The organism is Nostoc sp. NMS9, assembly GCF_017114995.1.
Lineage (GTDB): Bacteria > Cyanobacteriota > Cyanobacteriia > Cyanobacteriales > Nostocaceae > Nostoc.
On record NZ_JABXKL010000080.1, the window covers coordinates 173,014 to 230,684 of the forward strand.

Below are 57,671 nucleotides of genomic sequence, written 5' to 3' on the forward strand. Positions count from 1 at the left end.
ACCGGATGAAGGATGAGTTTCTAGGAATATTATCCCACGAATTGCGATCGCCTCTCAATGCCATCCTTGGCTGGGCGCAATTACTGCAACGAAGCAAGCTCAGTGATACCCAAATGGCTAGAGCAACGGAGACAATTGAGCGCAACGCCAAAGCGCAAACCCAGCTAATTGAAGACCTGCTGGATATATCGCGGATGATTAGAGGCAAGTTACGCCTCGATGTCCGTACTTGTAATTTGGTTCCCATAATTGAGTCAGCCATCAAGACTGTTAATTTAGCCGCCCAATCCAAGGAAATCGATTTGAGATTTTCTCTGATTCCCTCAAAAGAAACGCGAAATGTGCCACCGGGGATACTCCCCGTGGTCACTTTCGCGCCAAATTCAGATTGGGGATTAGGAGTTAATCACGAAAATCCCGAATTTCCAAAAGCACAATCCCAAACCAATCAACACTTAGAGGACAGCAAGCTGGGTGAAAATTCTCAATATTTAGTTTCCGGGGATTTCGAGCGCTTGCAACAAATTATCTGGAATCTGCTATCCAATGCCATCAAATTCACACCCGTTGGAGGAAGGGTAGAGGTGCAATTGTCAGTAGTCAATGGACAAGAAAAACAACAGACAACGGATAAATATGCCCAAATTCAGGTGATTGATACAGGCATTGGTATCAGTCCTGATTTTCTTGCTTACGTCTTCGATCGCTTTCGTCAAGCTGATAGTTCTAGCACTAGAATCTATGGTGGATTAGGACTAGGATTAGCGATCGTCCGTCATTTAGTAGAATTACATGGCGGTACTGTCCATGCAGATAGCCCAGGTAAAGAACAAGGAGCGACGTTTACAGTCAAACTACCACTTCTCAAAAGTGCCCAACTCCATCCTTTTGCCCCTCTACCCCCCTCTGCCCCTCTGCCCCTCTCCCTGCTTGGTGTGCGCGTGCTGGTTGTAGATGAGCAAGCCGATACCCGTGAATTTATCACCACAGTCCTCGAACAGTGCCAAGCCGAAGTTACAGCTGTAGCATCAGTTCTAGAAGCATTGCAGTTAATTATACAGTGGAAACCAGATGCTTTAGTCAGCGACATCAGTATGCTCCAGGAAGATGGTTACTCTTTGATCCGTAAAGTGCGATCGCAACCACCTGAACTAGGGGGAAATATTCCAGCCGCAGCTTTGATAGCTGATACTAGGGCAGAGGATCGGATGCGAGCTATACAAGAGGGTTATCAACTGCATTTACCTAAACCTATTGAAGCAGCTGAGTTAGCTACAGTAGTGGCCAGACTTGTTGGACGGACTTAAAAATGGAGCATTGGGGAATATGAATTAAATCGCTTTTTTCTAATATCAAAATTTATAAATAGCAGTCTTAAATCATTTATGAAAATATATATCAATCCGGTTCAGTTAATAATTATTGGTGTAGATACTTGGTGTTTTAAGACGCAATAAATCGCGTCTCTACATCATGGTTTTGGGCAGATCTGAACTGTATTGAATTATATATCTATTTCTTACCTTTGCGCCCTTCTCTACAACATGCTGCGGTACCTTTACGGGAAAGCAAGCCACACATAGTGTCTTGTAGAGAAGGCGGTTCGTTTCCTTTTCTATATTTTTCATGAATTAGATAGGACTGCTGTAATGTCAGAATAATTGAGTTATGATTACCATAGTAATTAGCCACTTTCTTACTACGTGCTTTGATTGAAGTAGCCCTTCTACTTACCGAGACTCAGGAGGTTGTTGCAAGCGTAATAGGGTATTGTAAACCTGCGTTTTTAAGATAGTATTATTTTGTAGTTCTATAGTAATTTTGTTGAATTGTTCAAATTTCAAACCATTATCTTCGACAATTTTTTGAGCGTGGTTACAGTAGTTCACTGCAATATCTTGAGCCTTCTTTGGAAGACCATTTATGCTATTAGAATCGTTGCAGACAATATTGGGAATTTCTCCATTGCCAATAAGTTTTTTAATTTCTTCAAAGGCATTTTGACGGGCTGGCTCCATTGCTAGCACGGCTTGAGCGTAACTGTTGATTTCAGTGTTGTTAACTATTGGTGGTGGAGTTTGAGCGTCAGCTTTGGAACTCAATGAAAAAGCGTTGGAAATCACACTCACAGTAGCGATCGCGCCGAAAAATAACGATTGCGAAAGGGTTCGCTTTCGGCTAGTTCGAGAAAATAAATCAGAAATTTTCTTCATATAGTGTGTGACACAAAACTACATCAGGGATATTATAAGAACTTTGAATTATTTTCGGAGTTGGAAGTTCCAGGAACTGCTCAATACATCAAGCTTTTATATTTGATTGTCAATTTCCTCGGCATACTTGGCAAAGTTCGATTACTTTTGTCTGGAGTGTTGACATTTCTGATGCTCCTTGCTTTAGGCTAACCTCTAATTCCAGTAGTAGGGGTAAGCAAGAGATTAACTGTTGCACAGAAAGCAGCTTGATTTCTTGCTGTAAGAAGTAGATCCGTTTGGGATTACCGATATCAGCAGCAATAGCGATCGCTTGTTGATTCCGTTCCCCACTTTCTATCATAATCTTTACCCATAGCCAGGTGCGAAATTGTCCAATCAGCGTCGCAACGATCCGTAATCCTGGCTCGGAAGCATTGCTCAAATCTGCCAAGGTTGTCAAAGCTTTAGCTATATCTCCTGTTCTGATTGCTGCTGCTAATTGTAAGCTATTTTGAGTAGTATTTCTTACTAACTTCGTAACAGTATCTATGTCTAAAGGTTTATTGCTACCTTGGACATATAACCGTAATTTCTCTAACTCATTGTAAAGAAGGCGTGTATCATTGCCTACAGATTCTGCCAACAGATGGGAAGTATTGGCAGTCAGTTTCACGCCCACAGTCTGGGCTGCTTGATTAACAGATTGCACCAGTAATTCTGTTTTCCAAGGAGGAATGAGGGGAAATTCTCGGAATTCAGTAGCAAACTGTTTTAACAATTTCGTGGATTTGAGGCGTTCATCTGGCTTATTGCGGCTGGTGAGCAATAAAAATGAGTTTTCGGGAATGACTCTTAGCGATCGCCCCAATTCTGCCAACACATTCTCTGAACAGTGCTGACACAGAGTAGTATTTATCAGCCATACCAAGCGCCCACCAGCGCCAAAAGTAGGCGTCATCACCTGATTTAACCCCTGGATAGCAGCATCAGCTTGATCTGGGGAGAATGCAGTGTAATTAAAACTTGTCCATTGGGGATCGAGGACGCGATCGCGCAAAAGTGCGATCGCCTTTTCCATCGCAAAATCATCTTCACCCCAGTAAACATAAATTGGCATAGATAAACCTTGTAGTAGATTGGGAATGGGGCATTGGGCATTGGGCATTGGGCATTGAGAAGAGACAAGGTAGACAAGGAAGAGGGGGAGATAAGGGAGAGACTTGTTCAATAATTCCCCTTTGTCCCCCTTGTCTCCTCGTCTCCTCTGCTCCCCTGCTTCTTCATCTCCCCACTCCCAAAAATTAAATACTTTTGAAATCATTCTGTTAATCAAGGTAATTTTCCCTAAAATCTATCAAGTGAGAGCGCGAGGCTATGAAGATTGGACGACAACTATCAAACTTACTTAAATCGGTTAGCACGACTGACGCTGCCAGAAGCCTACAGATCCCAAGCCCAGCATATTCAGGAATCTTCTAAGTTTCAGCCACATTCTGGGTTGAGACAAGCAGCATCCTTTCCTGGCTATACGCTAATTACCCCGCCGGCAGAAGAAGAATCACACAACTCTGCTTTCTATGCCAAATTACAGACTTATCAACAGGAACTTTTGCAGTTGCCTGTAAACCGTAATTTGATTGTACCTGTACCTCCTGCTAGCTTCCACCTGACTTTAGCGGATTTAATTTGGGACAATGCTTACCTTGATGCCTACGAAAAAAATCCTCAATTTGACGAGGAGTTACACTCTTGTTTAGCTGAAATATTTCAAAAATATCAACAATTGATGACAAACAGGAGTCATCCAATTAAATGGCAAATGCTGGGACTAATAGTGATGCCAAGAGCTGTAGCCATTTGTTTAGTCCCCCAAGATGAACGCTGTTACGAGGAAATTATTAAATTTCGCCGAACAATTTATCAAAATCCCAAGTTAATTGCCTTGGGTATTGAGCAGCATTATCACTTCACGGCCCATATTACATTAGCCTATTTTGGGGAGGTTCCATCTGACCTAGACCGCATAAGCTTCAGCACTATGCTTTCTCAATTGAATGAACAATGGCTGTTGAATTTGCCAGAATTTTTGATCGATCGTGTTGAATTACGAAAGTTTGACAACATGACACGCTATTATCGTGAACCAGACTGGCCGATTTTGGATTTTTAAGTAATCAGTTAGTAGTCAGTAGTTTCCACTCACTCACTGACTACTGACTACTCATTATTAATTAGCTTAAAATTTCGGTTGTTGATAACCGAGGTAAATTGCTTCTAAAAAAACATCAGGTGTAACAGCTTCTGGCAATTTTTCTAAATTAATAATAGCTTGAACTTGTTCAGCTAGCTTTAGAGATAGTGAGGCTCTTGCCTTTAACGACATTGCAGCACGTCGCTGTAAATACTCACGAATCACAGCAAAATCATCTGGCATCAATTGCGAGAAATCAGCAATTTCGATTAACTGTTCATGAAGTCCTTTTGCCTGTTCTGAAATTGTCAATCTTGCAGATGCAGTGGGTGTTTGGGCTTGAATGACAATTGTGCCAGCAGCTAAATCACCTAAACGCTTTTCACGGCTACCCAACATAATTAAAAAAGCACCAATAAACAAAGTTTCATCAAAGGGCCGCAGTAAAGCACGTAGCGTTGCTTGTTGTAGCCCGATCAGTCTACCATCATCTCGAACTACGCGAATTTTAGCAACCCGTTTACCAGGAGTTTGCCCAAACCATAAGGTTTCAAAAAATACAAAATAGCCGATGTAAATTGCAAAGGCGATAATGAAGAAAATTGCTAACAACCAAATGTCTAAACTTGGTAATTTTGTAAAAAAGTATTCAAAAAAATTTAATACTTGTGTCGAGAAGACACTCCAAGTAAGGACAAACAGAAGCAAAGTTACACCCAACACTGTATAGTCAATCAGGAGTGCCAAAGCTCGATTACCGATTCCTGCTAGAGTGAATTCCAACTCTACACTTTCTGGAGTCTGGAATGTGATGCGATTAAAAAAGCGCATATTTTAAATAATTTAAAATTAATAGAGTTGGATTAAGGTGTTGGGTTAACGAAAATCTTGTGAGGGAGGTTCTCGTAATTGTAAACCTAGACCTTCACGCCGACTACGCAAGTCCAAGTATAAAACAGCTTTTAGTGCTTGCCAGAATGGCATGACTAAAACTCCACCGATCAAGCTTCCAATCACAGAAATAAGATAGACAATCGAGTAAATAGCAGTACCAGGCTCAAGCCTGATTAGGAATAAGTTAGGTATATAGTTTAATACAAACACCAACGGCAATGTAACGATAAAAGCAACTAAAACAATGCCTTGAATGCGAAATACTGAGGCTTTAGTTAACTCCCAACTTCTGGCAACACTTTCGCCACCATTGATATTTTCCTCAACTGCTAAGGGCACTTCAGCTACTATCCAACGGGAGTAGAACCAGGTTAGTCCTAACAGCACAAGAACTCCCGTTACAATTAATCCCATAATGGTGGCTGTAATACCTGCACTAACACCTAATATCCCTCCTAATACTCCTCCGAGCAACCCACCTAGCAGAGTGCCCACGATCGCCATTCCAAAATAAATTACCAGCAAGGATATACTTACTTGGAAACCAACTCTTAAAAATGACCAAAGACGTGGATTAATATGGCTTCTGGCAGTTTGAACACCTTCAGGCTGGTAAATCAATTCTCCAAAAGCCAAGCGTGAAATTAGTCCAGAGATGGCTGCATATTTTGCCCAACCATACACAGGAACGAGAATCCACAAGTGAGCGATCGCAGCTAGATTAAGATAAGTCTTCAAATGAGAACGATACAAGCGTACCGCAGCACTGACAACGTTACCGATACTCAGTGGTTGTATCTGGCCAGAAGATCCAAAGTTTTCAGACATAATGGTAAATTTGCCTTGAAATTACGGAGATGAATTTGAGGCTATCTTAAGCTAAGTTAAACTCAGTGTTCCCAAAATTCATGAATATTCAACGTTGGATTGCGCGACGAGAACCGAATTGGCAGCGTTTGGATGCCCTATTAAGGCAGATAGAAAAAAAAGGTTTAAAGTCCTTACGGGCAGCAGAAATTAGAGAGTTAGCAAGTTTGTATCGTTCTGTAGCGGCAGATTTGGCACGTGCCCGCACTCAGCAAATCGGTAATACTTTGATCCAAAGTTTACAATCTTTAACAACTCGTGCCTACACGCAGATTTATCAAGGCTCGCGGCGACAAGAATGGCAGGCAATCCTAGAATTTTATCGTTGGGGATTACCATCTGTAGTCCAGAAAACATTTGTATATATTGCTGTGGCAACGGCGCTATTTTTACTAGGCGCACTAGTGGCTTGGTGGTATTCCTGGCAAAACCCCAGCTTTATGCCTTTGATTGTACCTGAAAGCTTGATTACCAAGGTGCGAGATGAGCATAAATTATGGATGGGTTCAATTGTCGGTGTTGAACCTCTGGCATCCAGCGGGATCGCGATCAATAATTTGTCGGTATCTTTTGGGGCTGTCGCCGGTGGTATGACGGCTGGAGCATACACAGCCTATTTGATGGTATTTAATGGTTTATTAATTGGTGCTGTTGGTACTTTAGTTGGTCAAAATAATCTGGCTTATCCTTTTTGGGCCTTTGTGTTTCCGCATGGTTCTTTGGAATTACCGGCGATCTTTTTTGCTGGAGGTGCGGGATTTTTATTAGCAAGAGCAATTTTGTTTCCTGGTAAATATCGCCGTGGGGATGCACTGAAATTTTATGGTTATCAGGCGGTGCAGCTAGTATTTGGGATTGTACCAATGTTGATTCTTGCTGGTGCGATCGAAGGCTTTTTTTCACCTAATCCAAGCATACCTGAGCCGATTAAATATCTGGCAGGAATAGGATTATTTATACTTTTTGTAATGTATTGTAGCCGCAAGCAAAAATAAAATAATTTGGATGGCAGATGATTGGGAAATTTAAAAAACGTTTTAGAATAAGGTAAATATTTTTCAGTTAAGACTTCACTCGTTATGGCTTAAGTATGTAAAAAAATCATCGTAAGTTGAAGCTAGGATAATTATGGTAAAAACACCAAATAAAATATTGACTCTAGAAGAGTTTCTTGCACTACCAGAAACTAAACCTTATTCTGAGTACATCGACGGCAAAATCATTCCCAAACCTATGCCTCAAGGAGAACTCTGCCCCACAATAAATTCTGTTGTCAAAGCATCATCACCGAACTATCTGATGAACAAAAGGCAATGCTTCTTATCTATACTAATTTAATACATCAAATATCAACAAGCTAAAAATCTTTAAAAGTAAGATTTAAACAGATATTAATGTTTTATTTATCATTTGTTAAACAAAGTTTAAATATAAAAAATGTACCTTATTGAAGACTGGAATTACACCAATAAAATATTCCTTTAATCAGAGGTAATATGATTTTTTCGACCGCCATATTGAATCGTGTCGTTGCTACTTCAATGGTGACAACTTCTGTTGCAGTTAGTCCATTTTTTGGTGCGATCGCACAAGCTGAAACTCTCAATGGTGCAGGAGCAACTTTCCCGGCTCCGCTTTACGAACGCTATGCTCGTGAAGTGAAGAAGAAATATCCAGACTTGAAAATTAACTACCAAGCAATTGGTAGTGGTGGCGGTATTCGTCAAGTCATCGCTGGAACTGTTGACTTTGGTGGTAGTGATGCTGCAATGAAAGATGATGAAATCGCTAAAGTCAAGAATGGTGCAATCTTAGTACCTACAGCAGGCGGTGCTGTTTCTGTTGTTTACAATCTTCCAGGCGTTAACGATCTCAAATTATCCCGCGCTACACTACCAGCAATTTATTCAGGTCAAATTACCAAATGGAATGACGCGAAAATTAAAGCTGATAATCCAAATGCTAATCTACCAAATCAAACAATTAAATTTGCTGTTCGTGCCGATGGTAGCGGTACAACTTTCATTTTTACTAATCACTTGAGTGCCATCAGCGGTTATTTTAAAGGCAGAGTTGGAACTAACACTGCTCCAAAATGGAATCTGCCAAATGTCCTCAAAGGCAAAGGGAATCCAGGCGTAGCTGCTATAGTAGCTCGGACTCCTGGTTCTATAGGTTATGTTGAATATAGCTACGCTGTCAAAAACAATCTGAAATCAGCACTCGTACAAAATAAGAACGGAGAATTTGTTGCTCCTTCTTTAGAATCTGCAAATGCAGCTTTATCAACTGTCACTTTCCCAGACAACTACCGCGTTTTTGTAGGAGATCCAGGACAAGGTTATCCCATTGTCGGTCTTACTTGGATGATGGTTTACAAACAGTATGCTAATGCTGCTAAAGCTGATGCAATTAAGAAATGGATTAATTGGGTATTAAAAGACGGTCAACAGTATAACGATGACCTTAACTACACCAAAATTCCATCTGATGTAGCAAATCGAGTGCTTCAGACAGTGAATAGCTCTGTCAAGCCTTAATTTGCAATTTTTAGAACTTACGCACAAGAGATCCCTCTATCCCCTTAAAAAGGGAAGGGTGCTTTGAATATATCCCCCTTTTAAGAGGTTTAGGGGGATTATTTTACTACTTTCCTCCCCTAATAAATTGAGTTAATAAGTTGCTCTACTAGTAAGTAAAAATCTATTTTCATTGATTTGTAATGGCAAATTTATCAGATGATTCAAATCTAGGCGATGAAAATTTCAATATAACTGCTACCAGCGGCACAAATTTCTGGTTTGACCAAGGTTTTACACGGCTAGTATACTTTTTTGCTGTGATTACCGTTGCAGTACTATTTTTGATGAGTTGGGTAATTTTACACGAAGCTCTACCAGCCATCAAGCAGTTTGGAATGGGGTTTTTGTGGGGACAAGATTGGGATACAGGTAATCAGATTTTTGGTGCATTACCCTATATTTATGGAACTTTGGTAAGTAGTGCGATCGCTATTTTATTTGCTGTCCCAGTGGGAATGGCAGTAGCCTTAGTGACCAGTGAAAATTTTTTACCTACATCATTGCGAACCACCCTAGCATTTGTTGTTGAATTAATTGCCGCAATTCCCAGTGTAATTATTGGTTTATGGGCGATTTTTGTCTTTATTCCAATTCTAGAACCTCTACAAAAGTGGCTAGCCAGCACTTTTAAATGGATACCACTGTTTAATACAGAAGATCCTTCTGGGACTAATATGTTGACTGCTGGAGTTATTCTCGCCATCATGATTTTGCCCACAATGGCAGCAATTAGTCGTGATGTCTTAATGGCTATCCCTAAAGAATTACGTAGTGCATCTATGGCTTTAGGTGGAACCCGTTGGGAAACAATTTTTCGAGTCTTGCTACCATCTGGATTTTCTGGAATAGTGAGTGCAGCAATGCTTGCTTTAGGACGTGCTTTGGGTGAAACAATGGCTGTCACGATGGTGATTGGTAACTCTGCTCAAATCAGCGCTTCTTTACTCGATCCAGCTTATACAATTCCTTCTGTATTGGCTAATGAATTTGCCGAAGCTGAACCAGGGTTACATATAGGTGCTTTAAGCTATTTGGCATTGATTTTGTTTGGGTTGACTCTAGCTGTAAATATTGGCGCTGTACTATTGGTGAAGTGGGTTGGCAGGAAAAATAAATAACACTATATCACTTTGAAATTACCACAAATAAATCAGTGTAGCAAGACGTTTATTAACCAAAATTTGTCAAACTTATGAGTGGTTACATCCAGTCAGAAACGGATGAATCTTTAGCGGCAGAATTATGCAGTCCTCTGCCAACAGAACGAGTAATATTTACATACGCAATGAATGCGATCGCCTTTGGTTTGACAGGTCTAGTACTCATTCCTTTATTATCAATTTTGTGGGAAATTTTCGTCCGGGGAATATCTGGACTCAAATCAGAAATGTTTGTCAAAGCAGTTATTGATAATGGCTTTGGCAATGCCATCCTGGGAACCATAATCATGGTAGTTATTGGTGCTATTTTAAGCATTCCCACAGGGATCGTGACAGGAATTTTCTTAGCAGAATTTAGTCAAACTAATCCAGTTGCTAGTATTGTTCGTTTTGTCACTAGTATTCTTACAGGTGTGCCTTCAATTGTTGTCGGCGTGTTTGCTTATGGTGTGATAGTTTTGGTAACTAAAGGATTTAGTGCGATCGCAGGTGGTTTTGCTTTAGCCGTGATTATGCTCCCTGTAATTATACTGACAACAGAAGAATCCTTAAAACTGATTCCCACATCTCAACGCCTCGCCTCTGCTGCTTTAGGCGGAACTCGCTTCCAAACTACTTTTCGCATTGTTGTAACTACTGCAATCCCCGGAATTACTACAGGCATTTTATTAGCTGTAGCTCGTGCGGCTGGTGAAACAGCACCCTTAATTTTTACTGCTTTATTTAGTCTAGATTGGTCAGAAGGATTGTTAAGTCCAACAGCTTCTTTACCAGTATTGATTTTTAACCTATACAACGACCCCGACCCACAAAAAAGTCAATTAGTATGGACTACTTCTATAGTTCTACTCGGCTTAATTTTATGTGTCAGTATTATTTCTCGCTTAGTTATTAGACAGAGAAGACTAAAGTAAAATAAATAATTTTTTGTATTATTTTATATCTTGGGAAAGTATGATATTAAAATGGTAAGCCGCCAGTATCAAGGCTTGTTTTATATGCCTTAATTACGAATTACGTTAGCGTAGCGGTAGCGAGTCTTCTCCCAAGGGGAGACGCCAAGGGCGAACGAGGGTCATTACGAATTACGAATTGCATGAGTAACCTAATTCCAGCTATCAAAGTTAAAAATATCAGCTTTTACTATGGCACAACAAAAGCTATTGAAAAGGTGTCAATAAATATTTATCAGAACCAAGTAACGGCAATTATTGGCCCTAGTGGTTGTGGGAAATCTACCTTCATCAAAATTCTTAATCGCATTAGCGAATTGGAAGGGCCCGTAAAAATTGAAGGAGATGTAGAATTTTTTGGTCAGAATATTTACGATCCTCGTGTCAACATCAATCGGTTACGCCGCCAAATTGGTATGGTGTTTCAAAAACCGAATCCTTTTGGGATCAGCATTTACGAAAATGTTGCCTACGGGATGAGAATAGCAGGTAGGTATTCAAAATTAGAATTAGATGAAATTGTCGAATCTGCACTTCACAGCGCTGCTCTTTGGGATGAAGTCAAAGATAAGCTCGATAAATCAGCTTTAGGGCTTTCTGGTGGTCAGCAACAAAGATTATGTATTGCCCGTGCTTTAGCAGTCAAGCCAAAAGTTCTGCTGATGGATGAACCTTGCTCGGCTCTTGACCCCATTGCCACCATGAAAGTTGAGGAACTACTCCACAGTTTACAGTCTGAGTTGACAATTGCGATCGTTACCCACAATATGCAGCAAGCCGCTCGCGTTTCTGATTTTACGGCTTTCTTTAGCACCGATGAAAGTCGGATTGGTCAAATGGTTGAGTTTGGCGCTACAGAGCAAATCTTTAACAACCCACTAGACCCCCGCACCCGCGACTACATTTCCGGGCGTTTCGGTTAAGATACTTTCAAGCGTAAATTATTGATTTTTCTCGATCTAGCTTGTACTAGGAGATACTCATAAAATGTAGCTTACAAAAGTTACTATTACTAATTTATCTGGTTCTTCAGTACCTAGTATGCCAAAAATTTAGCAAAAATCCGATATAAAGCGGAGATTATCATATTAATTTAAAACTATAATCGTTACCAGACTTGACTTAGAAAGTAAAGTTGCTGTTAATTACAGTTATCAAAATTAATTAAATAAGTCTGGATCACACTATGTCATCAAAATCCCACTCAAAAATTTTAACAGAGCTAGTCAATCTAGAGGGAGTAAAAGTAACAAATTACATTCAACATGATACATGCCGTTCCGCCACCTGAACCTGGCAATCATCCGAAAGGCTACTTACTAGCTCTGATAGTGTGACCTTTTCATTTTCCAAAAACCGATAATAACCCATCTGTTCTGCCCAATTTCGACTTATTTGCCGGATATTTATCGATTGGTGCTTGCGAATAGCTTCATATAATGCTGCCCCCTTTTTATCAGCCTTGGATCTCCAAATGCAGTTCCTGGTGTCGTCGAAGCGTCAATTAAGATGGGATTATCCATGTTTTTGCTTCTCAAAAAACCTCTGCATCTACTTTACATTCGACTTGTGTATACACCGTAGCCTTGGCAAGGGGGGTAAATCCAGGGATTTGGGCTTCATTACCAAGATGTGTGTACACCGTAGCCTGCAAAGAGAGAGGCTTTGAATTTTACCTATTCCTTATTATTAGGCAAGGAGATTAGGTTTGAGTAAAAATTGCACACAGCGTTAGATTTGGTAAAGTTTAGGTTTTTTCTCAAATTCCCCAAACTTTAACCTGTTAGTAAAGCTTTTGCTAGATAATTCCTGAAAATCTGAAATTATTCGCAAAATTAACCGTGATTTTCATGAAGCTGCCCTATTGAAGTACTGACAATTGGTAATGATTGCTTGTGTTACTTGTAAAGGATGTAGCCAAATTGCCGAAATTCATCATTACTTAACAGTATTGTGGTATATATCTTCGGAACAATAGGGTAGAGTAGAAGTCTTATATCTCTACACATTACGCAATTCTCCATGTTCCGACAAACTGCTTTTGGCATCGCTTTAAGTGCGCTTGTCCTTGCTAGTGGATTAACGACTGCTCCGATACCAAATCATACTTCTACGAATACATCCACCCGTAATAAGCTGTTGTCGCTTTTTTCTAGTCAGGTTGCAATATCGACTCCTACTTTTAAAACTACTGAGTTAGAAAAATCAGTATTTGACCAAATTAATCGATATCGGGTTTCTAAAGGGCTGCCAAAGTTGACTTTAAATGCAAATTTAACTCGACAGGCAAGAATTCATAGTCAAAATATGGCTAAAGGTAAAACCCCATTTAGCCATCAGGGATTTGAAGGGCGAGTCAAAGCTATCCCTATTCGCTACAACAGTGCGGCGGAAAATGTTGCTTTTAACCGGGGATATAGCAATCCCGTAGAGGAAGCTGTTACTGGTTGGATCAAAAGTCCCGGACACCTAAAGAATCTTAAAGGAAATTATAACCTGACTGGAATTGGCGTTGCTACTAATAACCAAGGCGAAGTCTACCTGACACAGATGTTTTTTCGCACTAGGTAGATTTAATTTCTGATTTTTTTGCACAATAATAATGTAGTGTCTGACAAGACTTTTTTCTGCTGGACACTGCTATTATTTTTGAACAATTGATGACATTACCAGATTTTCAGGTGAGCGATCGCGACCTCAGTGACGCAGCCCTTAGCCAGTATTTAGAATCTACAGCGATCGCAGTTGATACAGAAACGATGGGATTGTTGCCGTTGCGCGATCGCTTGTGTCTCGTCCAGCTGTGCAATCTTGAAGGGAAAGTGACTGCAATCCGCATAGCCAAGGGACAAGCTGACGCTCCCAACTTAAAAAAACTCTTGGAAGCAGTCAATGTTGTGAAAGTGTTTCACTTTGCTCGATTTGACTTGGCCACTTTGCGAGCCAATCTGGGTATTCAGGTAGGACCGATTTTTTGCACCAAAATTGCCAGTAAATTAGCCCGCACTTACACAAATCGCCACGGACTCAAAGACGTGGTACAAGAGTTAGAACAAGTGGAACTAGATAAAAGCTCTCAAAGTTCTGATTGGGGTAACGCCGTTAGCTTATCTGAAGCTCAACTAAGTTATGCTGCCAATGATGTGCGCTACTTACTTAGTGTGCAGCAGAAGTTAATACAAATGCTTAAACGAGAAGAACGTTGGCAAATTGCTCAAGAATGTTTTGAATTTCTACCAACGATAGTTTCTTTAGATTTATTGCAATTTAAAGATTTGTTTGAACATTGATCAAACAGTAAACCTCTTGCAAAAATTATTTATCTGGAGGGCAAGCATCACTAGACAAAATATTCTGTCTTCTGACCGGAGTTTCGCAGTCTCCGGCTCCATTTGTGAATTGTGACTTATCTGATCGTGATAAATCGAGATTAGACCTCTTGGAAAATTTTTTAACAGCCCACTCTTAAACTCTGCCCGGCAAGCAAACAAGGGAGACTTTAACGTTAGTCAAAGGTAGAGTGGGGTTCTTATTCTTGATTTATGCAAGAGGTCTATTCGCTAATTTTCTAAGTTATTTTTTGCCTAAGATCCAACATTGGAATCATTCATTATCTTTAGGAGTTTTAGATTCACTAATGCCTTCTTTGACATTACTGGCTCCCTCTTGAATGCCTTCTTTGACATTACTGGCTCCCTCTTGAACGTTTTCTTTGATATTACTGGCTCCCTCTTGAATGCCTTCTTTGAGGTTACTAGCTCCCTCTTGAATGTTTTCCTTGAGATTACTGACTCCCTCTTGAATGCCTTCCTTGAGGTCACTTGCTCCCTTCTTAACGGATTCTGTCGCGCTAGTACCGCCCTTTTGCAGATTTTCTTGGTGGTTTTTTAGCCGGTCTACAACATTATAGTCATCTGCACCTGGGGGAGTTTTTGATTCAACAATCCCTTCTGTTGGGCCACCGATCGCCTTCCATGCGCCAAGACCACCTTTAAGTTGGGAGATATGCTCAAATCCATTAGAGCGCAGTTGTTGTGCAGCTTGGGCAGTTTCTTGATCGTTGGCACCGTAAAGGTAAATGTCACGGCTCTTATCTAAAGAAGCTACTGCACGCTCTACCAATTCATCTGCTGGCATTGGCATTGCTCCCATAATGTGACCTTCGTTGAAGGTCGCTCGATCGCGCACATCCAGAATTGTAAAAGCTGGTTCACCCCATTCCAGACGAGTCTTTAGGACATGAGCATCAGTTTGTGCTTCTATTGGTGGTTGTGGGGGAATGATGCCGCCGACTAAATTATTAACCATAATTTTTCCTTACTGACGATAATAATAGCAATTTAGCGAACTGAAGATATTTAATTGATCTTTCTCTGGTATGAATATTCTCAAACTCTCTCCTCAGATAGACTGAGTAATTTCCAGAAATTCTACCAATTAATCAATTGCAAATAACGCCATTTGAGAGTATAGACAATATTTTTTGTAAAAATCTAATTCAATATATTTAAAGTTTATATTTTTGATATTTTAGTCATTTAGATATTTTTCATTTTACTAAATTCCTCATAAATCGAGAAAAACATTAGTTTAAAATGAAGAATATTTAGCGATGAATATAGTAATTGATACCTTTTTAATATCAGCGATCGCTAATAATAATGTCTCCTCAATCTCCTGCCACGCTTGTAGAGTTATATACAGCAGATTAGAAGTTTGTCAGGTACACAAGCTAAATCTGTTAACCAGATAATAAAGAGTGTTTTACTTCTGTTAGCGCAGCGGAGCGTAGCCCATTCTGAATTCTGCTGTCAGCAGCACTATTGAGGCAAGCTACTAGCAATTTATTGACATCATATATATTGCTTTAGCAATTCTTTTTGCTGTTGCTTTTGTCTGTTAAAGCTGGTTTTGCTGCCCTATATACCTTCTGAGGATGCTTTGGGTCCTTGGCTTGTCATAGTCTCAGGCTGAAACTTGTAGTATAGTATATGCTTAAGAGGGTAGCTACATGTAAATGCACCAGGGTAGATTTTCGTAGACCTTCTTCAAGAGAACAAATTTATTGGTTATAGTACAGTCTAGTAAGTAGGAGTTGAGAATCTAGATTGGCTGATAAGTTAGTTTGTGAGCCTTTTTAGAGACCTAATTAATCAGGGAGTGCGTTACTCTTTTAAAGTTGTAGCAATTGCCGTCGCTTCTGGATGTGTCTTTTGACTATTTGCGGTTACGCAGATGGGTTTTAATTACACTTATCCAAAATGTAAAAATTTAATATTATACAATAAAAATTTAAAATTATGCAAGAATCATGCAATAATTATAAATTTTATCGGCATGACAATGGCTGAGGTTGTCATAAGCTTCATGGAAATTAAATGTATACAAGTACTACAGTAGCGATGGTACTCAGCAGACAAGCGCGTAAATAAACTCTCAATAAAAACACGTAAAGTAAAACTGGCGCAACAGCAAATCGCCCGATCTACAATAGATAGCATTATGGTTATGGTTACTGCTACTACTCCCAAAATTCTGATCGTTGATGACGACTTCGGCGTCCGAAATCTCGTTTATCGTTTTTTAAGTCGGAAATATCAAATAGAGTCGGCAGCAGATGGTAGGACTGCCTTATCGTTGTTTGAGCAATTTAACCCAGCTTTAGTAATTCTGGATTGGAATTTGCCGGATGTTACTGGTTATAACCTTTGCCAAGAAATGCAGAGTCGTACTAATGTTTTAGTACTAATACTAACTAGTAGGACTGACGAGGCTGATAAAATTAAAATCTTAAGCGCAGGTGCTGATGATTTCATGACTAAACCATTTAGTCTTGCAGAAGTTGAAGTTAGAGTAGAAGCTCTTTTGAGGCGGATACGCTACATTAATCCTTCCCCAACACAACGTATCGTTTTCAAGCAGCTAGTAATTAATCCAGAGGGTCGGGAGGTAACACTTAACGATAAAACTCTGGCCTTAACAGCGCTGGAATTTAATATCTTACATTTTTTGGCAAGTCATCCTAATCAGGCCTGGAGTCGTCCACAGCTAATCCAAAAAATCTGGGGTTGCGACTACATAGGAGATGGCCGGGTGGTTGATGTGCATATTGGTCAGCTTCGCAAAAAGATGGAAGTCGATCCCAGCATACCGGAGTTTATTAAAACTGTGCGAGGCTATGGTTACAAGTTTGAAGCACCTGACGAAAATACTAATTCCTGAGCTTTCCAATTTCAGGAGTACTTCATAAAAAGAGCGACTCAGATGATTCAGCATTAGTCTTATCGCTTATTTAAATACTTTTACTGAGGCTTTACCGTATAAGTTGCGTTAATTTGGGACGTTGATACAAACTGATTCGGTGACTTCGTGTCTGCTCAAGCCTCAGAGAGTAACTTTATTGCTTTTAATCTATCGACTCAAAATCAGTTCCAACAAAAGCAAAATGTACAGAGCTTAACCGAGGTTTCACCTATAGGTAAAATTTGGGACAAGCACAAAGCTAATACCGATAAAGTCTTGCATTATTACGCTAAAGCAGGGGAAGATTATTTTCAGCAATATGCTTGGCGTATGAAAATGTGTTCCGAGTTGCTGGAAAATTGAGTGATAACTAAGACTAGCTAAAATACTCATAATCAGGATGGTACAGTTGTTTCAGGTTACTAGACAATGTAGAAAGGAATTTTAATCCTTACCTTTGTCCTGCTCGTGTCGGGTAGAAGTAACCCAACCGACATAGCCACCAAAGCCGACCTTAACAAGATCAGCAAATACTGGACGATAGTCTTTATCAACAACAGCCAAACCGAAAGAACCACCAAGCAATAAAGTGGTACTAATAACAAAACCCAATTCTTTTAGTTTTTGTGACATTTGAATGTACCAAATAGTATTCACGAAGCTATGCACGTTAGCGCCTCTTCAGACATGAACAAACAAGAAGCAACAGGTAAATTCCTGGGGCGTTGTTTAGTTATCTTTGTTTTCTTTACTAATTTCCTCAGCGAAGCTGCTCACCATATAGTCCACCCAGCGAGTGGATAAATAAATGAACATCAGCACTTCACAATTGTTAGGCGTTAGCCTATAAACCTTCCTAGAGCCAAAAGAAAAAATCCCAGCAACTCAATGAGTGAATAACTGGGAAATGCAGATTACCTTCACTTGAAATTAGGAAATATCTTCGAGTTATAAAAATAAATAGGTTAATTTACACTTTTAGGCATCATCTCTGACTTCGACTAACCAACTCAGCCGCTAAATGTATTGCTGCTTTCATACTCGTAGCATCAGCAATTCCCTTACCCGCAATATCAAACGCTGTTCCGTGATCGGGTGAAGTCCGAACGAAAGGAAGACCAATAGAAGTATTAACTGCCCGATCAAACGCCATCAGCTTCACAGGAATTAAGCCTTGGTCGTGGTAAAGTGCTAAGTAGCCATCAGCAGGATTTTCTACTAAAGAATTTCCATACCAAGCTTGACCAGGTTTAACCCACATCGTATCTGGCGGTATTGGCCCATCTAGTTGCAATTGTGGTCGCTTTTGCCGCTCTTGCTCCAACCAGGGAATTAACCAATCTTGTTCTTCATGTCCAAGTTGTCCCTGTTCCCCACTGTGGGGATTTAACCCTGCGATCGCAATTCTCCCTTTATATATACTAAAATCTTTCTCCAAACACTCCACCAGCAAATCCAATTTCTGTGTCAACAACTGCGGTGTCAACACATCGGCTACTTGACGTAGGGGAATATGTGTGGTTGCAAGTAAAGCACGGAGTGTCCAATTAGTATGAGGTGATCGTGCTACGAATAACATTCCAAAACGGTCAACACCTGATTTTTGTGCCAAAAGTTCTGTTTGCCCTGGATAATTGTACCCTGCGGCTTTCCAAGCAGATTTAGCGATCGGCCCTGTGACAATACCATCAAATTTACCAGCCAGTGTTTGAGCGATCGCATATTCCATATATGCAAAACTAGCCGCACCACTGGCTGCATTACCTATTCCTGAAGTAATTTGATCTTTAATTTTTCCATCCAACTGCACATCGTTGACTGACAACTCATCTGGATTTGCCAAAGCTACTAAATTCTCAGTTAAATTCAGTTTGTGATAAATCTGTGCCAGTAAATCTCCGTTACCCACTACTGTAACGTCATATTTTTTACGAATTTCTGGATCAGCTAAAGCTTTCAAAATCACCTCCGGCCCAATCCCTGCAGGATCTCCCAGCGTCAGCGCCAAACGCGGACGATTTTCTTTCACAAAACTTATTAAATTACCTTGATTATTTTGATACATAAAATCTCTTCATAATTATTATCATTAAATTTTCTCAATCTAACCATCTACCTTCTCCCAACAGTAGGGATTGCCCCCCAAGCCAGTAGGGATTACCTGCTAAACTAGTTTAAAATTATTTACACAGGTCTAATCCTAGCAACTATTGAAAAGCTTCTAGTAGACCTAGTTTACACACCACTTTGCATAAGGAGAATCATACCAATGGGCGGCGAAATTTTGAATGCAGCTCTATTGTCTTTCGGTTTAATCTTCGTAGGCTGGGCCTTAGGCGCATTATTACTGAAAATTCAGGGCACAGAAGAATAATTAGTGCTGAGTTAGGAGTTATTATTCTCCCCATTGCCCCTTATCCCCAGAGGGGGCCCCACCTTCCCCATTCCCTACTCCCTTTTCATTAACATGAGAAAAAAGCTTGTCCGTTAATCGGACAGCTCTTTTTCCATGAGTCTATCCAAATAAATTGATTTTCTGAGAAAAGATGTAAACTTTTGTTTGCATAGGTTATTCTGATAACATTCTTTTCATAAAACATTAAAATTTATTACAACACTCATGACATTATTAATCGTCGGTGCCACTGGCACCTTAGGAAGACAAGTGGCTCGTCGTGCTATCGATGAGGGATATAAAGTACGCTGTCTTGTCCGCAGCAGTAAAAAAGCAGCTTTTCTTAAAGAATGGGGTGCAGAACTCGTCCCCGGAAATTTACGTTACCCCGATACCCTAGCGGAAGCATTAGAAGGCGTAACCCAAGTTATTGATGCCTCAACATCTCGTCCTACAGATTCACTGAGTATCAAACAAGTGGACTGGGAAGGCAAAGTAGCATTGATTCAAGCAGCAATTGCAGCGGGTGTGGAGCGTTTTATCTTCTTTTCAATTTTAGATGCTGATAAATACCCAGAAGTGCCGCTAATGGAAATTAAGCGGTGTACAGAACTATTCTTGGCTGAGTCAGGCTTGAATTATACTATCTTGCGACTAGCTGGGTTTATGCAAGGTTTAATCGGTCAGTATGGGATTCCCATTTTGGAAGGACAGCCAGTTTGGGTAACAGGTAATTCTTCTCCCATTGCCTATATGGACACTCAGGACATTGCTAAGTTTGCAATCCGAGCATTGAGTGTACCAGAAACGGAAAACCAAGCTTTTCCTATAGTCGGTACTCGTGCATGGAGTGCAGAAGAAATTATCAACCTGTGCGAACGCTTATCTGGAAAAGACGCCAGAGTAACGCGAATGCCAATAAACTTACTGCGTGCTGTGCGGGGTATTATGCGATTCTTTCAGTGGGGATGGAACATCGCAGACAGGCTGGCATTTACAGAAGTATTGGCTAGTGGTAAACAGTTAAATGCTTCAATGGATGAAGTATACACAGTGTTTGGTTTAGATCCGCAACAAACCACAACCCTAGAAAGCTATCTACAAGAGTACTTCAGCCGAATCATGAAGAAACTCAAAGAAGTAGACTACCAAAAAAATAAAAATAAAAAGCAGAAACCTAAAAAAACTCCTTTTAAACAATCTTCAAAAGCCAACAGTCAGTAGTCATTACAAAACAGACATGAGTCGTAAAACTCTAGACTCTGGATATTTGACTCTAGATTAATGACTACATGACCAAAAATGTGTAACGATTACATAATACAGAGCATCGCCTAAAATTGGATATTTGAGTGTGCCGAAAGCAGGCATTATCTACAATGACGTTAAACCGATAGCGGGCCGTGTCGCTATCGAGTTGAAAGACAAGCTAACCGCAGCCGGTTGGAATGTATGTATCACATCAAGTATTGGTGGGATACTGGGCTACCCTAACCCGGAGAGTCCTGTGTGCCACACCCCCATTGACGGTCTGACACCCCCTGGTTTTGACTCAGATATGGAGTTTGCAGTGGTATTAGGGGGAGACGGCACTGTTCTGGCAGCGTCTCGTCAAGTAGCCCCTTGTGGGATTCCACTGCTAACAGTGAATACCGGCCACATGGGATTTTTGACGGAAACTTTCCTGAATCAATTGCCCCAAGCACTAGAACAGGCGATGGCAGGTGAGTATGAAATTGAAGAACGAGCTATGCTCACTGTCAAAGTGTTTCGGGATGATTCAGTGTTATGGGAAGCCCTATGCCTGAATGAAATGGTGCTACACCGAGAACCTTTGACCTCTATGTGCCATTTTGAAATTGCCATAGGGCATCATGCGCCAGTAGATATTGCCGCAGATGGTGTAATTGTTTCTACGCCTACTGGTTCTACAGCTTACTCATTGAGTGCTGGTGGCCCAGTCGTAACTCCTGGCGTACCTGTTTTACAGCTAGTACCTATTTGTCCCCATTCCCTAGCTTCTAGAGCATTGGTATTTCCAGATACTGAATCGGTCAATATCTACCCAGTCAATATTCCTCGGCTGGTGATGGTAGTAGATGGGAATGGGGGGTGCTATATATTACCAGAAGATCGAGTATATATGGAGCGATCGCAATATAGTGCCAGATTTATTCGCCTGCAACCGCCTGAGTTTTTCCGAATTTTGCGAGAAAAATTAGGTTGGGGTTTACCACATATCGCTAAACCAACTTCGGTAGAATTGCCTTAAGTATTGGGCATTGGGCATTGGGCATTGGGCATTGGACCTATCCGTAAATTAGTTTTAACCCTCTGATTTATAAGGCTTAGAGATTGATTCGCGGATATGTCTATTGGGAATTGGTGATTGTTCTTTACCCATGCCCCATGCCCAATGCCCTAGTTATTAAGATTGCATCCGAGAATTCGATAGCTGACACCTGAACGTGCTAAAACATCCTTAGCAGCGCGTCAAATCAGGATTGCTACATCACTAAAAGCTCGTAATTGCACTTTATAACTGATGTAAAGATTTTCTCTGGAATATCTTTACAATCCCAAATCCAATATCCCAAATTGTTATGACAGTTGCTCAAAGTCCCTGTGTTTTGGTGATTGAAACCGATGAGAGCCTTGCAAATCAGCTTTCTTGCGATTTGCAAGAAGCCGGCTATGAATCAATTTTGGCTCATGATGCGACGAGTGGTTTACAACACTGTCGCGATCGCCAACCTGCTTTAATTGTTTTAGACCGGATGTTGGCAGGAGAATCAGGACTCTCATTGTGCAAAAATATGAGAAGCACTGGTATGCGATCGCCTGTATTGATTTTAATGGCAAGGGATACAGTTGATGATCGTGTAGCTTGTCTAGAAGCTGGAGCGGATGATTACATCCTCAAACCTTACCGCTCAGAAGATTTTTTGAAGTTGATTCGCCTCTACTTAAAACCCGATGTGGATACCACGGAGCAATTACGCTTTGGGGATTTAATTTTAGACATAGCAACTCGCCGTGCGATACACAACGGGCGACCAATTGACTTGACAATGAAGGAATTTGAACTATTAAAATTCTTAATGGAACATCCCCGTGAAGTGTTAACCCGCGAACAAATTTTAGAAAATGTTTGGGGTTACGACTTTCTGGGTGAGTCGAATGTAATTGAAGTGTACATCCGTTACTTGCGGTTAAAAATCGAAGATGAAGGTCAAAAGCGCCTCATTCAAACAGTGCGAGGCGTAGGGTACGTTTTAAGAGAATCCTAGTATACTGTAGCGGGAGTTTGCCTATCATTCCCAGTTTCAGATTGGAATGCTTTCTTTGGGTGCTGCTGCCTCCCACCCAAAGGGTTTTTCTGCCTACAACACTGTAAAATTGAAGTCTAAATTACAATAATCAAAAAGCTATATGACTCGTCGGCTAAGTTTGCTCTCGATAGTGCTGAGTATTTTTCTGATGGGTTGTTCTGTGCCAACAACAGCTAAATCTCCTAGCCTCACCTCTGGTTCTGAAGCACCAGCACCAGAGAGTTTAGGTCAAAAACTACCAATTTCTGCTAAAGCCATTGTGCCTAATGGTACAACGATTCAATTAGAGGTAGCGCAGACGCCACAACAGCAAGCGATGGGGTTGATGTATCGGCCAGCTTTGCCAGATGACCGAGGGATGCTGTTTGGGTTCCCTTCAGCACAACCAGTCAGTTTCTGGATGAAGAATGTACCTGTACCCCTGGACATGGTATTTCTACATAAAGGTGTAGTTAAATATATTCAGGTTGCTGCACCTCCTTGTGCAAGTGAGCCTTGTCCTACCTATGGTCCCAATACACCAATTGATAAGGTGATTGAACTTCGTTCTGGAAGAGCTGCCGAATTGAAGTTGAAAGTGGGCGATATTCTCAAAATTGAGTTTTGAAACTCCGGTGCTTTGCGGGGATAAAAATTTGGGTAATTAATCGGTTGAGAGCCTATACGGTCGAAATATATGTTGTTTTTGTAAAAAATGTCACTTTATGTGGTCAAACAGCACTTGTAACGCTACTATTTAAAAACTGTAGTAATAATGTAAAATTCTACTGTCTCAAACCTGAAATCGCAGTCTTCAGGTTTGGTCTCAAAAATATTCCCTTGGGCGTAAGTGTAAATAGTCGCCAATAAGAGAGTATAGGCTATGGAATCTTTATTACTACCTGTGTAATTAAATAAAACACAAAGGTAAATAAGATGAAGCCAATTTAATTAGGTAAAAATACTGCTTAATAAGCTAGCAGATGATTTGTATGAGAATTTTTATTTCTCATACCCTCTAGGAAAGCCTCTGTTAAAGGCAGATTAACAAAAACTGTGCTGGGTGTATGGCCGATAACGGCACAGTGACAGATGAAATACTGGCTACTGTCTACCGAGTAATAGTGAACTGATATATGACAATACATTCTGCACAAGGAGGTGAGATACAAATGTCACCATCAAAATATTCTCGACTGATTCATTTTTTGCAAGAAGATTTGGCAATTTCCACAGCATCACTAGCGGTGGCACTTCGGCATCGGGAGCAAGACCCAGGCCCTTTGGCAATGATTCTTTGGCAATATGGGTTGATTACTCTAGAGCAATTAGAAAAAATTTATGATTGGCTGGAGACAGCGTAGGTTACACCAATTTTGGATTGTAGATTTTAGACTTTGGCTTAAAAATTCTTACCAAATGCCTATTAGCAGAATCTCAAACAATACTATTGATGCCAATTTTGTATGATACTAAGTTGCCAAAGTTAGTCTTGTTTGGTGTCAAAGATACAGTACGACTTTCTTCAAAGCAAATAATACTATCTAGGGCAACTTGGTGTCATTTAGGAGAATTGAGGTATGTCACATCAACTCTACCTTATGCAAAGATTGATATATAGCTCTCTTGACTCTGACGGTTTCTACTCTATATACAAATTAAAAGAGCGAGTTGATAATTTAACTCGCTCTTTTGATTTATTACTCAGGAATGACTAAACACTTTAACTGCTGCTGCTACGCCAGAACCAGGGTTGAAATCTTCGTAGCCAAGTTCTGTTAGGGTAACTTCTAAGGATGCTATACAGCTAAGGATATCGCGATCGCTCACAAAACCCAAATGACCAATACGGAAAATTTTATTGCTCAAATGATCTTGACCACCAGCGAGGGCAATATCAAAGCGTTTTTTCATCAATGACCGAATCTTATCCGGTTCAATTCCCTGTGGTGCTACAGCCGTAATCGCCGGACTAGCGGAATTATCTGCTGCAAGCAGGGGTAAATTTAACCCTTTAATGGCGGCGCGAGTAGCATTTTTGAGCCGTTCATGTCGAGCAAATATTGATTCCAAGCCTTCTTCTTTCATGATTCGCAACGTGGTGTGTAACGCTACGATCAAGTTCACAGGCGGAGTAAATGGAGTTGTATTTTTGGCTGTGGCTTTGCGATATTTGCCTAAATCCAAATAATATTTCGGTAGCTTCGCAGTTTTGTAGGCTTCCCAAGCTTTGGGACTGACAGAGACAAAACCCAATCCCGGCGGAATCATATAACCTTTTTGGGAACCGGAGGCAACTATATCCAAACCCCAAGCATCCACGGGTAAATTGAATGCACCCAAGCTAGTGACGGCATCAACGATAATTAAAGCTTCACCGTGTTCTTTAACATGGCGGTTGATGGTTTCTAGGTCATTCAACACACCTGTCGAGGTTTCACTGTGGGTAATGATTACGGCTTTGATTTGCTTTTGAGTATCAGCTTGGAGTTTTTCGGCAAATACTGCGGGGTCTAAGGGTTTTCCCCATTCCACCTTAACTTCTTCTACATTCAAACCGTAGGCTTGACCGATTTCTACCCAGCGTTCGCCAAATTTACCATTAGAACCAACTAAAATGCGATCGCCTGGAGAGAGAAAATTAATTATTCCCGCTTCTACAGCACCCGTACCACTGACATTCAGCATCAGCACATCACTTTGAGTTTGGTGCAGCCATTTGAGGTTTTCTGTCACCTCTGCCAATATGTTGCTAAATTCACTAGTACGGTGCCCAATCGGATGCTTGGCTAATGCCAGTAAGGCAGCTTCTGGCACCGGTGTAGGGCCTGGAATCATCAGCATCAGCTTATCGTTCATGTGTCTATCCTAAAAGTCAAATAAAAGTCAAAATTGTGGGAAGTTGGTTAAGTCTGATAGCAAATCCTAGATATTCATCTACAAATTCCACTCAGATCGTCACCAGCATTGTTGTATATTTTCCAAATTCATAGGAAAAGTATCGTGGGAGTTAATGATCGGTCAGCTTGACCTTTGCAATTTATACCAGACTCCAACTCAGATAAAACCTTTGTTCCAGGCAATCTTAGCACACACCTAGACGCCAGGTTAAGGTGTCTGCTCGTAGGCGAACGGCTATTTTAGCCAAGGATGAAACATCTATCTAGATGAGGCATAGGTACAATAAATTCTTAAATCTACCTATAATCCACCTCAGTTGTTTTTATATAGGACTTACGCAATAACTATCTGAAAGCTTATTTTTTTGTGTCCTTTGCGTCCTTCTCTAACGAGACGCTGCGCGAATGCGGTTCGTTTTTTCATAATTTTGCGTAAATCCTGTTATAGAAAAACGCGAAATCGTTTTGAACATCGCGGTAATTGTCGGTGAAAAAGTTGTGTTTTGCTTCCACGAAAGAAGTAACCCTCTACACTATACAGAAGACTTGGATGTTACCGTTTGCTAAAAGATAGAAGATACCCAACCCAAACTTTTCAATCTATTTGGGTCAAAGATTTGTTCTTGGGTTGCCATTTTCTAAAAAATACCTTCATCTATGGTTTATTTGAGTCAAAATCGCTTCGATACCAATATCCAAGCCTTTTGTGGCTTATTTGATAGCGACTAATTTGACGCAGAAGTTGAGATATCTATGCTACTAATTGCTGCACTTTTTGATACTGCACTTAGTGGTAAGCGATGCGACGGCGGGTACTAATAAACTATAAGTTTTTATACTATACTTACAAAATTGCTACAATCGTGCTTAGTCTCCTTAGTTACTATTCACGGTGAGTCGTTTTTAACTAGTGTTCAGTTCATAAACTGTCACTCACTAGATCCCCGGTATTCTTGCAAAAGAGATATTCTTAGTTAGTGCAAGGAGTGATACCATTTCACCACATGTTTGTCACAAGTTATCCCCGTAATACTCCCTCCTCAGGGAGTGTTGCAGATTTCAAATGTTGCATCAAACGAGTGAGTTGGTATAAGCTTTTACGGAAAAGCGCTTGAGTGAGCAAAACTCTCAAGCGCTTTTTTGTGTATAAATAAAACAGTCCAACTTTCTGGACGATCAGATAGATGTTTTTAAATACACATACACCAGAGAAGTCAACTACCGATAAAAGAGTTGTTGCAACATATACTTGACGACTTTAGCATTTGCGCGTTCCATCAAAACCTTTTTAAGTGACCGAAAACGAAAAGGATACAAGCCCCTAAATTTATTTATGGGGATCAATAATGCAAGAATTTTGAATTTTGAATTTTGAATTTTGAATTCGGAGCGAAGCGACGTGACTGGACGTACCACACGAATTAGTTTTCCTTGCAACGGTTCTTCTGCTGCCACAGCCTCTAGGAGTTTTTTCAATTCCTTGCCAATTATTGCCAAGACTTTGAGCAAGTAACTGTATAGCCTGCAATTTTTCATCAGGACTGAGCGCAAGAAGTTGTTGTTCTAACTCTTTGAGTGTCACGGATGTAAATCCTCTGATGTTTTGTCAGGCTACATTTACAATTTTATCGATTCTAAGTACAACATTTTATTAATTCGTGGCGAATTATCTGCGCCCCTACCCTGCAAAAAAGCGAAGCGCATCTGCGTTTAAATTTAAACCCTCAATTCGCCACAATTTTATGCAAAACTGTACTTAGTTAACTACAAAATTCACCAACTTTCCAGGCACTACAATTACCTTTTTAATCTCTTTACCTTCGATGTAACGCTGGGCAATTTCTGATTCACGGGCATATTTCTCCAACGCTGCTTTATCTGCTTGTGCTGGTACTTGAATCGAGCCGCGAGTTTTACCCATAACTTGAATCACTAAAGTGATTTCATCAGCTACTAAAGCAGCTGGGTCAAATGATGGCCAAGTTTGAGTGTGAACTGAATTATTTTCACCCAATAAATGCCACAATTCATCAGCAATGTGTGGTGCAAAGGGTGCTAGCAATACCACCAAAGTCCGAATACCTTCTGCGTAAATTGGTGAACTTTTGCCGTCAGCATCAGTTAAAGCATTACTCAACTTCATCAATTCTGAAATAGCTGTGTTGAATTGATATTCGTCTTCTACATCTTCTGTCACCGCTTGAATAGCCGTGTGAATTGCCCGCCGCAACTCCTTTTCTACCTTAGTTAAATCAGAGAGTTGAGCTTTTTTACGGGATACCCCAGCCGCAATATAATCTGTCACCAAACGCCAAACCCGATTTAAAAAGCGGAATTGTCCTTCCACATCAGCTTCATCCCATTCCAAATCTTTTTCTGGCGGCGCTTTGAACAAGATAAACATCCGCGCTGTGTCTACACCGTATTTGGAAATTACATCTTCTGGCGCTACACCGTTACCCTTTGATTTAGACATGGTGGCGTAGAGACGTTGCAACGGTTCACCGGTCTGGGGGTCGCGCGGGTCGGCTGAATTTACCAGATTAGAAGGAATCCATTTATCTTTACCACCCTTATTAGGATTTAGGTAAGTTAAACCCTGCACCATACCTTGAGTTAACAGGCGTTGGAAAGGTTCGTCAAAGTTTAACAAGCCTCTGTCCCGCAGAACCTTAGTAAAGAACCGCGAATACAACAAATGTAAAATCGCGTGTTCAATCCCACCCACATACTGATCGACTGGCATCCAGTCATTGATTTTACCAGAATCGAAAACCTGTTGTTCATTCTTAGCGTCAGGGAAGCGCAAGAAATACCACGAGGAATCAATAAAAGTATCCATCGTGTCGGTTTCACGCTTTGCCGGAGTGCCGCAAGTTGGACAAGGCACATTTACCCAGCTTTCCAACTGAGCCAAAGGTGAACCGCCACGTCCAGTAAATTCCACTTCTTCCGGTAACTGTACCGGTAAATCTTTGGCAGGTACAGGAACTATCCCACAGTTGGGACAGTGAATTACAGGTATCGGTGCGCCCCAGTAACGCTGCCGTGAAATCAACCAATCCCGCAAGCGATATTGCACCCGCACTTTACCAAAACCTTGTTGTTGGGCGTATTCAATTATTGCTTGTTTAGCATCTGTGGAAGTCATACCAGTAAAAGCCCCAGAATTAATTAAAATTCCTGGTTCAGTGTATGCCTGGTTGTATTCAATTTGAATGAGTTGTGTGACTTCGTCAATCTCTGATGTTGGGGTTAAGTCAAAACCTTCAACATCATCTGGGGAAACGATGACAAAATCAACTGGCAAATCGTAATTTTTGGCAAACTTAAAATCCCGGACATCGTGTGCTGGTACACCCATAACTGCTCCAGTACCATACTCATACAGTACATAGTCAGCAATCCAAATCGGCACTTCTTCCCCTGTAAATGGGTTAATTGCCTTACCACCTGTAGGGATACCCCGCTTAGGTTTGTCTTCAGCGGTACGTTCCAACTCACTTTGATGGGAGACTTCTTTAATAAAGGCTTCTACCGCTGTTTGTTGTTCTTTGGTAGTGACGCGCTTTGTTAAGGGATGTTCTGGTGCTAACACTAGGTAGCTGACACCATAAATGGTATCTGAACGTGTGGTGTACACTCCAATTTTTTCATCTATCCCAATAATGGGAAATTCTAAGTAAGCGCCTGTGGATTTGCCAATCCAGTTTGCCTGCATCGACTTGACGCGTTCCGGCCAACCTGTCAATTGATGCAAGTCATTGAGTAATTCTTCGGCATAGTCGGTAATCTTGAAAAACCACTGGCGTAATAATTTGCGCTCAACTATTGCCCCACTGCGCCAAGAACGTCCTTCGTTATCAACTTGCTCATTTGCTAGTACAGTTTGATCAATCGGGTCCCAGTTTACAGCTGCTTCTTTTTGATAAGCTAACCCTGCTTGCAAAAACTGCAAGAAAATCCATTGTGTCCACTTGTAATAATCTGGTGAACAGGTAGCAAGTTCGCATTCCCAATCAATGGATAAACCAAGACGCTGCAATTGTTGCCTCATCTGAGCCATATTCTGATAAGTCCACTTTGCTGGTGGTACACCACGGTCAATGGCAGCGTTTTCTGCTGGCAAGCCAAAGGCATCCCAACCCATTGGGTGTATTACCCGATACCCTTGCATTCGCTTGAGGCGGGCAATCACATCGGTAATCGTATAATTACGGACGTGACCCATGTGTAGGCTGCCCGATGGATAAGGGAACATGGATAAAGCGTAAAATTTTGGCTTGTTGCTAGCTGTAGGTGTCTTATCTAAGCCAAGTTCTACCCATGTTTTTTGCCATTTTTCCTCAATTGCTGCTGGGTTATATCGGGAATCAACAGAATCACGTATTTCCAATGGTTTCATGCCTGTTACACTTTACTTCTACTAATTTTCTAGTATTTGATCTTTACTAGGACATTTGAACTACTATGTTGAGGGAATTATCTGTCTAGTAATTTTCTAATTTAATTTATAAAATCAATTTACTATTTCTTTCTACCCTCTATTTCTATCTATCTTATATCCCTAAAGTCCAACAACTTTGGGTATATAGGACATAAAAAAGTCCCTAAGCTTAGGATGTTGGGGACTAGATGTGTTATGGTTTTAAACTGATTTACTAGGTTAGCAGTCCGATCGCCATTTCAAGGTGCATCTTAGCCTTGTGGAAGTTAAGCAAATTCTCTTGATCATAATCTGTCAGGATAGCTCATCGCTTTGCCCTCCATCTTCAGCTTGATCAGCGCTACTTACTCATCAGTGGGTGAATTCATCTCATCTACCACCTCTTCAAGGAATTGAATAACGCTAAAGCCTGGTGGCTTCAATCCTCTTCCCTGGCTTAGTTGAGTGAGTGCTATCTGTGAGAATGCCATTAAGGTGACAATCCAACTAGTCTTGTAGCCTCCATTCCCAGTAGGCTTTAATCCGTAACGCCTACACAAGTCTCTCAACTCAGCAGTGGTTTTGATTTCGAGTTCTGACCTTGTGAACATAAAATAGAGTTACCCATTTATAAAAGTGGTATCGGTGGTGAACCATTTACCAGGATGAAAACACCACCGATTTAAAACTCTATTTAAATGTTAACCTTCCAATCAAGCTATATTTACTTTTCGCAATAATGCCTAATCCTAAAGGTAATCCTCAGAATTTAGAACCTGCACCGTCAGATAGAGAGATTAAGTTAACCGAACAATTAAATTTTCGTGTCACCAAGGAAATGAAGGAAGAGGTGAAGGCACAGGAAGACCCTCCAGAATTTTGTAGAGAAGCAATTCAGAAAGCACTAAATGAGAAAAAAGGAAAGTAGTACTTAATTGTCGAGCTACTAATCAGAGTAAATAAAAATACCTCCAGATATCAGTTCTACAGGTATCTACTATGATAGGTTTTTATTGCTGACCAATTCTATGGAGAATCCACCAAAAATCCTCCTACTGGATCTGTTATCGTATCTGCCTCTATGTTGTAGATAGTAGGCAAAGAAATTCAGATGGTTAAAATAGGCGATGGTTGTGAATCAAATATAAAATTTCCTGATTTGGTGCGGGTTTTTGTCTACGGCACACTCAAACCAGGTGAAGCTAACTATAAAACATATTGTACTGGCAAAGTAGTTAATGTCAAAATAGCTTTTGTACAAGGCAAATTATTTGCTCTGCCAATGGGCTACCCAGCGATGACGCTAGGGGATAGCCAAGTTTACGGATATTTACTCTCTTTTTCCAACCCAAAGATTTTAAATGAGCTAGATGTGCTGGAAGATTACCAACACAATAGACAAACGCCAGAAAACCTCTATAATCGACAAATCATCGAGGTTTATGAGCCACAGTCGCTCTCTCTGGGTTGGGCTTGGGTTTATTTAATGACTTTAGAGAAAGTTGATCGATTAGGAGGCTTCCTCCAACCTGGGGGCTGGTGGAGCGGCTGTGGTTTAACCCCAAAGTACAGTTATGATCTGTAAACTGTTAACTTTGCGATTAGTTTATGTCCTGTTTGGGGTCGTGTGGTTGCGGCTGTACCTGATAAATTGAATTTTCTGGAGAGGCTACTGCTGCTTTCGGAATTTCAATTACCGGGTTATTTAGTCCCACCATCAGCGGCGAAGGGGGAACTATAGACGCTGAGGAGGTTTGTATAGGTTCTTTTTGTGGTCGTTGTGCCAGTTGCGGCACCATCGAACCACCACCTACTAAGCCAGATACTGCACCGATCGCGCAAGCGGCAACGGTCGCTGCTCCCACCATCCAGTTGAAACGGGAGCGACGGCGCAAACGTGACAATACTTGCTGAACTGTTTCTTCTGGCGACTGTTGGGCTGCTGGCACTGGGAGCGTCCGCAAGCCTTGGCGCAGCTTTAACAGTCGAGCATAGAGACATTGAACTGAGGCATCATTTGCCAGCCATTCTTCTACTTGCTTGCGTTCGGTGGCTGTGACTTCACCATCGAGATAAGCACTCAATAACTCGAAGCGATCGCGCTTCACCATATCCGTAAGACCCGTTGATTCATTGCTATGCTTGGCCATTCCATCTGACAAATCTTGAGAAAGTTGCAAAGTAGAACGGTCGTAAAACTGAGAATCAGTAGTCATCTTAACATTATTACCAATTCATACACGGGTAAACTGGGCGGGAATTTCGGGAAAATTAGCCAATTTTCCTCCTAAAGGCAGAAACAATCTATGTCTTTCTAGTAATTTTTAATCTATGCTTAAATTCTGCCATTGGGCAGAGGCAAGATACTGTAAATTAGGAGTCTAGATAATTTTGCAAGTGGGCTTGCAACCTCGATCTAGCTCTGGCTATTCTTGACTTTACAGTTCCTAGAGAAACTCCAGTGATTTCGGCAATTTCTTCATAAGCCATGCCTTCGATTTCTCTGAGGACAATGGTAGTACGAAAAACTTCTGGTAAATCCGCGATCGCTTCCCGCAATTGCTCGTAAAATTCTCTAGTTGTCAGTTCTTCCTCAGGGCCTGGGGTATCGCCAGCGATTTCCCAATCCATCTCGCCGTCCTCTAAGGAACGGGGAGCATCCAGTGACAAAGGACTCATAACCCGCTTGCGTTTCCGTAACTCGTCATAAAACAAGTTGGTGGCAATGCGGCTTAACCAGCCCCGAAATTTAGCAGGCTCTTGTAATCGGTTAATATTCCGATACACTCGAATCCAAACTTCTTGAGCCAAATCGGCTCTATCAGGCCAATCTGGAGCCAGGTGGTATAGAACTCGATCGACTTGACTTTGATAGCGGCGTAATAGTTCCGCAAAAGCAGCACGATCTGGTCGCAGTCCGGCTTGACAGCGCAAAATTAAATCGTGGTTAGGGAGTTTGTCAACTTGCACTGATGCTTCTGGATACTTTGCATCAACCGTTGACCAGGATACAGTAATCGATTGACTCATAGATCGTACTGGCTCTAAATCATCCCTATCTATTAGACCTGCTAATGGGACAGAAGTTCCATGCTCAGGTGACGGATTTATGACTGGAACACTGAAGCAGACAATTTTGGATACATTTATAGCAATAAGCAGAGCCACTTTTCCTTATACTGCTCCCATAGTTGCCTAAGACCCATCAACGAACAAAGGCGCGACACGATGCACATTTTAGTATTTTTAGCAACTGGGTATATACGCTTGATCAAAATAATGAAATTTGGCTATAAAAATGAAGATAAAATTTCTAATTCTAACTTCTTGATACCTTTAAAATTCGGGTAATAATTTCTGGAAGTTAGGTTGCTGTGGTTGCTAAGATGGTGATTTAATTTTTTGATTTCGTTACCAGAATAGTTGCTGATTGTTCTGGTTGTGGCCCAAAGGCAGCACTAGAGTTATGTTGCTCTGGTACGCGAACTTGAAAAAATAAATTGAGGGAAAATGTAATTGTTACCGCTAGCAATAGTTTTTCAAACATGATTTTTCATCCACCCACACCATTAATGATTGATTGCTACATTTCAAGAGTTCTACCAAAAAGTCCGAGGAGAGGCTTACGATCCTCAGAACTTTTGAGGAATGAGGTTGCTCACTTGGAATTTTGCCGCTGGGACAATTTGCATAGTCTTAGTTTGCCCAGAGGTGTTGGCAGATTTACAGCAGAAATGATAAGTATTGATAAATTTTTGATAATCGGATGATGAACTCATCCAATTGCTCGGCTGGATATGTCAGGGATAAACAATAGGCGATGGCAATGGTAAGAAACGAATCTGTAGGGCGTATGGTAATGCTGCTTTGTTTTGGCACAGCATTTTTATCCTTAGCTGTCCATTGGCGCATTAGTACGGCGGAACGGCAGTATGAGAAGTCTGCATCTACTTCGATGCGGCGAGATTCTACCCGAACCAATCTTAAGGGAAGCCAACCAGAAGGAGTCTACAAGAATTTTTCCCAAGTGAGTTTGGGCGAAATTGCGCTGGGTGGATCTGTGCCACTTGATGAAGTGACCCAAGGCTCGACTGCCCAGAGGACGTTTACACCAAAGTCCTTTGCTATTAAACCTAAAACTAAATCAAAAATAATTAAGAAGAATCTAGCTAAAACAACTATTCGTAGGGCTTTTAAACTCAAGCCTTCTACCATTAAGCCTCAAACTAAGCCCCAAATTATTAAGAATAATGTAGCTAAAGCAAGCGACTTACCAACTCAGACGCGGCTGGTGGCGCAAGTAGAAAGACAAAATCCAGTTGCGGATAGTTGGCCAAAAGGTCTGTGGTCTCAGGCTTCAGCCCAACAAATACCATCTAGTAGGCTGGCAAATGTCAAGACACAAGTGGTGGTTGATTTAAGCGATCGCCGTACTTATGTATACGCAGGAGATGAGGTGATAGCTAGCTACCCGATTGCTGTAGGCAAGAAAGGTTGGGAAACGCCTACAGGTTCTTTCCAGGTGATCCACATGCGACACTATCCAATCTGGCGTCACCCAATTACTGGCAAAGTATTTGAGGCTGGTACGGATAGTCCTTTGGGAGATAGATGGATTGGTTTTTGGTCAGATGGACGCAATGAAATTGGCTTTCATGGCACGCCGGATATTGACCTGGTAGGAACGGCTGTATCCCACGGCTGCTTAAGAATGCGTAATTCTGATGTCCGATTGTTATATGAGCAAGTGAGTTTAGGGACAACAGTGTTAGTACGTGATTAATTAGTTAAGAGTCATTAGTCCTTTGTCCTTTGTCTAAAACAAATGACCAATGACTAATGACTAATGACTCTTAAAATTATAATTTTTGCTCAAAGTTAGGTGCATATGTTTGGAGTAAAGCACTAACTTGGCGTACAACCTCATTACCAGTATTTTTACCCAAGGCTTGACGTTCTGGGAAGAAATTGGGTCGATCAAGGTAACGGTTAATCGCCTCACTTATTTGCTGAGAAATTAAGTCTTGCAGTTGTGCCTGAGCCGTTTGGCGCTGGAAGTTAGCACCCTCTTCTGTAGTAGCATACAAAGGTGGTAGTCGATTGAGAGCGTAAGCGGCAATATCTCCGACATCTAAAGAACTTTCGCTAGTGGCTTCAATTTCTGCGACTCGTGCGATCGCTTCCGTCAGTACCAATTCTTCCATAACGTTAATGAATTGTTTGCGAGGTACCGCCACTACCTCACCAGTCAATAGCGCACCCATTAGCCGATCCAACGCCATATACTCTTCAATTGAGAGTTCCGAGGCGTTATCACATATTCTACCGACTTCTGCTTCCATTGCTGGTGTCAAATAACCATCCTGGAGAGCTTGTTCTACAATTTTTTCGATACTCATAACGCTTATCATCATTTATGTTGGCCAAGCAAGGTAGGGACGGTATCAATCCAATTTATTTTGCCTAATTCTCAGCAAAAAATACACAAATTATGCAAAGACAAGATCAATTCTGCCTCTACTAGTTAACAACCTTAGTTCGCCAAGGTGTTGGATCAACAGATTGTCCGTTGACATACAGACCCCAGTGTAAATGTGGTCCCGTGGCTGCACCTGTTGAACCTACTGCACCAATTAGTTGACCAGCTTTCACAAAATCACCTTCTTTAACGTTAATACGACTCAGGTGCATGAAAATACTGGTTACTCCTTGACCGTGGTCAATGCCAACTACGTTACCGTGTATCCGAAACCCTTGGGATACCCTACCTACCAAAGCAACTCGCCCAGCGGCTGGGGCAATGACCGGTGAACCGGCAGCACCAGCGTAGTCAAGACCACGATGATAGTAGTCTTTTGCAAATGTACCATTATAGTAGCGACGTACACCATAGTTTGTACTCATCCGCCCTGCATTTGGCTTCAGAAATACTCCATTCCAATACTTTTCTGGTGTTTGTAGCGCCTTAAAAGCTGCCACACGCTTCAGTTCATACTCTGTGGCATCCACTCCGGCTTTGCCAGGTGGCAAAGTAATACGTTGTACGGGGAATTTGCGATTAAGCACATTCACTGCCAAGTTTTTAACTTGACCATCCCCTGCAACCCGAAGTGTTCTAGTTCCAGCTTTTTCTAATGGAGTTGTGGGAACAAAAGCCCGATACTCATTGGGTGCAATTTTAAAGGCTGGGTATGTATTCTTACCAATGGCTATTGTTGGATTTGTACCATTCTCTGGATTATCTAGATTAATCTCCACCGAGAGTGTATCCCCTAATTTAGGATTAGTTGGAATCACCTTTACTTGCAAAGCATCTACAGGCAATGCCAAGGCGATCGGGAGAACAGCAAATATTCCCTTTAACACATTTATTGCACGGCGATTGGCTGTCAAAACTTTGACATCAAAACCGAGCAACTTTTTGCTTGAATTACTACCGCTATTCTCAATAATCATAGAACTACAAAAAATCCCTTGCTTGTATTGGAAAATAGATTAGCTTATTATCGCTAGTGTTTCCTGTTTGAAGCCAATGTTGTTGACAACCATAAATTTTCGGAAATTCTCCAGGTACTTATGGATTGCAAGGGCAAATCATTTTATCTGTAATTTTAGGAAATTGGTCTTGACTCTAATAACCAAGGTATATGACATTGGCAATGAGCATAAAATTTAACTGTGATTACATAAATAATACTTGAAGGAAATCTTGGAATCAACTGGACACTTTTTCAACTGGACACTAATATCACATTGTTAGGTTGAAATTGGTATAGGGAAATTACTTAAACTAGATTAAGTAAGTTGGTGAAGATAAATTAAACTATATATACTAGTCATAAATATTTTAAAATTCGTGGATAATAGACTTTAGTTGCCAAAAACCTGTGATATTAAAGCAGAAATGCGAGTCTGCTACGCTACACTTAAGATTTACTTCATAAATCAACTCTGAATAATCGAATACGCTAATTAACTTTAGGCTGATAGTATTACTTTCGACTTGAGTTTGCCATCTTCCATGTGAACGATGCGATCGGCAATGTCTAGAATGCGGTTGTCATGAGTAACCATCAAGATGGTACAGCCTTGTTCTTTTGCTAGTTTTTGCATGAGATTGACTACATCTCGTCCTGATTGACTGTCAAGGGCGGCAGTGGGTTCATCTGCGAGGATTATTTGAGGATGACTGACTAAAGCACGAGCGATCGCTACTCGTTGTTTTTGTCCCCCAGACAGTTGACCGGGATAGTAATGCAAATGATTTCCCAATCCTACTTGCTCTAACATTTGGGCTGACCTAGCTCGCATCTTTTTTAAACCAAGATGTTTGTGCAATTCTAAAGCCATTTTGACGTTTTGGAGTGCTGTTAAACTACCATGCAAGTTATGTGCTTGGAAAATATAACCGTTATGGCGTCGCGCCTGCACCAGTTCTTCAGCACTAGCACCACAAAGTTCTCGTCCCAACACCTGCAAACTACCAGATTGGGCAGAACGCAATCCACCCACCAAGGTCAACAAGGTAGTCTTTCCAGAACCAGAGGGCCCAGTCATGATAATAATTTCACCAGCGTTAATCTCTAAGTTGATATTACATAAAACTTGCTTTCGGAGTGAGCCGTGACCAAAGTGGTGGTCGAGATTCTGGATGGAGATGATGGGAAACATATTTTAATTCGGGATTGGGGATTGGGGATTGAGGATTGGGGATTGGGGATTGGTAAGTATTTCCATGCCCCATGCCCTATGTCCCATGCCCATTTTTTAGAACATATCAGCGGGGTCGGTGGCTTGAAGTTTGCGGGTGGCGATCGCACCGGAAATTGTACACATAATGATGGTCAGTACTAACACCTGCAATGCCCGAATCGCAGTCATGTACATAGGTAAATTTGTAGCACTGCGAGTCAGTTGATAAAGCGCTAAGGAAACTCCTAATCCGGGGAAGAAGCCCAGTGCTGCTAATATCAATGATTCTTCAAGCACCACACCTAGCAGGTAGTAATTGCGATATCCCATTGCTTTAAAGGTGGCGTATTCTCGAACGTGGGCATTAACATCATTAGAGAGGACTTGATAGACGATAATCACGCCTACCACAAACCCCATTGATACACCCAGACTGAAAATAAACCCAATTGGGGAATTTGTTCTCCAGAAGTTATTTTCAAATTCAATAAATTCGGCGTGGGTTAATACTCTGACATCATCTCTGAGGTAGGCTTTGAGCATTGCTGCTACTTTTTTCGGTTCATAACCTGGTTTCAGAAGAATCAAACCTAGACTGACACTGCTGGACTGTCGCCCAGAAAATAGCCGCAAAAAATTTTGATCGCTGGTAATCAGGTTGCCATCAAAGCCAAAGGAAGCCCCGACTTGGAATAAGCCACTAATGGTAATTGTGCGCCGTTCTATTTCGGTAGTCAGGGTTTTACCTTGGTCAATTTGAGCGATCGCTTTTTGATAATCTCCTCTTGCACCACGATCGAACAAGACGGTATCCGGCATTTTGATCGCTTGCAATTGCTGGTTAACATCGGGTAAGTCAAAGGCTGGCTTGTCTGGGTTAAAGCCGATAACTAACACCCCTGTCTCACGGTGTGTTTGGGGATTCTTCCAGATTGTATTGTTAAAATACATTGGTTCCGCCGACTTCACCCCTGGTATATCCATTGCTTGGTAAAGTCGCCGACGAGAAAATGTAGACAAGCTTGGCAAGTTACGCGCTTGAGGACTGGTTAAAACAATGTCTGCTTGCAAACTGCGATGTAGTCTGGTGTTACTGTCATACAGTGCAGTCTGAAAACCTAGCTGCATGAACATCAAAAGATCCGCAAAGGCAATGCCTGATAATGCCACTAAAAGACGGCTTTTTTCATGATTCAGTTGCAGCCATCCTAGAGGAGTTCGCCGTTGCAGTTGTTTGATCAATCCCATGATTAGGTGCTGGGGGTTGGGGAGTGGGGAGACAAGGAAGACAAGGGAGACAAGGGGGACAAGGAAAATAACCAATTCCCAATTCCCAATGCCCAATGCCCAATGCCCTTTTCACAATTCAATTACTGCCTTAACTTGCATATTGGTTAAGGTGGCGGCTTTTCGGCTGGAAGCTTCATCTAGTCGTATGTGAACTTCCACTACTCTGTTGTCGATATTGCTGACGGGATCTGTATTAATGACATTCTGTCGTCGCACTTGCAAGCCTTTACGATCTACGATTCCCTGCAATTCAATTGGGAGGTAATCACCAAGTACTCGCACTTGCTGCCCTGAATGCACTTTGCCGATATCGCTTTCGTAGACTTCGGCGATGACATACATCTGGCTGGTTTGTCCAATATCTGCAATGCCATCATTTGATATTAATTCCCCAGGATGGGTATGGATCTCAAATACCTGTCCATTTTGGGGCGATCGCACTTGGGCTTGTTCGAGATTAACTTTTGCCAGATTCATGGCTGCTATGGCACGATTGACTTCTGCTTGGGCAGCTTCTACATCCACTCCGCGCACTTCAGCGATTTCATCAAGTGTTGCTGTAGCTTGTTTAACTTGTTGCTGACTAGTTGATTGGGTACGATTTAACTGTGCCTGAACTTCTTGTAAGCTTTTTTGGGAGGTTTCCAAGTTTAAATGCTTACTATCCCGTTGGGAAGCGGAAATTGCGCCTTGTTGATATAGTTGCTGATAGCGTTCATCTTCTGCTTGGGCGTTACGCACTTCGGCTTGAAATCGCTCAATTGTCGCTGCTTGGGCATTAATATTACCTTGGCGTTCTGCTTCTAGGCGGGCGATCGCAGCTTTTTGGGCGGCAATTTCACCGCGTTTAGCACCTGCTTGGGTGCGGTTTAGGTTTGCCTGGGCTACTTTCACTTGTTCCTGTGCCTCTTTGAATGCTGCTTGGAGGCGATCGCGGCTGTTCAAAATTGCGATCGCTTGTCCTGCTTTTACCCTATCCCCTTCGTTCACCAACAACTTTTCTACCCGACTTCCTTCCGCAGACACCGCAGCAGAGAGTTTAATGACCTTTCCCTGTGGTTCGAGTCGCCCTAAAGCTGTTACCGTTTTTAACTGTGGCAATTGTGTTGTTGGTACTTGTGCCTCTTGATTGGCATAATTTTGCCCGCGTTTTACTATATAAAAACTTATTCCGCCAACCAATAAAGATATAGTTATACCTATAGCAACGGATGGACGCAGAATAGACTTAGGGAACGTTCTGTACCCTAGCTTTGAGTTTCGCACCATAGATTACCTCTTAACTAGTGGCGCAGAAAAAAGAACAGATTAGGCTTTTCTCCGTACTTGTTTGCTAATTCCTACTTCTTGAGTCAGTTATTGTTGATTTATCACTTCCAAGTCCATAAAATAATTTGGAAATTGTTGAGATTTTACTTAGATAAAGTGATTTAGCTGGTTAGGATAACAATGAATATCTCTACCGAATTATAAGGTTTATGTTTTTAGCAAACTACTTTTGTTTTATGAAAGTACTCAGGTATAGTAAACGGTTTTAAAATTCCGGGTTGTAACAGCGCCAACAATCATAATCAAATTAAGTAAATAACAAAAAATATTTGGTGTGATTACGAGCGGTGGAAATTTGTATCAAATTTTGATGAATTATAGCTTTTCCTAATCATATTAGGTACATCATATTCCCCTCCTCGCTTGCGGGGTGGGGTTCTTGTACCTCACAAAGGCTGAGAACCGCTATAATCACATTCAAAGATAAAACGTTAACCAAACCGGATTGAGACACCTGTAGCTTGCAATTCTCACAAATCAAATAGGATTGCTGTATTAAGTCTGTTTGCTATTGGGAATTATAAAGATAGCGATACAAAACTTTCACAATAGTTTTGACGTATACTTTTTATAGTATAAACGTACTATTAGATTTAGTTGTGCAACCCACTACCCGCCAAACTAGTCCCACGTTGCGCGGACTCAACCGTCTCTACAACCCCAGCACTGATGATTTAGTCAGCATACTTGCAGAATACGCGAGTTCAGAAAATGCCTTTGTGCGCTTAGTGACACTCCTCCACCCGCTAATATCATGTCCGGTTAAAGACTTATCATTAAGACCGCAGAGGGGCAGAGGGGATGGGTTTTTGGGCTTTCTGCATAGAGAAAGGGAATTATAACTAATTAGTCGGACATGATATAACTCCCCATGAAGTCTTGACTCAAGGAGCGCAGTCTGCATCCTGGCTGGAACGCTACGCGGTTGCTGATAATTCTGGGACTCCTAGCGAATTAAGCCAGCAACTTGCTGAAAATAGCAACCGGATTGTCCGCGCAGCCGCTAGAGTTTAGTTGGGAATAATTGAGGATGTTGCAGATGGCATACAGTGATTTCACACTTGCCAAAGTTCGAGAAACGTTTCAACTTGTAATTGATGAAAAGCGGAATCTATTCAAAGATGTGTCGCCTATTCAACCTTCCGCTACCTTAACAACGCTCTTAGAAGAATATACTCAACTAGCAACTGCCATCAACACGGAAAAAGCCCGTTCAGAATTACTAATTATGCCAGTTCTTACGGAAGTTAGACGACAGTTAAATTATCAAATTTCACTGTTTTCTGGAACAGATTTTGATGTAGATAGTAGTAAAGGATTGAATGGATTTTGTGATTTCATTCTCTGTGGTTCTGAAGAACAGTTTTACATAAAATCGCCTGTAATTACAATTATTGAGGCGAAAAATGAAAATATCAAAGGTGGTTTAGGACAATGTATTACCACTATGATAGCTGCCCAATTATTCAATCAAAATACTCAACAAGAAGTTAAGACAATCTATGGAGTTGTCACTAGTGGAACCAACTGGCGATTTTTAATGTTGGAAGGACTAACAGCATACATTGATATAGTTGAATACTACATCAATGATATTGATAAAATTATCGGTATTCTGTTGCAACCATTTCAATCTACTTTGCTACAAACATCTTCCTAAATCAGTCATCCTCTTAATATAGAGACTAGCTGCAAATAGTAACATATCCGCCAATAAAAAATTAAATTATACCTATTACACTATGCAACTAGAAACAGAGCAAATTCTAGGAACACTAGAAGAACACTAGAAATTATTATTGACCCTAATTCAAAAGTCTGATTTGCCGCTTCAAAACGGGATTGGCAAGCATTTTTTATGGGCAATAAATCAGTAGATTTTCGTAGGGTCGTACAAATAAATGCCCCGACAAACGTCCTATAGCAATCCTATTTAATTTGTGATCTGCTTAAGATGCTGCAACAACAGCACGGTCATTTAGTAACTTGCCATCTTCCATGTAGACGATGCGATCGGCAATATCTAGAATGCGGTTGTCATGAGTAACCAAGAGAATAGTACAATCTTGTTCCTTAGCTAATTTTTGCATGAGATTGACTACATCTCGTCCCGATTTACTGTCAAGGGCGGCAGTAGGTTCATCCGCTAAAACAATTTTAGGACGACCAACTAAAGCACGAGCGATCGCAACTCTTTGTTTTTGTCCCCCAGATAAATCATCAGGATAGTAATTGAGGCGATGCCCTAATCCTACCTCCTCTAACATTTGGGCTGACCGGGTTTTCATTTCTGCCGGTGAAATATTATTATGCACTTCCAAGCCCATTCTGACGTTCTGGAGTACTGTCAGGCTACCGTGCAAGTTGTGCGCTTGGAAAATATAACCGTTATTGCGTCGCACCTGGGTAAGTTGTGCTTTGTTAGCGCCACACAGTTCTTGTTCCAATATCTGTAAACTGCCAGATTGGGCAGAACGCAAACCGCCTGATAAGGTGAGAAGTGTAGTTTTACCAGAACCAGAAGGGCCAGTCATAATAATAATTTCACCGGCGTTAATATCCAGATTGATATCAAAAAGAACTTGTTTGCGGAGTTGACCATGACCAAAATAGTGGTCAAGATTTTTAATAGAGATGACAGGAGGCATAATAATTTTAGATTTTAAATTTCAGATTTTCGATTGGGTAATTATCCCCATACCGGATGCCCATTTTTTAAAACATATCTGCGGGGTCAGCAGACTGTAATTTCCGAGTAGCGATCGCACCAGAAATTATGCACATAATCATAGTCAGTGTTAGTACCGTCAAGGCGCGTGCTACGGTCATGTAAAGTGGTAAATTGGTGGCATTGCGAGTTAAAGTATAAAGTCCTAAAGGTGCGATCGCTCCTGGGATAAAGCCCAAGACTGCCAAAATTATCGCCTCTTCAAACACCACACCTAATAAGTAGAGATTGTTATACCCCATTGCTTTGAAAGTGGCGTATTCTTTAATATGGGAATTCACATCTGTAGAAAGAACTTGATAGACGATAATCACGCCTACCATAAACCCCATTGCTACACCCAGGCTGAAGATAAAGCCGATGGCTGTATTTGTTTTCCAGTAATTTATTTCAAATTCGATAAATTCTGCTTTGGTTAAAACTTTAACATCATCATCTAAATGAGATTCTAAAGCTATTTTCATCTGTTTTGGGTCATAGCCTGGTTGTAGTTGAACTAAACCTAGACTGACACCGCTAGCTTCTCGTCTAGGAAATAGTCGCAGAAAGTTCTGGTCGTTGGTGATTAAAGTACCATCGGCTATGAAGGAAGCCCCGACTGAAAATAAGCCACTAATGGTAATTGTCCGGCGTTCTATTTCGGTTGTGACAGTTTTACCTTGGTCAATTTTGGCGATCGCATCATTGTAATCTCCTCTAGAGGCGCGATCAAACAAAACGGTATCTGGTAGCTTAACAGCATCTATCTGGCGATTCACGTCCGCTAAGTTAAACACTTGCCGATCGGGATTGAACCCCATAACTAATATTGTCGTTTTCTGATGTGTTTGGGGATTTTTCCAATCAACAATGTTGATATACATTCCTTCTGCCGACTTTACACCTGGTACATCCATTGCTTGATACAGCCGTCGCCGCGTAAAGCTAGACATATTTGCTAGGTTACGTGCTTGGGGACTGATGACAAACATATCAGCCTGCATACTGCGATGCAGGATTGTGTTACTTTCAAACAGGGCAGTCTGAAACCCTAGCTGCATGAACATCAGAACATCGGCAAAGGCAATGCCTGACAATGCTACCAAAAGACGGCCTTTTTCATGACTCAGTTGCAGCCATCCTAAAGGCGTTCGCCGCCGCAGTTGTTCGATTAATTTCATAATAGGGAGTGGGGAGTGGGGAGTGGGGAGTGGGGGGAGTGGGGAGTAAGAATTTTAGATTTTAGATTTTGGATTTTGGATTAAATTTCAATCTAAAATCCTCAATCCAAAATCTAAAATTAAATTGCCCAATTCTCAATGCCCTTTAAAGTTCAATTACCGCCTTGACTTGCAAATTAGTTAAGCTAGAAGCATTTTGGCTAGATAGTTTATTCAGTTGCACATGCACTTCCACTACTCTGCCATCAATATTGCTAGAGGGATCAGCGTTGATCAGATTTTGCCGCTTTACCTGCATACCAATCCAATCCACTCTTCCCTCTAATTCATTGCGGAGGGAATCACTGCTTACCCGCACTTCCTGTCCTGGACGCACTTTCTTGATATCACTTTGGTAGACTTCTACTACTGCATACATCTGGTCGGTTTGACCTAGAGCCACAATTCCTTCATTGCCAACAGTTTCTCCGGCTCGTGTATTAATCTCCAAAATCCGACCGGCTTTAGGAGCCACAACGTATGCCTGTGCGAGTTCTGTTCTAATTTTCTCCACGGTGGCTAGAGCGCTGTCTACCTCTGCTTGTGCGTTTGCTATATCTGTTGGACGGACTTCAGCAGTTTGATTCAGGTTAGCTTTTGCTTCGTTAATCTGCTGTTGTAAGCTGGCGAGGGTTTGATTTTGGTTGGCTTTTGCTTCGTTAAGCTGCTGTCGTAGGGTAGCTACAGTCCTTGTCTGGGTGGCTTGGCTTTCAATTAACGCTTGAGTGGAAGTTTCGGCGCTTAAGCGTCTGTTATCAACTTCCTGGTTAGAAATTGCTCCTGCTTTGTATAAAGCCTCGTAGCGCTGCACGTCAGCTTGAGCATTACGCTTCTCGGCTGCTACACGAGCCACTGTTGCTTGCAAGCTCCGTTGTTGCCCAAAGAGTTCTGCTTCTATACGATTAATTGTGGCTTGCTGAGTTTTAATGTTTCCTTCTAGTTCTACTTGCAAACGATTCACGGTAGCTTGGCGCGCTCCAATTTCTCCCTGTTTGGCTCCAGCTTTTACCTGGTTAAGGCGAGATTTGACAACTTGAACTTGTTTTTGTGCTTCCACCAAACTAGCTTGTAGCTTATCGCGGTTGTCCATAATCGCAACTACCTGCCCAGCTTTGACGCGATCGCTTTCTTTCACCAATAGTTGCTCTACCCGATTTCCTTCACCCATTGAAGAAGGCGCTGACAGTTTTATTACCTCTCCCTTTGGTTCCAACCGCCCTAATGCTGTTACTGTTTTTACCACGGGCTGGACTGCTACTGGTGTTTTTTGTTTTTCATTAGCTGTAGCCTGAAGCTTCATCACAGTATAAACACTGGTTCCACCTATTGCTAGAGATGCAATTATTGCAAGTAGAACAGGCGATCGCAAAAAATTCTGAGAAGACCTTAAACCCTCTGAATTCCTGTTTTGCTCCATACTATTTTCCCCTTACACCAGTAGCAACTTGTACTAAACTGTCCAGTTCAATTTATGCTAAACTAAACGGACTAGTTTAGTCAATATATACAACTAAACTTGTCAATCAATTTGCTCGGCACTATGCAGCGGAATTCTATTCCTGCCCCCTGCCTCCTTCAACGAAGGGTATATTTTTTTTCGCCATTTTGTACTGAGGTATTTTGCAGCATCTATTAATATTGTTTATAAGAAAGGATGATTAATAAATGGTACGTATCAAAGCTGACGAAGTTGATCGAGACAATTCCGTTGATAAAGTGGAGCAAATTCTGCAAGGCGCAATGCAAGAATTCCTTCAACATGGCTATGCTGGTACAAGCATGGATCGGGTAGCGGTAGCAGCAGGTGTTTCTAAAGCGACAGTCTACAGCCACTTTCAAGATAAAGAAGGACTTTTTAAAGTACTGTTAGAGCAACTGACAAGCAAAAAGAACAGCTCTATTTTTGGTACAGAACCTATTGAGGCAGAACCAGTCGCCATACTGCACCAGATAGCAACCAAAGCATTAGAGCAAATGCTTAACGACAAAGAACATAGTGCATTTATGCGAGTACTAATCGGGGAATCTGGGCGTTTTCCTGAGTTAGCTCAAATTTGTGTACGGGCGATGATTAAGCCAGTAGCGGAAACTCTCACTCATTACTTAGCAGCTCCTGAATTAAACATACCTGACCCAGAGGCAACGGCGAGAATTCTCTTAGGAGCATTGGTGCATTTTCATATTACTCAAAATGTGATGCATGGAAAGGACATTATACCAATGGAAAGCGATCGCCTGATTGATGCTTTGACGCACCTAATCACTAAATGCGCCGATTGATTGGCTATTTCCCGGCGCTTGTTCGGTCAGAAGGTCAAATATCACCTTCATTGAGATCGTATCCGCCAAATTACCCATAATAAAAGAACCCCACCCCCAACCCCTCCCCACAAGCTCTTAGGCAGGGTAGTTTCATATAACGAGAGAAAAATAACAATGATTTGTAGAGGGTGAAGAAAAATGGATACCTAACAAGTATGAAATTAATCGAACAATTGCGGCAAGTCTCAGACTATAGGCATATCCGGGTCTGTAAAGTTTTCAAACAAGTCTATTGACTATACATATAATTAAACCTAAATTATGCCTGACTTTTCCCGCTAAGTCTCCAAAAGGTGACTCACAAAGGATTCTATATAAAGCACAACATATACGGTACAGTAATTGAAATCGGGTGTTAAAGGTGACGAGCAATGCTGGAGTAGGAGGAGCGACAATTAGAAAATCTTGTATTCTGACTCCTGACCCCTGAATTCTGTTTTGATAACTTAGTTAAATCTTGCGTTCAATTAATGCCTGTTTTCCCACTGCTATGCTAGCAATCACGATACCAGAGACTACCAGCATCAATGGCGTAATTTGTTCACCTAGTAATAGCCCAGAAAATATAATCGTCAAAAACGGTTGTAGTAACTGTATCTGACTGACCCTTGCAACACCACCGATACTCATCCCGTGATACCAAGCAAAGAAAGCCAGGAACTGACTGAAAATACTGACATAACTAAAACCTAACCAAGCAGTTGGTGAAGCAACTAATCCGTGCTGAAACACTGTGTATATTACGGGTATAAGCAAAATCGGAAATGCTATGACTAAAGCCCAACAAATAACTTGCCATCCTCCCAAAATCTGAGCTAAACATCCTCCTTCTGCATAGCCAATAGCAGCTGCGCCCACTGCGCCCAACAAAAGCAAATCTGCTCCCTGAATTTGTCCCGCGCTAGAGGTAAAAGCAAATAAAACAACGGTCGTACTACCGAAAATACTAGCGAACCAAAACTTTCGGGAAGGACGCTCTCTACCTTTGAGTGTGGCAGCAATGGCAGTTGCCAAAGGAACAAGCCCTATAATTACTGCACCATGTGTCGCTGGTAGTTGCTGCATTGCCCAAGCTGATAGTAATGGAAACCCCAAAACCACTCCGGCTGTAATAATTAGTAAGCTCCCCCAGTGTTTGCTTAGTGGTAAAGGCTGACGAGTTACCCACAAAACAATCATTGCCAGAACACCAGCAACTACTGCACGTCCCAGCCCGACAAAAGTCGGATCGAAGTCAGCAACAGCAGCACGAGTTGCTGGTAAGGTAAGGCTAAATCCCAGCACACCCAAAAAGCCACAACCGAGTCCTAGTGTTTCTGGATTAATGCGGTAAATATTTGAATTTCGGATCATGCTGACTTACTTGGTATAATACTGGGTTTCAATCCATATTCGCATTTCAGCTTCAGAGCCAAAACAAGCACAACGTCCTGTCATCGGATCATAGGCGTGCCAAGAACAATCCCCATTGGCAAGGTGATTTTGCCAAACTTGCAACTGAGAACTGTTTGTCATTACTGTAATTAAGCTATGCCAAGATTCTTGAAGTTTTGATTTTAGTAGCAACCATTTATCAACTATTTTCATAGAAAAGTCCCCTTGGCTCAATCGAGCATCAGATACTTTCTAGATTCGCTTGGAAAAATACCAATGAGAAGGTACAGATTTGTCCAATTTTGACTGGTACAGTCACAGTATTTACAACTGTTCTAGTCAAACTGCACTCAACTGTACCAGTTCAAATACAAAAAAATCCCTTATATTGCCTATAATCCCTACTATCATCCCGAAGGAAGGGTTTCACAGTGAATATTCCTTTAGATCGGCACTCACCAACCCCGATATATCTCCAGATCCGCAATTATCTCAGTCGTCTGATTCAATCTGGCAAAATACCAGATGGACAAAAACTTCCCTCTATTCGGGTGATGTCTACGAGTATTCAAGTTAACAAATTGACTGTAATTGAGGCTTACAGTCTCTTAGAAGCTGATGGTCTCATCCATGCTCGTCAGGGTTCAGGCTATTTTGTCAACCGTACAATAACAGTATTATCTAGTCTGACTTTGCGTTCAACCTTTGCCCCGTCTCAAGAGGTGATAATTTCACAAGGTAGAGGGTCATTTTTCGAGCAATATACAGCTTCAATTCAGGCTCGACGGCAGCAAAACATTATTGAGTTTAGTTCCGGTTTTCCTTCTAGTTCTATCTCAAATAATCTGCAACGGGTTGCAAAACGAGCACTGGCTAAAGCAGGAGATATCCTTTTCAGAGAAGACTTTCCTCAAGGACAACTTATGCTGCGGCAACTGATTGCTCAGATGTTAGTTCAACAAGGATTAGAGATTTCCTCTGAAGAAATAATTATTACCACTGGCTCACAGCAAGCTTTATCTTTAGCTATGCAATATTACCTGCAAAAAGATGACTGGGTGATTGTAGAAACACCAACCTATCATGGAGCATTGGGAATTCTCGAAAATTTACAAGCCAAAGTCATAGGAATTCCCATGACTGCGGAGGGAATGAATCTAGAATTGTTGGAGCAGTATCTCAAAAGTCACCGACCAAAATTAATTTACACCATCAGTACTTTACATAATCCAACAGGTATTACAACTTCCCAAACTCATCGGCAAGATTTATTAAAATTGGCACAACAATACGAGTGTTTTATTTTGGAAGATAATGCCTACGAAGAGTTAAAGTTTCAACCTGTTCCTCCTCCTATCAAGGCACTCGATCGTCATGATTTGGTCACTTATATCAGTACATTTTCAAAAACCTTAATGCCTGGACTACGAGTTGGTTACATGGTGGTGACAGGTGAGCATCATCAATCTCTGGTAAAGCATAAATTACTCAATGACTTGCATGTTTCTACAGTATCTCAGGTAATTGTAAGTGAATTTTTAGCATCGGGACATTACCGCCGTCACTTGAATCGTTTACGTATTAATAACTTGCAAAGTCGGAATGTGATGTTGCAAGCTCTGGAAAATTACTTTCCCGAAGCTATCACCTGGACAATTCCTAAAGGTGGTTTATTTTTGTGGACTCATCTGCCACACTATTTACCTATTCAAGCAATTTGCTCTGAAGCCTTATCTCACAATGTCCTTGTTGCTAGTGGTGCTGCATTTTTTCTAGGACAAGGGTATCCAGCGATGCGCTTGAACTTTTGCCAAACACCAGAGGATATTGAACATGGAATTAAGATTCTTGGTCGGCTAATTAAAAAGTATTTAACTAAGAGTTTTAGCAGTATAGGTTTGTCATCTCAACGCGTAAGTGTATCGTCTATTCACTTATAGTCATGTTCAGTTATACATCATTTATTAAGTGGTGAAACGCCGAGCGTGCCAATACTAACCCATCAATTAAAGTCACTATTTCGCAGACATCAGTTCAATTGGAGTGCGAAGAGACTTCCAAAAAATAAAATCAGCAATAAATAGAATAATAATCAATTAAAAACATGGGAGGAGCAGTCGATGGCTACTCCTCCTCCCACCCATAAGTTGTAGTAAATTTAACTTAGATTCAAATTTTTGGGTGCTTGAAGTCCCTTAATTTTGGACAATAGGGGATTGTTTAACTCGAATGAGTAGCGATGCCTACGGCAACTTCGTTCAGCGATCGCTAATCAATTACTGGTATATTCCAGCACTTTCACAAGCTTCCAGCGACATACCGTTTCTACCAATATTTCTTTGTCGCTGCTAAATTCAAAACATTTATTTGCTTGTATGCTTTAGCCCAATATTGAGTCTGAATCAAGTTCCCACTGATGTTTGAGCAATTCTTGGTAGGTTGTTTCCCGAATTATCATCTGCTTATAGAGCATAAGCAAAAACTCTTGAGCTTGTTCACGAGACATCTGCTGCACTTGGTCAGCAAAAGTTCTAAGGCTAAATTCTTGTTCTAAAGATAATGTAATGGGTTGATTCATCGCAGGGTAAATCGCCCAACTAGGCGAAAACTAAAGGGTCAGTGTTGGCAATCTTGAGAAGAAGCCTTCATATCTAGCTGCCGTTAGCAGTAATACACTCATCAAGCGACCTACTGGGTATTCCCTTACTTAGCGGTGTCAAACCTAAATATGAACTTCTGTTAACTAGTATAACAAAATATTTACAAAACTGAGATGATGGCATATTGATGCTTTAGTACATCCTGTGTCACTGATACCCCAAATATCCGAGTAATCATTTGTAATGAATCCTTACACTATCCTTAATCAGACCGGACTTCAGCGTGTTAGTGATGGCATGACCCGACCCCTACTAGAAAATTGCGAGACTGCCTCATATATCCTTATTTTAGTCTGGCCACAACTTGGGGATTTTGATAGTCTTGAATATGCGTGGTGGTTACAGCGCGAAGCTAAAAAATTGTCAGATGAAAAACTCGCTATTCGTGCAGTGGGAATTGGTAATCGCGCCTCTGGAATAAGATTCTGTGAATATACAGGATTTCCACCTGAAAATTTATTTGTTGAACCTAATGGAGAACTACATCACCAACTCAAACTTTATTCAGGTCTGAATCTTCCTCTAGCTGGACTTTCCCCTGCTCAGAAAGCTTGGCTAAATCTAGTGTTAATGTGTGCAGGGTTGGGAAGTCCTGGAACGCTAAGAGAAGTTTTTCGGGGATACACAGGAGATCGTCAAGCCCCTCAACTCATTGAAGATGATGAAATTATTCAAGGTACTCCTCTACCTGCTTTTCAAGGGTCGTTTTTCCAACTAGCTGGCGGAAGTGGGTTTCAACGTCCCTTTGAATTAGCTACTCTACGGCTACGGAATATGGTGGAAGTTCTCAGCAATTGGCATACTTATGTACCTAATTCTGCCTACTTAACTCAGCGTGGTGGAACTTTTCTGTTTGATACCAAAGGCCAGTTACTTTACGAACATCGAGATCCGGGAATTCTGGGCTTTGCTGCTAATATGAGTCAGCCCCTATCATTTTTATCCTTGATCGAAACGGATAGCTTTACCTCAACTCACTAGTACGCGACGGCGGAAATAGAGCAACCATTTAAAATCTTTAAAAAGCCCATTCCATAATACTTTTGACTTTTGACTTTTGACTTTTGACTTCCGCCTTGCGGTACTAGCTTCTCTGAATGCTACGCAGACTCGCTACCGCTACGCTATCCGTCAGTGATGCACTGAGCCTGTTGAAGTGTGTACAGAATTGAGAATGAATTCTGACTCCGGAATTCTGCTGAAAATCGAGATACAGCGTATTTCAGGTAAATAAAGTACACGGCTAGGGGCACAACATATTGTGCCCCTACGATTATCTGTACCTCACCTTGGCATAGCCTCTCGTAGAGAAGTTGCAATCTGCTGTAAGTGAGGACTTTCTAACGACGCTTGAATTTGATTTGTGCGAAGTGGTCTTCCAGTAGGAAAATAGATGAAGCAGTAGTAACCATCAAGCTATATGTTTGAAATTATGTTGTTAAATAATTTCTTGTTAAAAGAGCCTGCTTCGGTATCTCATCAACACTCCGAGCACATCAATCTACTTTTGTAAATCCAAAATCTGCTCTAAAAAAAGCTCTAATGGGTGTAAAAGTCATAATAATTCGTAATTGATAATGACGCTTGCGGGCTCGCTAACGTAATTCGTAGTTGTAATCACTGCTTGCTCTGTACTCTCTTAATTACGAATTACGAATATAGCAAGTAAGGATAAATCAAATGTCATTTATTATGCAAACTTCTGGAACTCTTACTGGTTTAGATATCTTGGTAGTTGAGGATGATGATGATACTCGCTTTTTTATCACTACTGTCTTGGAAATGGATGGAGCAACAGTTATAGCAGTGATATCAGCAGCAGATGCACGCAATGTATTGTCCGAATTGCAACCCGATGTTTTAATTAGTGATATCGGGTTGCCTGGGGAGGATGGCTACACTTTCATCTCCAAATTCCGTGCGCTTAAACCAAATAATGTTGGACGAGTCCCGGCTATTGCTTTAACAGCCTTTGCTGATAGTGAGGCTCGTATCCGTGCCTTGGAAGCTGGCTTTGACACTCATATATCTAAACCGATCGCTCCAGAAGAACTAGTGGAGATAGTGGCTAATTTGGTTGCTGGCTGTAATTGGTAATTATTCTCATCGGTCTTGATAATCTTCAGAAGACTTTGGATCTAACTCCCAGCGATCGCCATCACGATCCTCTAAAATATCGTTGGTATGCAGAAACTCAGAATCAGCCATTTCTAGCCCCACTGCTGCTTCTAAATCCTCAGTTACATTTTGATCGGGAGTGGAAGTACTACCACCAACTGCTTCATCTCCAACTGCATCTGCATCTTGCCAATAAGCATCAACATCCCCACCAGTCAGTTTCGGACTAGTTTCTGTGTACTCGTCTCTTTCATCCTGCATGGAGCGTCCGCCAATATTGTATCCCGGCAAGTCTTTTACACCAGTACCGTAGGATTCGGTAATCTCTTGTGGCAAATCATTACTTTTAATTTTGTCATTATGATTTTTTTCTGCCATGATACTAGCCCTTTTCTGCATTCTCACAATAACGTTTTCTTGTCAGCAATTTGTCTAACTAGAGGTGTATAACTTATAAAATAATCTATCCCCTGGGTACGACGCTAAACTAGCGATTACGCCATAAGATTGTAGCTATGAATTCATGGTCAAGGAACTTGTAGTTGAAGTTATGAGTTAGAAGTTATCAACCCGAAATTATTCATTAGCGAACTTCTAACTCATAACTGTTTTTTGTTCGACAAAAATAGGTTAACAAAAATAAATTTTTAAGTTTAGCATTTAAACTTAGTATTCATATTTCTAATTATTTAAATGCTAAACAATGGAATATTCAAGAATTATCTGAGTAACGGAGGCAGACAATGAGGATAAGTAATTCAAAATTATTTATTCAGTAAAAAGTTTGGCTGTTTAACTGTCTTCATCGATAAATATTGTTGTAACTAGTTAAAAACTAGAGAAATAAAAACGTAACACCATTTATGACTGAACATAACAATCACTCCGGCAATAAAAAAGTCGCTATCCTTATTGAACAAGCAGTAGAGGATGCAGAATTTACAGTTCCATATAATGGATTCAAACAAGCAGGAATGGAGGTAGTAGTCCTTGGTTCCCGAATGAATGAAAAATATCAGGGTAAACGCGGCAAACTTAGTATACAAGCCGACGGTACCACAACGGAAGCGATCGCAGCCGAATTTGATGCAGTAATCATTCCTGGCGGTATGGCTCCTGACAAAATGCGGCGGAATCTTAATACAGTACGTTTCGTACAAGAGGCTATCCAACAAGGAAAATTAGTCGCTGCGGTTTGCCACGGCCCACAAGTTTTGATTGAAGGCGACTTGCTCAAAGGCAAACAAGTTACTGGGTTTAGCGCTATTGCCAAGGATATAACTAACGCTGGCGCAAATTATTTAGATGAGCCGTTGGTGGTTGACGGAAATTTGATTACATCTCGTGAACCCGGAGACTTGGCAATTTTCACCACAGCTATTTTGAGCCGTTTGGGTTATGGTGGCAAAGATGCTGCATTACCAAATGAGAAAGACACAGGCGCTGAATGGTGGAAACTGGCTGATGCTTGGGGTGGCTCAACTAAAGGTGATATCAGCAAAGGTTTAAATGTTGCCCTTACTGGTGAACGTTATTCGCTAGAAGCTTTTGAGAAGTACTTGGAAAAGGAATCTGATAGCGAAGTTAAATCGCTTTTTCAACAAATAATTAGTAATAAACAACGCCACATTGAAAAACTGGAAACCTATCTTCAGCGATTAGGCGAGAAACCCTCTTTAGGCGCAAATATTGCTAATCAGTATGCCAAGGTGAAGACTGCCTTAACAGGAAGTGATGACATATATCAGTTACGTTCCGCTTTGGGGGATGTGCAAACGGGTATTGGCGATATAGGTAATTTGTCTGCCACGTTTACTGACCCAGTAGCAACTGCTATTTTCAAACAAATTTACCAGGATTTATTGAAATCTGAACAGCAATTAGTAGAGTTGTATAAAGGGCGGACAACCGCTCAGGTTCAGCCTCCTAAGCCGACGACTGGGGCAGCTATATCAATGTAACAAACTGTAACAAACTGATTTAAACATCTGGTTAAAAAGAATGTGTAGAGATGTAGCAGTCCTACGTCTCTACAAAAGTTCTGGATAACGCATATTTAATTTCTGGAGTTATCTACTGTAATGGAGAAATAAAAAAGTGGCTTCGACATCAGACGATAAACTAAGTACCAGTCAGGGTGAAGCTAGTGAAGTAGAGCGTTGGGCATCTCTTATCGGTGGCGGTGCTATGGTGCTGATGGGTTTAAAGCGAGGTTCTTTGCGGGGAGCGCTGACGGCTTTGGCTGGTGGTGGTTTGATTTATCAAGGCGCAACTAAACAAAGTACAATCCAGCAAGCACAGGAAGCAATAGGGATAAATCAACCGATCAAAGTTGAAAAGACGGTAACAATTAATAAATCGGCAGAAGAATTGTATCGTTTTTGGCATAACTTTGAGAATTTGCCCACCTTTATGAAGCATCTCAAGTCTGTCAAAGTGTATAACGAAAAACGTTCTCATTGGATTGCCAATGCACCCTTGGGTAACAGTGTGGAATGGGATGCAGATATTCTCGAAGATCGGGAAAATGAGTTTATTTCTTGGGCTTCTGTCGAAGGTGCAGATGTTGATAATTCTGGTTTTGTCCGCTTCAAAAAAGCACCAGGCGATCGCGGCACAGAAGTAAAGATTGTCTTGGAGTATAACCCACCAGGTGGAGCATTGGCTGCTACCGTAGCTAAACTTTTCGGTGAAGAACCAGAACAGCAAATTGGTGATGAATTGCGCCGCTTCAAGATGCTAATGGAAGCAGGCGAAATTGCCACCACCGAAGGTCAATCAAGTGGACGCAAGTAGTTTCCATGATTAGCGCCAAAAAAGGGATTGATCGCGATCGCTTTCCCAAACGCCTGAAAATGGCGAAAAAGTTTGCCAAAGCAGAAGTGATTAACTTACGAAGAAGTTAATGCTGGCGAAGCGTTGAAACAGATAACTGGTGGCTATGGCATCGATGCTGTTGGTATAGAAGTCCATCACATTTTTCAACAAAAAAAGGATAACTCTATCAAAGTTATTCTTAAACCTGAATGGTGAACAGTCATTTAAGGTTTTGAATTGTACACCCAACATAATGCAATTGAGGTTTTTTATGAATCGAGTAATTTCATGGCTACGAAATATTCGCATTTCTCAAATCGTTGTAGTTTTCCTCGTAGGATTTATGTTCTTACTGGGTCAGGCTTTTAGCTACACTAACATAGCACTGGCTGACGTTAAAACTCCAGAGGGTACTTATTACAAAGGAACACCAAATGAGCAAGGTGAAATTAGAAACGATACCCAAATCAATAATACCCAAAAATCACAAAACCCAATCAAAAGCACTGTTGATAATATCCGCGAAAAGTTAAACTTGGATGAAAAACCTCCTGAAGCAACAAAAGAGTTTTTTGATCCTACTACAAACAGAACCGGAGATGAAACTTCATCATTTACTAAAAGTAGAGAAGGTTATTATCGGACTCCTTCTAGCAACTAACTGATAGGTAGCAGCTAGACAGTTAACAAATTTTGGGTCGAGATTGTTGACTCATATATTGTTGAATAACTTTTTAGCGGTTACTGAGACGCGATAGTTATCGCGTCTCAAAATCAAGTTAAATTTAGTATTTATCTTGATATGAATGCTCCAGAAATTATAACTAAGGACTAAATAATTATGAAAGCAGTTTGCTGGCATGGAGCAAATGATGTGCGGGTAGAAACGGTTCCTGACCCCAAAATTCTTAACCCGCGTGATGCGATTATTAAAATTACTTCCACAGCAATTTGTGGATCTGATTTGCATATTTACAATGGCTACATCCCTTCAATGGAAAAGGGTGACATCCTTGGCCATGAATTCATGGGGGAAGTTGTAGAACTTGGAAGTGCAGTTAAAAATGTGAATATAGGCGATCGCGTGGTTGTTCCCTTCACCATCTCCTGCGGTAACTGCTTTTTCTGCAATCGGGATTTATGGTCGTTGTGCGATAACTCTAACCCCAATGGTTGGTTAGTAGAAAAGCAAATGGGCTATTCGCCATCAGGTCTATTTGGCTACTCTCATTTATTCGGCGGTTATGCTGGTGGTCAAGCAGAGTATGCACGAGTGCCCTTTGCCGATGTCGGCTTGTTCAAAATCCCCGATGGTTTAACGGATGAGCAAGTACTATTTTTAACAGACATTTTCCCCACAGGCTATATGGCAGCTGAGAACTGCAACATCCAACCCGGTGATATTGTCGCCGTTTGGGGTTGTGGTCCTGTCGGACAATTTGCTATCAGAAGCGCATATATGCTAGGTGCAGAACGTGTAATCGCCTTTGACCGCATTCCCGAACGTCTGCAAATGGCTAAAGAATACGGCAAAGCTGAAGTTCTCAACTACGAAGAAGTAGATGTAGGCGAAGCACTCAAAGAAATGACTGGTGGTCGTGGCCCCGATGCTTGCATTGATGCAGTGGGAATGGAAGCACATGGCACAGATTTTATGGCGATGTACGATCAGGTAAAGCAAGCAGTACGTCTAGAAACAGACCGTCCAACGGCATTACGACAAGTAATTGTGTCTTGTCGGAAAGGTGGTCACGTATCAATTCCGGGTGTATATGGTGGCTTCGTAGATAAAGTGCCGATGGGTGCTGCGATGAACAAGGGCCTAACCTTGAAAATGGGACAAACACACGTCCACAAGTATCTAAAACCTTTGCTAGAACACATCCAAAACGGTGATATCGATCCAACATTTATCATTACTCACAGCTTACCTCTAGAACAAGCGCCCCACGGCTACGAAATTTTTAAGGAGAAGAAAGATAACTGCATCAAAGTTGTACTCAAACCTTAATGGGGAGTGAAGAT

Annotated in this window: 56 protein-coding genes and 4 pseudogenes (1 of these 60 running past the window's edge); 34 read left to right on the plus strand and 26 right to left on the minus strand. The window is 41.2% G+C overall.

Annotated elements, in window-relative coordinates:
- Positions 1-1,307: the 3' end of a PAS domain S-box protein gene (locus tag HWQ40_RS25090; protein WP_292783244.1), read on the plus strand. Its footprint begins 3,103 nt before the window's first position; only the last 1,307 of its 4,410 coding nucleotides appear in the window; the start codon falls outside the window, past its left edge; it ends in the stop codon at positions 1,305-1,307.
- A gap of 423 nt (positions 1,308-1,730) precedes the next feature.
- On the opposite strand, the gene HWQ40_RS25095 is transcribed toward HWQ40_RS25090, so the two are convergent.
- The gene (locus HWQ40_RS25095; RefSeq protein ID WP_292783247.1) at positions 1,731-2,213 is read right to left on the minus strand and encodes a DUF4168 domain-containing protein; all 483 of its coding nucleotides are present in this window, start codon (positions 2,211-2,213) and stop codon (positions 1,731-1,733) included.
- Between the two features lie 109 nt (positions 2,214-2,322).
- Positions 2,323-3,312 carry a DNA polymerase III subunit delta gene (gene holA / locus HWQ40_RS25100; RefSeq protein ID WP_292783546.1) on the minus strand — a complete coding sequence of 330 codons (990 nt, stop codon included), beginning with the start codon at positions 3,310-3,312 and terminating at the stop codon, positions 2,323-2,325.
- 264 nt (positions 3,313-3,576) lie between these two features.
- Here holA and HWQ40_RS25105 point away from each other — a divergent pair, with 264 nt between their 5' ends.
- Positions 3,577-4,365, plus strand: a complete 789-nt coding sequence (locus HWQ40_RS25105; RefSeq protein ID WP_292783249.1) for a DUF1868 domain-containing protein — start codon at positions 3,577-3,579, stop codon at positions 4,363-4,365.
- A gap of 66 nt (positions 4,366-4,431) precedes the next feature.
- On the opposite strand, the gene HWQ40_RS25110 is transcribed toward HWQ40_RS25105, so the two are convergent.
- Positions 4,432-5,217, minus strand: a complete 786-nt coding sequence (locus tag HWQ40_RS25110) for an RDD family protein (RefSeq protein WP_292783252.1) — start codon at positions 5,215-5,217, stop codon at positions 4,432-4,434.
- 45 nt (positions 5,218-5,262) lie between these two features.
- Positions 5,263-6,108 carry a hypothetical protein gene (locus HWQ40_RS25115; RefSeq protein ID WP_292783254.1) on the minus strand — a complete coding sequence of 282 codons (846 nt, stop codon included), beginning with the start codon at positions 6,106-6,108 and terminating at the stop codon, positions 5,263-5,265.
- 80 nt (positions 6,109-6,188) lie between these two features.
- Here HWQ40_RS25115 and HWQ40_RS25120 point away from each other — a divergent pair, with 80 nt between their 5' ends.
- From HWQ40_RS25120 to pstB, 6 genes and pseudogenes are all read left to right on the plus strand, one after another.
- Entirely contained in the window at positions 6,189-7,142 is a 954-nt protein-coding gene (locus HWQ40_RS25120; protein ID WP_292783256.1) for a stage II sporulation protein M, read from the plus strand.
- A 133-nt stretch (positions 7,143-7,275) separates the two neighbouring features.
- Positions 7,276-7,425, plus strand: a pseudogene (locus tag HWQ40_RS25125) (Uma2 family endonuclease); the annotation flags it as partial.
- Positions 7,426-7,643: 218 nt separating this feature from the next.
- Complete coding sequence (gene pstS, locus HWQ40_RS25130; protein ID WP_292783258.1) at positions 7,644-8,687, plus strand: phosphate ABC transporter substrate-binding protein PstS; 1,044 nt, start codon at positions 7,644-7,646, stop codon at positions 8,685-8,687.
- Between the two features lie 182 nt (positions 8,688-8,869).
- Positions 8,870-9,847: a phosphate ABC transporter permease subunit PstC gene (gene pstC, locus HWQ40_RS25135; RefSeq protein ID WP_292783261.1), complete on the plus strand. Its 978-nt coding sequence runs from the start codon at positions 8,870-8,872 to the stop codon at positions 9,845-9,847.
- Positions 9,848-9,921: 74 nt separating this feature from the next.
- Positions 9,922-10,803 (plus strand): phosphate ABC transporter permease PstA, encoded by an 882-nt coding sequence (gene pstA, locus HWQ40_RS25140; protein WP_292783264.1) that lies wholly within the window; start codon positions 9,922-9,924, stop codon positions 10,801-10,803.
- 182 nt (positions 10,804-10,985) lie between these two features.
- Positions 10,986-11,765, plus strand: coding sequence for a phosphate ABC transporter ATP-binding protein PstB (gene pstB, locus HWQ40_RS25145; RefSeq protein WP_292783267.1), 780 nt, complete (start codon positions 10,986-10,988; stop codon positions 11,763-11,765).
- 361 nt (positions 11,766-12,126) lie between these two features.
- Here pstB and HWQ40_RS25150 read toward each other — a convergent pair.
- Positions 12,127-12,270 (minus strand): annotated as a pseudogene (locus tag HWQ40_RS25150) (IS4 family transposase); the annotation flags it as partial.
- Between the two features lie 594 nt (positions 12,271-12,864).
- Between HWQ40_RS25150 and HWQ40_RS25155 the strand changes: the two are divergent.
- Together HWQ40_RS25155 and HWQ40_RS25160 are read left to right on the plus strand one after the other, a co-directional pair.
- Positions 12,865-13,413, plus strand: coding sequence for a CAP domain-containing protein (locus tag HWQ40_RS25155; protein WP_292783269.1), 549 nt, complete (start codon positions 12,865-12,867; stop codon positions 13,411-13,413).
- An 89-nt stretch (positions 13,414-13,502) separates the two neighbouring features.
- The gene (locus HWQ40_RS25160; protein ID WP_292783271.1) at positions 13,503-14,132 is read left to right on the plus strand and encodes a ribonuclease D; all 630 of its coding nucleotides are present in this window, start codon (positions 13,503-13,505) and stop codon (positions 14,130-14,132) included.
- A 571-nt stretch (positions 14,133-14,703) separates the two neighbouring features.
- On the opposite strand, the pseudogene HWQ40_RS25165 reads toward HWQ40_RS25160, so the two are convergent.
- A pseudogene (locus tag HWQ40_RS25165) lies at positions 14,704-15,150 on the minus strand (rhodanese-like domain-containing protein); the annotation flags it as partial.
- A gap of 1,194 nt (positions 15,151-16,344) precedes the next feature.
- Between HWQ40_RS25165 and HWQ40_RS25170 the strand changes: the two are divergent.
- Both HWQ40_RS25170 and HWQ40_RS25175 read left to right on the plus strand, forming a co-directional pair.
- Positions 16,345-17,064 (plus strand): response regulator transcription factor, encoded by a 720-nt coding sequence (locus HWQ40_RS25170; protein ID WP_292783273.1) that lies wholly within the window; start codon positions 16,345-16,347, stop codon positions 17,062-17,064.
- A 147-nt stretch (positions 17,065-17,211) separates the two neighbouring features.
- Positions 17,212-17,448 (plus strand): hypothetical protein, encoded by a 237-nt coding sequence (locus HWQ40_RS25175; RefSeq protein ID WP_292783274.1) that lies wholly within the window; start codon positions 17,212-17,214, stop codon positions 17,446-17,448.
- A gap of 81 nt (positions 17,449-17,529) precedes the next feature.
- On the opposite strand, the gene HWQ40_RS25180 is transcribed toward HWQ40_RS25175, so the two are convergent.
- Positions 17,530-17,718, minus strand: coding sequence for a hypothetical protein (locus HWQ40_RS25180; RefSeq protein ID WP_181928370.1), 189 nt, complete (start codon positions 17,716-17,718; stop codon positions 17,530-17,532).
- 352 nt (positions 17,719-18,070) lie between these two features.
- Positions 18,071-19,150: a 4-hydroxythreonine-4-phosphate dehydrogenase PdxA gene (gene pdxA, locus HWQ40_RS25185; RefSeq protein ID WP_292783278.1), complete on the minus strand. Its 1,080-nt coding sequence runs from the start codon at positions 19,148-19,150 to the stop codon at positions 18,071-18,073.
- Positions 19,151-19,354: 204 nt separating this feature from the next.
- On the opposite strand from pdxA, the gene HWQ40_RS25190 reads away from it, so the two are divergent.
- The 6 genes from HWQ40_RS25190 (at position 19,355) to HWQ40_RS25215 (ending at position 24,155) form a co-directional block, all read left to right on the plus strand.
- Positions 19,355-19,459 (plus strand): PetM family cytochrome b6-f complex subunit 7, encoded by a 105-nt coding sequence (locus HWQ40_RS25190; RefSeq protein ID WP_292752220.1) that lies wholly within the window; start codon positions 19,355-19,357, stop codon positions 19,457-19,459.
- Positions 19,460-19,705: 246 nt separating this feature from the next.
- A complete protein-coding gene (locus tag HWQ40_RS25195; RefSeq protein ID WP_292783281.1) occupies positions 19,706-20,704 on the plus strand; it encodes an SDR family oxidoreductase in 999 nt (332 codons plus the stop codon).
- 130 nt (positions 20,705-20,834) lie between these two features.
- Positions 20,835-21,752, plus strand: a complete 918-nt coding sequence (locus HWQ40_RS25200; protein WP_292783283.1) for an NAD(+) kinase — start codon at positions 20,835-20,837, stop codon at positions 21,750-21,752.
- Between the two features lie 331 nt (positions 21,753-22,083).
- On the plus strand, positions 22,084-22,770 hold the full coding sequence (gene nblR, locus HWQ40_RS25205) for a response regulator transcription factor NblR (RefSeq protein ID WP_099103317.1): 687 nt from the start codon (positions 22,084-22,086) through the stop codon (positions 22,768-22,770).
- Positions 22,771-22,912: 142 nt separating this feature from the next.
- Complete coding sequence (locus HWQ40_RS25210; RefSeq protein WP_292783286.1) at positions 22,913-23,419, plus strand: DUF192 domain-containing protein; 507 nt, start codon at positions 22,913-22,915, stop codon at positions 23,417-23,419.
- Between the two features lie 508 nt (positions 23,420-23,927).
- Positions 23,928-24,155, plus strand: coding sequence for a DUF2949 domain-containing protein (locus tag HWQ40_RS25215; RefSeq protein WP_190633019.1), 228 nt, complete (start codon positions 23,928-23,930; stop codon positions 24,153-24,155).
- Positions 24,156-24,495: 340 nt separating this feature from the next.
- Here the strand turns inward: HWQ40_RS25215 and HWQ40_RS25220 are convergent, their stop codons facing one another.
- The 3 genes from HWQ40_RS25220 to HWQ40_RS25230 form a co-directional block, all read right to left on the minus strand.
- Positions 24,496-25,650, minus strand: coding sequence for an alanine--glyoxylate aminotransferase family protein (locus tag HWQ40_RS25220; RefSeq protein ID WP_292783293.1), 1,155 nt, complete (start codon positions 25,648-25,650; stop codon positions 24,496-24,498).
- 1,797 nt (positions 25,651-27,447) lie between these two features.
- Positions 27,448-30,096, minus strand: coding sequence for a leucine--tRNA ligase (gene leuS / locus HWQ40_RS25225; RefSeq protein WP_292783296.1), 2,649 nt, complete (start codon positions 30,094-30,096; stop codon positions 27,448-27,450).
- A gap of 386 nt (positions 30,097-30,482) precedes the next feature.
- Positions 30,483-30,728, minus strand: coding sequence for an SAP domain-containing protein (locus HWQ40_RS25230; RefSeq protein ID WP_334984700.1), 246 nt, complete (start codon positions 30,726-30,728; stop codon positions 30,483-30,485).
- A gap of 128 nt (positions 30,729-30,856) precedes the next feature.
- Between HWQ40_RS25230 and HWQ40_RS25235 the strand changes: the two genes are divergently transcribed.
- Together HWQ40_RS25235 and HWQ40_RS25240 are read left to right on the plus strand one after the other, a co-directional pair.
- Positions 30,857-31,045: a hypothetical protein gene (locus HWQ40_RS25235; RefSeq protein WP_292783299.1), complete on the plus strand. Its 189-nt coding sequence runs from the start codon at positions 30,857-30,859 to the stop codon at positions 31,043-31,045.
- 183 nt (positions 31,046-31,228) lie between these two features.
- The gene (locus tag HWQ40_RS25240; protein WP_292783303.1) at positions 31,229-31,702 is read left to right on the plus strand and encodes a gamma-glutamylcyclotransferase; all 474 of its coding nucleotides are present in this window, start codon (positions 31,229-31,231) and stop codon (positions 31,700-31,702) included.
- 16 nt (positions 31,703-31,718) lie between these two features.
- Here HWQ40_RS25240 and HWQ40_RS25245 read toward each other — a convergent pair whose 3' ends face one another.
- From HWQ40_RS25245 to HWQ40_RS25255, 3 genes are all read right to left on the minus strand, one after another.
- On the minus strand, positions 31,719-32,333 hold the full coding sequence (locus tag HWQ40_RS25245) for a transcriptional regulator (RefSeq protein WP_292783306.1): 615 nt from the start codon (positions 32,331-32,333) through the stop codon (positions 31,719-31,721).
- Between the two features lie 157 nt (positions 32,334-32,490).
- Positions 32,491-33,147 carry a sigma-70 family RNA polymerase sigma factor gene (locus tag HWQ40_RS25250; protein ID WP_094352725.1) on the minus strand — a complete coding sequence of 219 codons (657 nt, stop codon included), beginning with the start codon at positions 33,145-33,147 and terminating at the stop codon, positions 32,491-32,493.
- A gap of 364 nt (positions 33,148-33,511) precedes the next feature.
- The gene (locus HWQ40_RS25255; RefSeq protein WP_292783309.1) at positions 33,512-33,664 is read right to left on the minus strand and encodes a hypothetical protein; all 153 of its coding nucleotides are present in this window, start codon (positions 33,662-33,664) and stop codon (positions 33,512-33,514) included.
- A gap of 273 nt (positions 33,665-33,937) precedes the next feature.
- Between HWQ40_RS25255 and HWQ40_RS25260 the strand changes: the two genes are divergently transcribed.
- Complete coding sequence (locus tag HWQ40_RS25260) at positions 33,938-34,900, plus strand: L,D-transpeptidase (protein ID WP_292783311.1); 963 nt, start codon at positions 33,938-33,940, stop codon at positions 34,898-34,900.
- A 76-nt stretch (positions 34,901-34,976) separates the two neighbouring features.
- On the opposite strand, the gene HWQ40_RS25265 is transcribed toward HWQ40_RS25260, so the two are convergent.
- The 5 genes from HWQ40_RS25265 to HWQ40_RS25285 form a co-directional block, all read right to left on the minus strand.
- Entirely contained in the window at positions 34,977-35,516 is a 540-nt protein-coding gene (locus HWQ40_RS25265) for a late competence development ComFB family protein (RefSeq protein ID WP_190909652.1), read from the minus strand.
- Between the two features lie 121 nt (positions 35,517-35,637).
- On the minus strand, positions 35,638-36,573 hold the full coding sequence (locus HWQ40_RS25270) for a M23 family metallopeptidase (RefSeq protein WP_292783316.1): 936 nt from the start codon (positions 36,571-36,573) through the stop codon (positions 35,638-35,640).
- A 522-nt stretch (positions 36,574-37,095) separates the two neighbouring features.
- Positions 37,096-37,788 carry a DevA family ABC transporter ATP-binding protein gene (locus tag HWQ40_RS25275; RefSeq protein WP_292783319.1) on the minus strand — a complete coding sequence of 231 codons (693 nt, stop codon included), beginning with the start codon at positions 37,786-37,788 and terminating at the stop codon, positions 37,096-37,098.
- Between the two features lie 96 nt (positions 37,789-37,884).
- A complete protein-coding gene (devC, locus tag HWQ40_RS25280) occupies positions 37,885-39,057 on the minus strand; it encodes an ABC transporter permease DevC (protein WP_292783322.1) in 1,173 nt (390 codons plus the stop codon).
- Between the two features lie 111 nt (positions 39,058-39,168).
- Complete coding sequence (locus HWQ40_RS25285) at positions 39,169-40,368, minus strand: ABC exporter membrane fusion protein (RefSeq protein WP_292783325.1); 1,200 nt, start codon at positions 40,366-40,368, stop codon at positions 39,169-39,171.
- 659 nt (positions 40,369-41,027) lie between these two features.
- Here HWQ40_RS25285 and HWQ40_RS25290 point away from each other — a divergent pair.
- The 3 genes from HWQ40_RS25290 to HWQ40_RS25300 are packed head-to-tail and all read left to right on the plus strand — an operon-like array spanning position 41,028 to position 42,088.
- Positions 41,028-41,270, plus strand: a complete 243-nt coding sequence (locus HWQ40_RS25290; protein WP_292783327.1) for a hypothetical protein — start codon at positions 41,028-41,030, stop codon at positions 41,268-41,270.
- 37 nt (positions 41,271-41,307) lie between these two features.
- Positions 41,308-41,442: a hypothetical protein gene (locus tag HWQ40_RS25295; RefSeq protein ID WP_292783330.1), complete on the plus strand. Its 135-nt coding sequence runs from the start codon at positions 41,308-41,310 to the stop codon at positions 41,440-41,442.
- 25 nt (positions 41,443-41,467) lie between these two features.
- Positions 41,468-42,088: a hypothetical protein gene (locus HWQ40_RS25300; protein ID WP_292783333.1), complete on the plus strand. Its 621-nt coding sequence runs from the start codon at positions 41,468-41,470 to the stop codon at positions 42,086-42,088.
- Between the two features lie 289 nt (positions 42,089-42,377).
- Here HWQ40_RS25300 and HWQ40_RS25305 read toward each other — a convergent pair whose 3' ends face one another.
- The 3 genes from HWQ40_RS25305 to HWQ40_RS25315 form a co-directional block, all read right to left on the minus strand.
- Complete coding sequence (locus HWQ40_RS25305) at positions 42,378-43,076, minus strand: DevA family ABC transporter ATP-binding protein (RefSeq protein ID WP_292783336.1); 699 nt, start codon at positions 43,074-43,076, stop codon at positions 42,378-42,380.
- Between the two features lie 67 nt (positions 43,077-43,143).
- Complete coding sequence (gene devC, locus HWQ40_RS25310) at positions 43,144-44,319, minus strand: ABC transporter permease DevC (protein WP_292783549.1); 1,176 nt, start codon at positions 44,317-44,319, stop codon at positions 43,144-43,146.
- Between the two features lie 142 nt (positions 44,320-44,461).
- Positions 44,462-45,772, minus strand: a complete 1,311-nt coding sequence (locus HWQ40_RS25315) for an HlyD family efflux transporter periplasmic adaptor subunit (protein ID WP_292783339.1) — start codon at positions 45,770-45,772, stop codon at positions 44,462-44,464.
- 248 nt (positions 45,773-46,020) lie between these two features.
- On the opposite strand from HWQ40_RS25315, the gene HWQ40_RS25320 reads away from it, so the two are divergent.
- Positions 46,021-46,635: a TetR/AcrR family transcriptional regulator gene (locus HWQ40_RS25320; protein ID WP_292783341.1), complete on the plus strand. Its 615-nt coding sequence runs from the start codon at positions 46,021-46,023 to the stop codon at positions 46,633-46,635.
- 492 nt (positions 46,636-47,127) lie between these two features.
- Here HWQ40_RS25320 and HWQ40_RS25325 read toward each other — a convergent pair whose 3' ends face one another.
- The gene (locus HWQ40_RS25325; RefSeq protein ID WP_292783344.1) at positions 47,128-48,030 is read right to left on the minus strand and encodes a DMT family transporter; all 903 of its coding nucleotides are present in this window, start codon (positions 48,028-48,030) and stop codon (positions 47,128-47,130) included.
- 6 nt (positions 48,031-48,036) lie between these two features.
- Positions 48,037-48,264: a hypothetical protein gene (locus HWQ40_RS25330; RefSeq protein ID WP_292783347.1), complete on the minus strand. Its 228-nt coding sequence runs from the start codon at positions 48,262-48,264 to the stop codon at positions 48,037-48,039.
- Between the two features lie 218 nt (positions 48,265-48,482).
- On the opposite strand from HWQ40_RS25330, the gene HWQ40_RS25335 reads away from it, so the two are divergent.
- The gene (locus HWQ40_RS25335) at positions 48,483-49,991 is read left to right on the plus strand and encodes a PLP-dependent aminotransferase family protein (protein ID WP_292783350.1); all 1,509 of its coding nucleotides are present in this window, start codon (positions 48,483-48,485) and stop codon (positions 49,989-49,991) included.
- A gap of 289 nt (positions 49,992-50,280) precedes the next feature.
- Complete coding sequence (locus tag HWQ40_RS25340) at positions 50,281-50,403, plus strand: hypothetical protein (protein ID WP_292783353.1); 123 nt, start codon at positions 50,281-50,283, stop codon at positions 50,401-50,403.
- A 28-nt stretch (positions 50,404-50,431) separates the two neighbouring features.
- On the opposite strand, the gene HWQ40_RS25345 is transcribed toward HWQ40_RS25340, so the two are convergent.
- On the minus strand, positions 50,432-50,629 hold the full coding sequence (locus HWQ40_RS25345; RefSeq protein ID WP_194041722.1) for an NblA/ycf18 family protein: 198 nt from the start codon (positions 50,627-50,629) through the stop codon (positions 50,432-50,434).
- Between the two features lie 265 nt (positions 50,630-50,894).
- Here HWQ40_RS25345 and HWQ40_RS25350 point away from each other — a divergent pair, with 265 nt between their 5' ends.
- Positions 50,895-51,692, plus strand: coding sequence for a peroxiredoxin-like family protein (locus HWQ40_RS25350; protein WP_292783356.1), 798 nt, complete (start codon positions 50,895-50,897; stop codon positions 51,690-51,692).
- Between the two features lie 699 nt (positions 51,693-52,391).
- Entirely contained in the window at positions 52,392-52,808 is a 417-nt protein-coding gene (locus HWQ40_RS25355; RefSeq protein WP_292783358.1) for a response regulator, read from the plus strand.
- A gap of 6 nt (positions 52,809-52,814) precedes the next feature.
- Here HWQ40_RS25355 and HWQ40_RS25360 read toward each other — a convergent pair whose 3' ends face one another.
- A complete protein-coding gene (locus HWQ40_RS25360; protein WP_292783360.1) occupies positions 52,815-53,207 on the minus strand; it encodes a DUF6335 family protein in 393 nt (130 codons plus the stop codon).
- 485 nt (positions 53,208-53,692) lie between these two features.
- On the opposite strand from HWQ40_RS25360, the gene HWQ40_RS25365 reads away from it, so the two are divergent.
- The 5 genes and pseudogenes from HWQ40_RS25365 (at position 53,693) to HWQ40_RS25385 (ending at position 57,657) form a co-directional block, all read left to right on the plus strand.
- Positions 53,693-54,790 carry a DJ-1/PfpI/YhbO family deglycase/protease gene (locus HWQ40_RS25365; RefSeq protein WP_292783362.1) on the plus strand — a complete coding sequence of 366 codons (1,098 nt, stop codon included), beginning with the start codon at positions 53,693-53,695 and terminating at the stop codon, positions 54,788-54,790.
- Positions 54,791-54,926: 136 nt separating this feature from the next.
- Positions 54,927-55,625: an SRPBCC family protein gene (locus tag HWQ40_RS25370; protein ID WP_292783364.1), complete on the plus strand. Its 699-nt coding sequence runs from the start codon at positions 54,927-54,929 to the stop codon at positions 55,623-55,625.
- A gap of 5 nt (positions 55,626-55,630) precedes the next feature.
- A pseudogene (locus HWQ40_RS25375) lies at positions 55,631-55,802 on the plus strand (glutathione-dependent formaldehyde dehydrogenase); the annotation flags it as partial.
- A 115-nt stretch (positions 55,803-55,917) separates the two neighbouring features.
- Positions 55,918-56,307, plus strand: coding sequence for a hypothetical protein (locus HWQ40_RS25380; RefSeq protein ID WP_292783367.1), 390 nt, complete (start codon positions 55,918-55,920; stop codon positions 56,305-56,307).
- 180 nt (positions 56,308-56,487) lie between these two features.
- Positions 56,488-57,657, plus strand: a complete 1,170-nt coding sequence (locus HWQ40_RS25385) for a zinc-dependent alcohol dehydrogenase (protein WP_292783369.1) — start codon at positions 56,488-56,490, stop codon at positions 57,655-57,657.
- The last annotated feature ends 14 nt before the right edge of the window (positions 57,658-57,671 follow it).

Excerpts from the sequence above, each read along its gene's own strand:
- HWQ40_RS25240 (WP_292783303.1), top strand. The coding sequence starts at position 31,229 with ATGGTTAAAATAGGCGATGGTTGTGAATCAAATATAAAATTTCCTGAT.
- pstC (WP_292783261.1), top strand. The coding sequence starts at position 8,870 with ATGGCAAATTTATCAGATGATTCAAATCTAGGCGATGAAAATTTCAAT.
- HWQ40_RS25275 (WP_292783319.1), bottom strand. The coding sequence starts at position 37,788 with ATGTTTCCCATCATCTCCATCCAGAATCTCGACCACCACTTTGGTCAC.
- HWQ40_RS25305 (WP_292783336.1), bottom strand. The coding sequence starts at position 43,076 with ATGCCTCCTGTCATCTCTATTAAAAATCTTGACCACTATTTTGGTCAT.
- HWQ40_RS25365 (WP_292783362.1), top strand. The coding sequence starts at position 53,693 with ATGACTGAACATAACAATCACTCCGGCAATAAAAAAGTCGCTATCCTT.
- HWQ40_RS25300 (WP_292783333.1), top strand. The coding sequence starts at position 41,468 with ATGGCATACAGTGATTTCACACTTGCCAAAGTTCGAGAAACGTTTCAA.
- HWQ40_RS25270 (WP_292783316.1), bottom strand. The coding sequence starts at position 36,573 with ATGATTATTGAGAATAGCGGTAGTAATTCAAGCAAAAAGTTGCTCGGT.
- HWQ40_RS25160 (WP_292783271.1), top strand. The coding sequence starts at position 13,503 with ATGACATTACCAGATTTTCAGGTGAGCGATCGCGACCTCAGTGACGCA.
- HWQ40_RS25385 (WP_292783369.1), top strand. The coding sequence starts at position 56,488 with ATGAAAGCAGTTTGCTGGCATGGAGCAAATGATGTGCGGGTAGAAACG.
- pstB (WP_292783267.1), top strand. The coding sequence starts at position 10,986 with ATGAGTAACCTAATTCCAGCTATCAAAGTTAAAAATATCAGCTTTTAC.
- HWQ40_RS25330 (WP_292783347.1), bottom strand. The coding sequence starts at position 48,264 with ATGAAAATAGTTGATAAATGGTTGCTACTAAAATCAAAACTTCAAGAA.
- HWQ40_RS25220 (WP_292783293.1), bottom strand. The coding sequence starts at position 25,650 with ATGAACGATAAGCTGATGCTGATGATTCCAGGCCCTACACCGGTGCCA.
- HWQ40_RS25110 (WP_292783252.1), bottom strand. The coding sequence starts at position 5,217 with ATGCGCTTTTTTAATCGCATCACATTCCAGACTCCAGAAAGTGTAGAG.
- HWQ40_RS25235 (WP_292783299.1), top strand. The coding sequence starts at position 30,857 with ATGCCTAATCCTAAAGGTAATCCTCAGAATTTAGAACCTGCACCGTCA.
- HWQ40_RS25345 (WP_194041722.1), bottom strand. The coding sequence starts at position 50,629 with ATGAATCAACCCATTACATTATCTTTAGAACAAGAATTTAGCCTTAGA.
- HWQ40_RS25115 (WP_292783254.1), bottom strand. The coding sequence starts at position 6,108 with ATGTCTGAAAACTTTGGATCTTCTGGCCAGATACAACCACTGAGTATC.
- HWQ40_RS25170 (WP_292783273.1), top strand. The coding sequence starts at position 16,345 with ATGGTTATGGTTACTGCTACTACTCCCAAAATTCTGATCGTTGATGAC.
- HWQ40_RS25210 (WP_292783286.1), top strand. The coding sequence starts at position 22,913 with ATGACTCGTCGGCTAAGTTTGCTCTCGATAGTGCTGAGTATTTTTCTG.
- HWQ40_RS25180 (WP_181928370.1), bottom strand. The coding sequence starts at position 17,718 with ATGTCACAAAAACTAAAAGAATTGGGTTTTGTTATTAGTACCACTTTA.
- HWQ40_RS25155 (WP_292783269.1), top strand. The coding sequence starts at position 12,865 with ATGTTCCGACAAACTGCTTTTGGCATCGCTTTAAGTGCGCTTGTCCTT.
- devC (WP_292783322.1), bottom strand. The coding sequence starts at position 39,057 with ATGGGATTGATCAAACAACTGCAACGGCGAACTCCTCTAGGATGGCTG.
- pdxA (WP_292783278.1), bottom strand. The coding sequence starts at position 19,150 with ATGTATCAAAATAATCAAGGTAATTTAATAAGTTTTGTGAAAGAAAAT.
- holA (WP_292783546.1), bottom strand. The coding sequence starts at position 3,312 with ATGCCAATTTATGTTTACTGGGGTGAAGATGATTTTGCGATGGAAAAG.
- HWQ40_RS25360 (WP_292783360.1), bottom strand. The coding sequence starts at position 53,207 with ATGGCAGAAAAAAATCATAATGACAAAATTAAAAGTAATGATTTGCCA.
- HWQ40_RS25120 (WP_292783256.1), top strand. The coding sequence starts at position 6,189 with ATGAATATTCAACGTTGGATTGCGCGACGAGAACCGAATTGGCAGCGT.
- HWQ40_RS25095 (WP_292783247.1), bottom strand. The coding sequence starts at position 2,213 with ATGAAGAAAATTTCTGATTTATTTTCTCGAACTAGCCGAAAGCGAACC.
- HWQ40_RS25380 (WP_292783367.1), top strand. The coding sequence starts at position 55,918 with ATGAATCGAGTAATTTCATGGCTACGAAATATTCGCATTTCTCAAATC.
- HWQ40_RS25215 (WP_190633019.1), top strand. The coding sequence starts at position 23,928 with ATGACAATACATTCTGCACAAGGAGGTGAGATACAAATGTCACCATCA.
- HWQ40_RS25355 (WP_292783358.1), top strand. The coding sequence starts at position 52,392 with ATGTCATTTATTATGCAAACTTCTGGAACTCTTACTGGTTTAGATATC.
- pstA (WP_292783264.1), top strand. The coding sequence starts at position 9,922 with ATGAGTGGTTACATCCAGTCAGAAACGGATGAATCTTTAGCGGCAGAA.
- HWQ40_RS25230 (WP_334984700.1), bottom strand. The coding sequence starts at position 30,728 with ATGTTCACAAGGTCAGAACTCGAAATCAAAACCACTGCTGAGTTGAGA.
- HWQ40_RS25245 (WP_292783306.1), bottom strand. The coding sequence starts at position 32,333 with ATGACTACTGATTCTCAGTTTTACGACCGTTCTACTTTGCAACTTTCT.
- HWQ40_RS25250 (WP_094352725.1), bottom strand. The coding sequence starts at position 33,147 with ATGAGTCAATCGATTACTGTATCCTGGTCAACGGTTGATGCAAAGTAT.
- leuS (WP_292783296.1), bottom strand. The coding sequence starts at position 30,096 with ATGAAACCATTGGAAATACGTGATTCTGTTGATTCCCGATATAACCCA.
- HWQ40_RS25315 (WP_292783339.1), bottom strand. The coding sequence starts at position 45,772 with ATGGAGCAAAACAGGAATTCAGAGGGTTTAAGGTCTTCTCAGAATTTT.
- HWQ40_RS25190 (WP_292752220.1), top strand. The coding sequence starts at position 19,355 with ATGGGCGGCGAAATTTTGAATGCAGCTCTATTGTCTTTCGGTTTAATC.
- pstS (WP_292783258.1), top strand. The coding sequence starts at position 7,644 with ATGATTTTTTCGACCGCCATATTGAATCGTGTCGTTGCTACTTCAATG.
- HWQ40_RS25195 (WP_292783281.1), top strand. The coding sequence starts at position 19,706 with ATGACATTATTAATCGTCGGTGCCACTGGCACCTTAGGAAGACAAGTG.
- HWQ40_RS25255 (WP_292783309.1), bottom strand. The coding sequence starts at position 33,664 with ATGTTTGAAAAACTATTGCTAGCGGTAACAATTACATTTTCCCTCAAT.
- HWQ40_RS25260 (WP_292783311.1), top strand. The coding sequence starts at position 33,938 with ATGGCAATGGTAAGAAACGAATCTGTAGGGCGTATGGTAATGCTGCTT.
- nblR (WP_099103317.1), top strand. The coding sequence starts at position 22,084 with ATGACAGTTGCTCAAAGTCCCTGTGTTTTGGTGATTGAAACCGATGAG.
- HWQ40_RS25350 (WP_292783356.1), top strand. The coding sequence starts at position 50,895 with ATGAATCCTTACACTATCCTTAATCAGACCGGACTTCAGCGTGTTAGT.
- HWQ40_RS25325 (WP_292783344.1), bottom strand. The coding sequence starts at position 48,030 with ATGATCCGAAATTCAAATATTTACCGCATTAATCCAGAAACACTAGGA.
- HWQ40_RS25320 (WP_292783341.1), top strand. The coding sequence starts at position 46,021 with ATGGTACGTATCAAAGCTGACGAAGTTGATCGAGACAATTCCGTTGAT.
- HWQ40_RS25265 (WP_190909652.1), bottom strand. The coding sequence starts at position 35,516 with ATGAGTATCGAAAAAATTGTAGAACAAGCTCTCCAGGATGGTTATTTG.
- HWQ40_RS25340 (WP_292783353.1), top strand. The coding sequence starts at position 50,281 with ATGAGTAGCGATGCCTACGGCAACTTCGTTCAGCGATCGCTAATCAAT.
- HWQ40_RS25285 (WP_292783325.1), bottom strand. The coding sequence starts at position 40,368 with ATGGTGCGAAACTCAAAGCTAGGGTACAGAACGTTCCCTAAGTCTATT.